At 72.1% G+C, this 57671-nt stretch carries 47 protein-coding genes, 1 tRNA gene and 1 pseudogene (1 of these 49 running past the window's edge); 20 read left to right on the forward strand and 29 right to left on the reverse strand.

Annotation, left to right across the window (positions count from 1 at the left end):
- The first annotated feature begins 166 nt into the window (after positions 1-166).
- The 6 genes from ACFZAX_RS18200 to ACFZAX_RS18225 all read left to right on the forward strand — a co-directional run bounded on the left by ACFZAX_RS18200 (position 167) and on the right by ACFZAX_RS18225 (position 7002).
- A complete protein-coding gene (locus ACFZAX_RS18200; protein WP_390962619.1) occupies positions 167-637 on the forward strand; it encodes a hotdog fold thioesterase in 471 nt (156 codons plus the stop codon).
- A gap of 609 nt (positions 638-1246) precedes the next feature.
- On the forward strand, positions 1247-2473 hold the full coding sequence (locus ACFZAX_RS18205) for an ABC transporter substrate-binding protein (RefSeq protein WP_390962996.1): 1227 nt from the start codon (positions 1247-1249) through the stop codon (positions 2471-2473).
- 111 nt (positions 2474-2584) lie between these two features.
- Positions 2585-3514 carry a branched-chain amino acid ABC transporter permease gene (locus ACFZAX_RS18210; protein ID WP_390962620.1) on the forward strand — a complete coding sequence of 310 codons (930 nt, stop codon included), beginning with the start codon at positions 2585-2587 and terminating at the stop codon, positions 3512-3514.
- Positions 3515-3519: 5 nt separating this feature from the next.
- Positions 3520-5325, forward strand: coding sequence for a branched-chain amino acid ABC transporter permease (locus ACFZAX_RS18215; protein WP_390962622.1), 1806 nt, complete (start codon positions 3520-3522; stop codon positions 5323-5325).
- Between the two features lie 4 nt (positions 5326-5329).
- Positions 5330-6289 carry an ATP-binding cassette domain-containing protein gene (locus ACFZAX_RS18220; protein WP_390962624.1) on the forward strand — a complete coding sequence of 320 codons (960 nt, stop codon included), beginning with the start codon at positions 5330-5332 and terminating at the stop codon, positions 6287-6289.
- Positions 6286-7002 carry an ATP-binding cassette domain-containing protein gene (locus tag ACFZAX_RS18225; RefSeq protein WP_390962625.1) on the forward strand — a complete coding sequence of 239 codons (717 nt, stop codon included), beginning with the start codon at positions 6286-6288 and terminating at the stop codon, positions 7000-7002. The genes ACFZAX_RS18220 and ACFZAX_RS18225 overlap by 4 nt, the downstream gene beginning before the upstream one ends.
- Before the next feature lie 97 nt (positions 7003-7099).
- Here the strand turns inward: ACFZAX_RS18225 and ACFZAX_RS18230 are convergent, their stop codons facing one another.
- On the reverse strand, positions 7100-7756 hold the full coding sequence (locus ACFZAX_RS18230; protein ID WP_358759943.1) for a response regulator: 657 nt from the start codon (positions 7754-7756) through the stop codon (positions 7100-7102).
- Between the two features lie 100 nt (positions 7757-7856).
- Here ACFZAX_RS18230 and ACFZAX_RS18235 point away from each other — a divergent pair.
- Both ACFZAX_RS18235 and ACFZAX_RS18240 read left to right on the forward strand, forming a co-directional pair.
- Positions 7857-7931, forward strand: a tRNA-Leu gene (locus ACFZAX_RS18235).
- A gap of 111 nt (positions 7932-8042) precedes the next feature.
- Positions 8043-8812: pseudogene (locus ACFZAX_RS18240) on the forward strand (transcriptional regulator).
- Here the strand turns inward: ACFZAX_RS18240 and pyk are convergent.
- Entirely contained in the window at positions 8727-10163 is a 1437-nt protein-coding gene (pyk, locus tag ACFZAX_RS18245) for a pyruvate kinase (RefSeq protein WP_390962626.1), read from the reverse strand. The pseudogene ACFZAX_RS18240 and the gene pyk overlap by 86 nt on opposite strands.
- 391 nt (positions 10164-10554) lie before the next feature.
- Between pyk and ACFZAX_RS18250 the strand changes: the two genes are divergently transcribed.
- Together ACFZAX_RS18250 and ACFZAX_RS18255 are read left to right on the forward strand one after the other, a co-directional pair.
- Positions 10555-12378 (forward strand): 5'-nucleotidase C-terminal domain-containing protein, encoded by a 1824-nt coding sequence (locus ACFZAX_RS18250; protein ID WP_390962628.1) that lies wholly within the window; start codon positions 10555-10557, stop codon positions 12376-12378.
- Between the two features lie 342 nt (positions 12379-12720).
- A complete protein-coding gene (locus ACFZAX_RS18255) occupies positions 12721-14157 on the forward strand; it encodes a hydrolase (protein ID WP_390962629.1) in 1437 nt (478 codons plus the stop codon).
- Positions 14158-14393: 236 nt separating this feature from the next.
- On the opposite strand, the gene ACFZAX_RS18260 is transcribed toward ACFZAX_RS18255, so the two are convergent.
- From ACFZAX_RS18260 to ACFZAX_RS18275, 4 genes are all read right to left on the reverse strand, one after another.
- Positions 14394-15803 carry a SidA/IucD/PvdA family monooxygenase gene (locus ACFZAX_RS18260; RefSeq protein ID WP_390962630.1) on the reverse strand — a complete coding sequence of 470 codons (1410 nt, stop codon included), beginning with the start codon at positions 15801-15803 and terminating at the stop codon, positions 14394-14396.
- On the reverse strand, positions 15800-17242 hold the full coding sequence (locus ACFZAX_RS18265; protein ID WP_390962631.1) for an aminotransferase class V-fold PLP-dependent enzyme: 1443 nt from the start codon (positions 17240-17242) through the stop codon (positions 15800-15802). The genes ACFZAX_RS18260 and ACFZAX_RS18265 overlap by 4 nt, the downstream gene beginning before the upstream one ends.
- Positions 17243-17524: 282 nt before the next feature.
- The gene (gene pepN / locus ACFZAX_RS18270) at positions 17525-20020 is read right to left on the reverse strand and encodes an aminopeptidase N (protein WP_390962633.1); all 2496 of its coding nucleotides are present in this window, start codon (positions 20018-20020) and stop codon (positions 17525-17527) included.
- A gap of 114 nt (positions 20021-20134) precedes the next feature.
- On the reverse strand, positions 20135-20482 hold the full coding sequence (locus ACFZAX_RS18275; RefSeq protein WP_390962634.1) for a chorismate mutase: 348 nt from the start codon (positions 20480-20482) through the stop codon (positions 20135-20137).
- Between the two features lie 171 nt (positions 20483-20653).
- Between ACFZAX_RS18275 and ACFZAX_RS18280 the strand changes: the two genes are divergently transcribed.
- Complete coding sequence (locus ACFZAX_RS18280; protein WP_390962635.1) at positions 20654-21541, forward strand: hypothetical protein; 888 nt, start codon at positions 20654-20656, stop codon at positions 21539-21541.
- A gap of 70 nt (positions 21542-21611) precedes the next feature.
- Here ACFZAX_RS18280 and ACFZAX_RS18285 read toward each other — a convergent pair whose 3' ends face one another.
- The 7 genes from ACFZAX_RS18285 to ACFZAX_RS18315 all read right to left on the reverse strand — a co-directional run bounded on the left by ACFZAX_RS18285 (position 21612) and on the right by ACFZAX_RS18315 (position 28602).
- On the reverse strand, positions 21612-22784 hold the full coding sequence (locus ACFZAX_RS18285) for an oxygenase MpaB family protein (protein ID WP_390962998.1): 1173 nt from the start codon (positions 22782-22784) through the stop codon (positions 21612-21614).
- Positions 22785-22842: 58 nt separating this feature from the next.
- Positions 22843-23868: a polyprenyl synthetase family protein gene (locus ACFZAX_RS18290; protein WP_390963000.1), complete on the reverse strand. Its 1026-nt coding sequence runs from the start codon at positions 23866-23868 to the stop codon at positions 22843-22845.
- Positions 23869-24019: 151 nt separating this feature from the next.
- On the reverse strand, positions 24020-24292 hold the full coding sequence (locus ACFZAX_RS18295; protein WP_390962636.1) for a polyprenyl synthetase: 273 nt from the start codon (positions 24290-24292) through the stop codon (positions 24020-24022).
- Between the two features lie 274 nt (positions 24293-24566).
- Entirely contained in the window at positions 24567-26318 is a 1752-nt protein-coding gene (locus tag ACFZAX_RS18300; RefSeq protein WP_390962637.1) for a DEAD/DEAH box helicase, read from the reverse strand.
- Between the two features lie 184 nt (positions 26319-26502).
- Positions 26503-26706 (reverse strand): cold-shock protein, encoded by a 204-nt coding sequence (locus ACFZAX_RS18305; RefSeq protein WP_003969786.1) that lies wholly within the window; start codon positions 26704-26706, stop codon positions 26503-26505.
- Between the two features lie 484 nt (positions 26707-27190).
- A complete protein-coding gene (locus ACFZAX_RS18310) occupies positions 27191-27712 on the reverse strand; it encodes a pyridoxamine 5'-phosphate oxidase family protein (RefSeq protein WP_390962638.1) in 522 nt (173 codons plus the stop codon).
- 146 nt (positions 27713-27858) lie between these two features.
- Positions 27859-28602 carry a VWA domain-containing protein gene (locus ACFZAX_RS18315; protein ID WP_390962639.1) on the reverse strand — a complete coding sequence of 248 codons (744 nt, stop codon included), beginning with the start codon at positions 28600-28602 and terminating at the stop codon, positions 27859-27861.
- 229 nt (positions 28603-28831) lie between these two features.
- Between ACFZAX_RS18315 and ACFZAX_RS18320 the strand changes: the two genes are divergently transcribed.
- On the forward strand, positions 28832-29755 hold the full coding sequence (locus tag ACFZAX_RS18320; protein WP_390962640.1) for a rhomboid family intramembrane serine protease: 924 nt from the start codon (positions 28832-28834) through the stop codon (positions 29753-29755).
- Between the two features lie 208 nt (positions 29756-29963).
- Here the strand turns inward: ACFZAX_RS18320 and ACFZAX_RS18325 are convergent, their stop codons facing one another.
- The 3 genes from ACFZAX_RS18325 to ACFZAX_RS18335 form a co-directional block, all read right to left on the reverse strand.
- Positions 29964-31424, reverse strand: coding sequence for a glutamate synthase small subunit (locus ACFZAX_RS18325; RefSeq protein WP_390962641.1), 1461 nt, complete (start codon positions 31422-31424; stop codon positions 29964-29966).
- Positions 31417-35976: a glutamate synthase large subunit gene (gene gltB / locus ACFZAX_RS18330; RefSeq protein ID WP_390962642.1), complete on the reverse strand. Its 4560-nt coding sequence runs from the start codon at positions 35974-35976 to the stop codon at positions 31417-31419. Before gltB ends, ACFZAX_RS18325 begins: the two co-directional genes overlap by 8 nt.
- 536 nt (positions 35977-36512) lie before the next feature.
- On the reverse strand, positions 36513-37247 hold the full coding sequence (locus ACFZAX_RS18335) for a VIT1/CCC1 transporter family protein (protein ID WP_390962643.1): 735 nt from the start codon (positions 37245-37247) through the stop codon (positions 36513-36515).
- Positions 37248-37677: 430 nt separating this feature from the next.
- On the opposite strand from ACFZAX_RS18335, the gene ACFZAX_RS18340 reads away from it, so the two are divergent.
- The 7 genes from ACFZAX_RS18340 to ACFZAX_RS18370 all read left to right on the forward strand — a co-directional run bounded on the left by ACFZAX_RS18340 (position 37678) and on the right by ACFZAX_RS18370 (position 45641).
- Positions 37678-38865 carry an ADP-ribosylglycohydrolase family protein gene (locus tag ACFZAX_RS18340; RefSeq protein ID WP_390962645.1) on the forward strand — a complete coding sequence of 396 codons (1188 nt, stop codon included), beginning with the start codon at positions 37678-37680 and terminating at the stop codon, positions 38863-38865.
- The gene (locus tag ACFZAX_RS18345; RefSeq protein WP_390962647.1) at positions 38862-40106 is read left to right on the forward strand and encodes an ADP-ribosylglycohydrolase family protein; all 1245 of its coding nucleotides are present in this window, start codon (positions 38862-38864) and stop codon (positions 40104-40106) included. Before ACFZAX_RS18340 ends, ACFZAX_RS18345 begins: the two co-directional genes overlap by 4 nt.
- Positions 40051-41235 (forward strand): ADP-ribosylglycohydrolase family protein, encoded by a 1185-nt coding sequence (locus ACFZAX_RS18350; protein WP_390962649.1) that lies wholly within the window; start codon positions 40051-40053, stop codon positions 41233-41235. Before ACFZAX_RS18345 ends, ACFZAX_RS18350 begins: the two co-directional genes overlap by 56 nt.
- A complete protein-coding gene (locus tag ACFZAX_RS18355) occupies positions 41232-42626 on the forward strand; it encodes an ADP-ribosylglycohydrolase family protein (protein ID WP_390962650.1) in 1395 nt (464 codons plus the stop codon). The genes ACFZAX_RS18350 and ACFZAX_RS18355 overlap by 4 nt, the downstream gene beginning before the upstream one ends.
- A complete protein-coding gene (gene rbsK / locus ACFZAX_RS18360) occupies positions 42623-43507 on the forward strand; it encodes a ribokinase (RefSeq protein ID WP_390962651.1) in 885 nt (294 codons plus the stop codon). The genes ACFZAX_RS18355 and rbsK overlap by 4 nt, the downstream gene beginning before the upstream one ends.
- A complete protein-coding gene (locus ACFZAX_RS18365; RefSeq protein ID WP_390962652.1) occupies positions 43504-44715 on the forward strand; it encodes a CoA transferase in 1212 nt (403 codons plus the stop codon). The genes rbsK and ACFZAX_RS18365 overlap by 4 nt, the downstream gene beginning before the upstream one ends.
- 83 nt (positions 44716-44798) lie before the next feature.
- Positions 44799-45641 (forward strand): aldolase/citrate lyase family protein, encoded by an 843-nt coding sequence (locus ACFZAX_RS18370; protein WP_390963002.1) that lies wholly within the window; start codon positions 44799-44801, stop codon positions 45639-45641.
- Between the two features lie 68 nt (positions 45642-45709).
- Here ACFZAX_RS18370 and lgt read toward each other — a convergent pair whose 3' ends face one another.
- The 11 genes from lgt to hisI form a co-directional block, all read right to left on the reverse strand.
- Complete coding sequence (gene lgt / locus ACFZAX_RS18375) at positions 45710-46729, reverse strand: prolipoprotein diacylglyceryl transferase (protein ID WP_390962653.1); 1020 nt, start codon at positions 46727-46729, stop codon at positions 45710-45712.
- A gap of 100 nt (positions 46730-46829) precedes the next feature.
- The gene (locus ACFZAX_RS18380; RefSeq protein WP_390962654.1) at positions 46830-47645 is read right to left on the reverse strand and encodes a thioredoxin domain-containing protein; all 816 of its coding nucleotides are present in this window, start codon (positions 47643-47645) and stop codon (positions 46830-46832) included.
- Positions 47646-47720: 75 nt separating this feature from the next.
- Entirely contained in the window at positions 47721-48560 is an 840-nt protein-coding gene (gene trpA / locus ACFZAX_RS18385; RefSeq protein WP_390962655.1) for a tryptophan synthase subunit alpha, read from the reverse strand.
- Entirely contained in the window at positions 48557-49843 is a 1287-nt protein-coding gene (gene trpB, locus ACFZAX_RS18390) for a tryptophan synthase subunit beta (protein WP_390962656.1), read from the reverse strand. The genes trpA and trpB overlap by 4 nt, the downstream gene beginning before the upstream one ends.
- 172 nt (positions 49844-50015) lie before the next feature.
- Positions 50016-50300, reverse strand: coding sequence for a tryptophan biosynthesis modulator TrpM (gene trpM, locus ACFZAX_RS18395; protein ID WP_390962657.1), 285 nt, complete (start codon positions 50298-50300; stop codon positions 50016-50018).
- 9 nt (positions 50301-50309) lie between these two features.
- A complete protein-coding gene (gene trpC, locus ACFZAX_RS18400) occupies positions 50310-51119 on the reverse strand; it encodes an indole-3-glycerol phosphate synthase TrpC (RefSeq protein WP_390962658.1) in 810 nt (269 codons plus the stop codon).
- A 117-nt stretch (positions 51120-51236) separates the two neighbouring features.
- The gene (locus tag ACFZAX_RS18405; RefSeq protein ID WP_390962659.1) at positions 51237-51809 is read right to left on the reverse strand and encodes a DUF2752 domain-containing protein; all 573 of its coding nucleotides are present in this window, start codon (positions 51807-51809) and stop codon (positions 51237-51239) included.
- A gap of 133 nt (positions 51810-51942) precedes the next feature.
- On the reverse strand, positions 51943-52194 hold the full coding sequence (locus ACFZAX_RS18410; protein WP_390962660.1) for an HGxxPAAW family protein: 252 nt from the start codon (positions 52192-52194) through the stop codon (positions 51943-51945).
- A 153-nt stretch (positions 52195-52347) separates the two neighbouring features.
- Entirely contained in the window at positions 52348-52998 is a 651-nt protein-coding gene (locus tag ACFZAX_RS18415) for a TIGR02234 family membrane protein (protein ID WP_390962661.1), read from the reverse strand.
- 66 nt (positions 52999-53064) lie between these two features.
- On the reverse strand, positions 53065-54573 hold the full coding sequence (locus ACFZAX_RS18420; protein WP_390962662.1) for an anthranilate synthase component I: 1509 nt from the start codon (positions 54571-54573) through the stop codon (positions 53065-53067).
- Positions 54574-54584: 11 nt separating this feature from the next.
- Positions 54585-54980, reverse strand: coding sequence for a phosphoribosyl-AMP cyclohydrolase (gene hisI, locus ACFZAX_RS18425; RefSeq protein WP_386890709.1), 396 nt, complete (start codon positions 54978-54980; stop codon positions 54585-54587).
- An 85-nt stretch (positions 54981-55065) separates the two neighbouring features.
- On the opposite strand from hisI, the gene ACFZAX_RS18430 reads away from it, so the two are divergent.
- Positions 55066-55698, forward strand: a complete 633-nt coding sequence (locus ACFZAX_RS18430; protein WP_390962663.1) for a TIGR03085 family metal-binding protein — start codon at positions 55066-55068, stop codon at positions 55696-55698.
- 41 nt (positions 55699-55739) lie between these two features.
- On the opposite strand, the gene ACFZAX_RS18435 is transcribed toward ACFZAX_RS18430, so the two are convergent.
- Both ACFZAX_RS18435 and ACFZAX_RS18440 read right to left on the reverse strand, forming a co-directional pair.
- Positions 55740-57416, reverse strand: a complete 1677-nt coding sequence (locus ACFZAX_RS18435; RefSeq protein WP_390962665.1) for a cation acetate symporter — start codon at positions 57414-57416, stop codon at positions 55740-55742.
- Between the two features lie 156 nt (positions 57417-57572).
- Positions 57573-57671: the final stretch of a helix-turn-helix domain-containing protein gene (locus ACFZAX_RS18440; protein WP_390962666.1), read on the reverse strand. The gene runs 1248 nt beyond the window's last position; the window shows 99 of its 1347 coding nt (coding positions 1249-1347); its start codon lies off the right edge, out of view — the gene reads right to left on this strand; the stop codon is at positions 57573-57575.

Below are 57671 nucleotides of genomic sequence, written 5' to 3' on the forward strand. Positions count from 1 at the left end.
ACAACACCCACAACTCATCCGGTACCAACCGCTCAACCAGATCCGTCATGCACAGACCAACGAGCCCTCACGCCATAAGAAACGACGTCTAAGCGTCCGCTCAGTGGTCTCTGGTAAGAACGGAGCGCACAGCGAAGACACCAACCGGACGAACGGAGCCGCACCCATGGGCGACCAGAACGCATCCGCACCCGTGTTCCCGCAGGAGGTCATCGACGAGTACGCCTCGCTCGGCATCGACCTGCCCGCCCTCTTCTCCGCCGGGCACCTCGGCGAACGGATGGGCGTGCGGATCACCGAGGCGTCGGCGGACCGCGTCGTCGGCACCATGCCGGTCGAGGGCAACACCCAGCCCTACGGCCTCCTGCACGGCGGGGCGTCCGCGGTACTCGCCGAGACCCTCGGCTCCGTCGGCTCGATGCTCCACGGCGGCGCCGGGAAACTCGCGGTCGGCGTCGACCTCAACTGCACCCACCACCGAGGGGCCCGCAGCGGGCTGGTGACCGGCGTCGCCACTCCCGTGCACCGCGGACGTTCCACCGCCACCTACGAGATCGTCATCACCGACGACCACGACAAGCGCGTCTGCACCGCCCGCCTCACCTGCCTGCTGCGCGAGGCACCGGCCGCGGGCTGACCTTCCCCGCCCCGGCGACCCCCCTCCCCCCACTGCCCGGCCGGACCTTCGAACCACCCGGCCGGGCATCTTCATGCCTACTACACGTAACGGAAGTTGACCATGGCTTTCAGCCAACTCACCTGACATGACACGGGTTTCCATGCACCACTTCACGCCACCCCACGAGGGCAACGGGAGGGTAAAACCCCTGCCGTAACACTGCGTAACAAGCGCGCAATGAACGCGACCACGGCCGCACCCCCTCCCCCGCACCCCTCCGACCCCTCCTCCACCCACCCGGCACGGAACCACCCGTCAGTACCAAGATCACCCCAAGCCCCTTAGCAGAGCTGGGCGTTCTCACCATGCGAGAGGGATCCACCGGGGGCCGGACCGGTCCAGGTCCAGCACCACCTCAAGCTTTCCTCAAGTCATAACAAGACAGTCACATCCTTGCCCACACCCGTCCACGATCCCACTGCCTGCGCCTAGAGTCACCGCCAGTCACCGCGCCGCCGGGCGCGGCAGCAGCACGCCCTGTACCCATCACGTACGGCTTGGCGAACCACAGGCACCTCAACGGAGGAGGCCGCGCCAGGGAAAGGACTTTTCGTGCGACACCGTTCCATGCTCATACTCACCGCAGTGCTCACCACCGGAGCACTCACCCTCACCGCCTGCGGGTCGCGCGACGACAAGGGCAGCAGCGACGGCGCGAGCGGCAGCGGTGGGAACCAGACCGTCGTCATCGGCCTCGACGCACCCCTGACCGGCGACCTCTCCGCCCTCGGCCTCGGCATCAAGAACTCCGCCGACCTCGCCGTCAAGACGGCGAACAAGGAGAAGACGGTCCCGGGCATCACGTTCGAGCTCCAGCCCCTCGACGACCAGGCCCAGCCCTCCGTCGGCGGCCAGAACGCCCAGAAGTTCATCGGCAACAAGGACCTCGTCGGCGTCGTCGGCCCCCTCAACTCCAGCGTCGCGCAGTCGATGCAGAAGCCCTTCGAGGACGCCAGCCTCACCCAGGTCTCGCCCGCCAACACCGGCACCGAGCTGACCCAGGGCGACAACTGGAAGGACGGCGACGCGGCCAAGAAGCGCCCGTTCAAGACGTACTTCCGCACCGCCACCACCGACGCCATCCAGGGCGCCTTCGCCGCGAACTACCTGTTCAAGAACGCGGGCATCAAGGACGTCTACCTGATCGACGACCAGAAGACGTACGGCGCCGGCCTCGCCGCCTCCTTCAAGACGACCTTCACCGGCCTCGGTGGAAAGATCGTCGGCAGCGACCACGTCAACCCCGACGACCGCGACTTCAACTCCGTCGTCACCAAGGTGAAGAGCTCCGGCGCCAAGGCCGTCTACTACGGCGGTGAGTACCCCGCCGGCGCGCCCCTGAGCCAGCAGCTCAAGGACAGCGTCCAGATCCCGCTCATGGGCGGCGACGGCATGTACAGCGCCGACTTCATCAGCCTCAACAAGAAGGCCCAGGGCGACATCGCCACCTCGGTCGGCAAGCCCGTCGAAGAGCTCGACTCCGCCAAGAAGTTCATCGCGGACTACGCGGCGGCCGGCTACAAGGACGCCTACGAGGCGTACGGCGGCGGCACCTACGACGCCACCTGGGCCATCATCGAGGCCGTCAAGCTCGTGGCCGCCGAGAACGACGGCAAGCTCCCCGACGACAGCCGCGAGAAGGTCCTCGCCGCCATGGCCAAGGTCCAGTTCGACGGCGTCACCGGCCCCGTCTCCTTCGACCAGTACGGCGACACCACCAACACCATGATGACGGCCTACCAGGTCGACGGCGGCAAGTGGGTCTCCAAGCTCAGCGAAGCCGTCACCAAGTAGTCCGGCGAACGCCCCACTTCGGTCGCCCCCCCGGGCAACCAGACCGCGCGGGAGCGCCACCAGCGCTCCCGCGCGTTGCCATATCCGAACCACTCCAACGGAGGCCCTGCGGTGCACGAACTGCCGCAACAGCTGGCCAACGGACTCATCCTCGGCGCGATGTACGGACTCATCGCGATCGGCTACACGATGGTCTACGGAATCATCCAGCTCATCAACTTCGCACACGGCGAAATCTTCATGATCGGAGGCTTCGGGGCGCTCACCGTGTACCTCTGGATGCCCTCCGGTTGGAACCTCCTCGCCGTCGTCCCCCTCATGATCGTCGGCGGCGTGATCTGCTCCGTCGCCGTCAGCGTCGCCGCCGAACGCTTCGCCTACCGGCCTCTGCGCAACGCACCCCGCCTCGCCCCCCTCATCACCGCGATCGGGCTCTCCCTCGCCCTCCAGCAGGCCGTCTGGATGTGGTACCCGGACGCCAAGGCCGACCGCTCCTTCCCCCAGTTCAAGGGAAGCGCCTTCGACCTCCTCGGCGCCCACGTCCAGCGCGGCGACCTCTTCGTCCTCGTCGCCGCACCCGTCTGCATGCTCGCCCTCGGCCTCTTCGTCTCCAAGACCCGCGCCGGCCGCGGCATGCAGGCCACCTCGCAGGACCCCGACACCGCGAAGCTCATGGGCATCAACACCGACCGCATCATCGTCATGGCCTTCGCCATCGGTGCCGCGTTCGCCGCCGTCGCCGCCGTCGCCTACGGGCTCAAGAACGGCCAGATCGGCTTCAAAATGGGCTTCCTGATGGGTCTCAAAGCCTTCACCGCCGCCGTCCTCGGCGGCATCGGCAACATCTACGGCGCCATGCTCGGCGGCGTCGTCCTCGGCCTCGCCGAGGCACTCGCCACCGGCTACATGAGCGACGTCCCCGGCATGGAACTCTTCGGCGGCGGCGCCTGGAAGGACGTATGGGCCTTCGTGCTCCTCATCGTCGTCCTGCTGCTGCGGCCACAGGGGCTGCTCGGCGAACGCGTCGCGGATCGGGCGTGACAGCGATGACCACACACACCACCCGCGCGCCCCTCAACCTGCCCCCCGCGACCGCCCGCGCCCTCACCACCGCCGGCACGGCCGTCGCCCTCGCGGGCACCTTCCTCGCCTGGACCTGGACCGACGAGTTCCCCGGCGACCTCACCGTCACCGGCTACCCCGGCGGCCTCCAGGTCCTCACCCTCGTCGGCTCCCTCGTCACCCTCCTCCTGATCCTCTCCGGATACGGCATCCGAGGGCTCCGCTGGCTCACCCCCGGCGGCACCAACACCTCCGTGCGATACGCGGCACTCGCCGTCCTCGCCACCACCGGCTACGCCGTCGGCGCCATCACCGTCGACCTCGGCGGCGTCGTCAACCTCGAACCCGGCGCCTGGGTCAGCCTCACCGGCGCACTCGTCGCGACGCTCGCCGCCTTCGGCCTCCCCGCCGACCAAGCGCTCGCCGACGAGCACCCCAGCGGCCTCGCCGTCCTCGGCAACAGCCTGACCGCCCCCGCCCCGGCCCGCGCCCGCGAACTCCCCGCCTGGGCCGAAATCCTCATCATCGCCACCAGCTTCGGTGTCGCCCTCTACCTCTTCTCGTTCATCATCGACACCGAGTACACCGAACTCTTCATCGGCTCACTGCTCAGCTTCGGCTTCGGTTTCACCGCCCTGCACCGCGCCGGCCTCATCGGCCGCCTCACCGCGCTGACGGTCAAACACCGCAACGTCACCCTCACCGCCGCCCTCGTCGCCGCCTTCTGCTTCCCCTTCACGCAGTCCACCGGGGAATACACGCTCATCGGCACGAACATCCTCATCTTCGCGGCCGTCGCCCTGGGCCTCAACGTCGTCGTCGGCCTCGCCGGCCTCCTCGACCTCGGATACGTCGCCTTCCTCGGCGTGGGCGCCTACACCTCCGCCCTCGTCTCCGGCGCGTCCGCCTCCGCGATCGGCATCCACTTCCCCTTCTGGGCAGCGGCCCTCACCGGAGCAGGGGTCTCCCTGATCTTCGGCGTCTTCATCGGCGCACCCACCCTGCGGCTGCGCGGCGACTACCTCGCCATCGTCACCCTCGGCTTCGGGGAGATCTTCCGCGTCACCGTCAACAACCTCAACGGCAACAGCGGACCCGACCTCACCAACGGATCCCAGGGCATCCCCTCCATCCCCGACCTCGACATCTTCGGATTCGCCTTCGGGGAGAGCCACGACATCGGCCCCTTCAGCCTCAGCAGGTCCGCCAACTACTTCCTGCTGATGCTCCTCGTCACCGCCGTCGTCGTCCTCGTCTTCCGCCGCTCCGGCGACTCCCGCATCGGCCGCGCCTGGGTCGCCATCCGCGAGGACGAGACCGCCGCCACCGCCATGGGCATCAACGCCTTCCGGCTCAAGCTCCTCGCCTTCGCCCTCGGCGCCACCCTCGCCGGCCTCGCCGGGACCGTCCAGGCCCACGTCAACTACACCGTGACGCCCGAGCAGTACCAGTTCGCCGGCGCCGTACCCCCGAACTCCGCCTTCCTGCTCGCCGCCGTCATCCTCGGCGGCATGGGCACCCTCAGCGGACCCTTCGTCGGCGCCGCACTGCTCTACCTCATCCCGGCCAAGCTCCAGTTCATGCAGGACTACCAGCTCCTCCTCTTCGGCATCGCACTCATCCTGCTGATGCGCTTCCGCCCCGAAGGCCTCATCGCCGACCGCCGGAAGCAGCTCGAATTCCACGAGTCCGACGCCGACGACGCGAACGGCCTGACCAACCAGCCCGACGTACCCGAACCACGGCAGCCCGAGGACACCGGCGCCGGCATCGCCAAGGCGGGGGCGTGACACCATGACCACCACCACGAACACCACCGAAGGACCCGCGACCCCCACCACCGGGGCCACCGTCCTCGACGCCACCGGCGTGACCATGCGCTTCGGCGGCCTCACCGCCGTACGCGACGTCTCCCTCACCGTCGACAGCGGCGAGATCGTCGGCCTCATCGGCCCCAACGGCGCCGGAAAGACCACCTTCTTCAACTGCCTCACCGGTCTCTACGTCCCCACCGAGGGCAGGGTCAGCTACAAGGGCACCGTCCTGCCGCCCAAGCCCCACCTGGTCACCCAGGCAGGCATCGCCCGCACCTTCCAGAACATCCGGCTCTTCGCCAACATGACCGTCCTGGAAAACGTCCTCGTCGGCCGCCACACCCGCACCGACGACGGACTCTGGTCCGCCCTGCTGCGCCTCCCCAGCCACACCCGCGCGGAGAAGGCCAGCCGCGAACGCTCCATGGAACTGCTGGAGTTCATCGGCCTCGCGCACAAGGCCGACCACCTCGCACGCAACCTCCCCTACGGAGAGCAGCGCAAGCTGGAAATCGCGCGCGCTCTCGCCAGCGACCCCGGACTCCTCCTCCTCGACGAGCCCACCGCCGGCATGAACCCGCAGGAGACCCGCGTCACCGAAGAGCTCATCTTCGCCATTCGTGACCAGGGCATCGCCGTACTCGTCATCGAGCACGACATGCGCTTCATCTTCAACCTCTGCGACCGCGTCGCCTGCCTCGTCCAGGGCGAGAAGCTCGTCGAAGGCACCCCCGGCGTCGTCCAGGGCGACGAACGCGTCATCGCCGCCTACCTCGGCACCCCCTTCGAAGGAGCCCCCGGCGCCGACGAGGTCGCCGAGGTCGAAGCCGCCGAAGCCGGAGCCGGCCACGGCACGGCCGCGGGCAGCACGCCCGCCGACAGCACGACCGCGGCGGGCGCAGCCGCGGAGAGCACCACCGCCGAGGAGGAAACCTCATGACCGCGCTCCTGGAAGTCGAGGACCTCCGCGTCGCCTACGGCAAGATCGAGGCCGTCAAAGGCATCTCCTTCAGCGTCGAAGCCGGCCAGGTCGTCACCCTCATCGGCACCAACGGCGCCGGAAAGACCACGACCCTGCGCACCCTCTCCGGGCTCCTCAAACCGGCCGGCGGGCGCATCCTCTTCGACGGCAAACCCCTCAAGGACGTCCCCGCCCACAAGATCGTCGCCCTCGGCCTCGCCCACTCCCCCGAGGGACGCCACATCTTCCCCCGGCTGACGATCGCGGAGAACCTCCTCCTCGGCGCCTATCTGCGCAGCGACAGGGCAGGCATCGAACAGGACGTCCAGCGCGCCTACGACCTCTTCCCCATCCTCGGGGAACGCCGCAAGCAGTCCGCCGGAACCCTCTCGGGCGGCGAGCAGCAGATGCTCGCCATGGGACGCGCCCTGATGTCCCGGCCCAAGCTCCTCATGCTCGACGAGCCCTCCATGGGACTCTCCCCGATCATGATGCAGAAGATCATGGAGACCATCGTCGAACTCCGGGCCTCCGGTACGACGATCCTCCTGGTCGAGCAGAACGCCCAGGCGGCCCTCTCCCTCGCGGACCAGGGCCACGTCATGGAGATCGGCAGGATCGTCCTCTCCGGCACCGGAGCCGACCTCCTGCACGACGAATCGGTCCGCAAGGCCTACCTGGGCGAGGACTGACCCGCGCCGGTACACGCACGTACGCGCACGTACGCCGCAGGGCCCGCACCCGAGCGATCGGAGTGCGGGCCCTGCGGCGTCACGGAAGGGCGAGCCGTTACTCGGCGGCCTTCTTCTTCTCCTCCGCGTCCGCGATCAGCGCCTCGGCCAGCTGCTGCATGGACAGCCGCCGGTCCATCGAGGTCTTCTGGATCCAGCGGAACGCGGCCGGCTCGGAGAGGCCGTAGTCGGTCTGCAGGATGCTCTTCGCCCGGTCGACCAGCTTCCGCGTCTCCAGCCGCTGCGCCAGGTCCGCGACCTCGTTCTCCAGCGCCCGCAGCTCGGCGAAGCGGGACACCGCCATCTCGATCGCGGGGACGACGTCGCTCTTGCTGAACGGCTTCACGAGGTAAGCCATCGCCCCGGCGTCGCGGGCCCGCTCCACCAGGTCGCGCTGGGAGAACGCGGTGAGCATGAGGACCGGGGCGATGGACTCCTCGGCGATCTTCTCGGCCGCGGAGATCCCGTCGAGCACCGGCATCTTGACGTCGAGGATGACCAGGTCGGGCTTGTGCTCGCGGGCCAGCTCGACGGCCTGCTGGCCGTCTCCGGCCTCGCCGACGACCGCGTACCCCTCTTCCTCCAGCATTTCCTTGAGGTCCAGGCGGATGAGCGCTTCGTCCTCGGCGATGACGACGCGGGTCGTCAGCGGCGGAACGTGCGACTTGTCGTCGTCGACGGCGTCTGCGGGCTCGGGCGACTCGGGCGTGGTCACGGGGGCTCCTCGTTAAGGACAGGGGTACTGCTCCCAAGAGCCTACCTAGCTACGGTATGGTGGATCATCAGCGGGTCGACATTAACCTTCGATTCTGCGAGCCCCGGTAGTCCAATTGGTTAGAGACAATGGATTCAAAACCCATCCAGTGTCGGTTCGAGTCCGACTCGGGGTACTTTTCCTTCGTTTCGAAGGTGCACGCAGATTCGCGGAACTTCACTTGATCTGAGTACGGGCCGCTGAAAATCCCGCGCCCGTCCCGCACCTTCCCGCAAAGCTCGGCCCCATGGACGACGTGGGTACCCGCAAACACGCCCTCACACTGCTCGCCGAGGGCCACAGCCTCGGCTCCGCGAGTCGGCTCACCGGCATTTCCCGCGCCGCCATCCGCTCCTGGCAGACCCGCCTCGATCCGCTCGACGCCTCCCGTGCGGAGCGGTGCCCACGGTGCGCCGCCATCCCCACCGCGGTCGAGCCCGCCGCCACGTACGCGTGACTGCTCGGCCTCCATCCGGGCGACGGCCGCATCAGCGCGGCAGCACATGGGCGCGTGCATACTCTGCGCATCGCATGCGCCGGCTCCTGGCCCGGCCTCGTCGATGCCTGCGCCGAAGCGGTGCGGCTGATCCGCCCCTCGAACAAGGTCATGCGGGTCCGGGCCGCCGGTTGCCCGTACGTCACCTCGTACAGCAAGCATTGGCCCTGCCTCTTCCCCCAGCACGGCCCCGGCAAGAAGCACGAGCGCCGCATCGCCCTCGCCCCCTGGCAGCGGGAGATCGTCGCCGCGCACCCCTGGAAGCTGGTACGCGGGCTGGTCCACTCGGACGGTTGCCGTGGAAGCACTGCACGCGGTCGGGGCGGCGGTACAACGTCTCCGTCGCCCGACGTGCGTCCGTGGCCCTGATGGACGCGCACGTCGGGCCGAAGTACCGAGGCGGCCGGCTTCCGACCGTTGCGGCCGGAGTACGGACTACTTCGGGCTGTCGTCCTCGCCCACGTGGTGCACGCGGACCAGGTTGGTGGAGCCCGAGACGCCGGGCGGGGAGCCGGCGGTGATGACGATGACGTCACCCTTGGAGCAGCGGCCGATGCGCAGGAGTTCCTCGTCGACCTGGGCGACCATGGCGTCGGTGGATTCGACGTGCGGGCCGAGGAAGGTCTCGACGCCCCAGGTGAGGTTGAGCTGGGCGTGGGTGGCGGCGTCGGGGGTGAAGGCGAGGAGGGGGATGGGCGAGCGGTAGCGGGAGAGACGTTTGGCGGTGTCGCCGCTCTGGGTGAAGGCGACGAGGAATTTCGCGCCGAGGAAGTCGCCCATTTCGGCGGCGGCGCGTGCGACGGCGCCGCCCTGGGTGCGGGGCTTGTTCCGGTCGGTGAGGGGCGGCAGTCCCTTGTCGAGGATGTCTTCCTCGGCGGCTTCGACGATGCGGGACATGGTGCGCACGGTCTCGATGGGGTATGTGCCGACGCTGGTCTCGCCGGAGAGCATCACCGCGTCGGTGCCGTCGATGATCGCGTTGGCGACGTCGGACGCTTCCGCGCGGGTGGGGCGGGAGTTGTCGATCATCGAGTCGAGCATCTGGGTGGCGACGATGACGGGTTTGGCGTTGCGTTTGGCGAGTTTGACGGCGCGCTTCTGGACGATGGGGACCTGTTCCAGGGGCATTTCGACGCCGAGGTCGCCGCGGGCGACCATGATGCCGTCGAAGGCGGCGACGATGTCGTCGATGTTCTCGACGGCCTGGGGTTTCTCGACCTTGGCGATGACGGGGAGGCGGCGGCCTTCCTCGGTCATGATGCGGTGGACGTCGTCGATGTCCTTTCCGCTGCGTACGAAGGAGAGGGCGATGACGTCGGCGCCGATGCGCAGGGCCCAGCGGAGGTCGTCGATGTCCTTCTCGGAGAGGGCGGGGACGGAGACGGCGACGCCGGGGAGGTTGAGGCCCTTGTGGTCGGAGACGACGCCGCCTTCGAGGACGGTGGTGTGGACGCGGGGGCCGTCGACGGCGGTCACCTGGAGTGCGACGCGGCCGTCGTCGACGAGGATGCGCTCGCCGGGGGTGACGTCGGCGGCGAGGCCGTCGTAGGTGGTGCCGCAGATGTTCTTGTCGCCGTCGGCGAGGGGCTCCACGGTGATGGTGAAGGTGTCTCCGCGTTCGAGGAGTACGGGGCCTTCGCCGAAGTGTCCGAGGCGGATCTTCGGGCCTTGGAGGTCGGCGAGGACGCCGACGCTGCGGCCGGTCTCCTCGGAGGCTTTGCGGACGTGGTGGTACCGCTGTTCGTGCTCGGCGTAGCTGCCGTGACTGAGGTTGAAGCGGGCCACGTCCATTCCCGCTTCGACCAGGGCTTTGATCTGGTCGTACGAGTCGGTCGCGGGTCCCAGGGTGCAGACGATTTTCGCTCGGCGCATGGTTCGAGCCTAGACCTTACCTACGGGTAGGCAATTGGCGCGGCATGACTGTCCAACGTCCTTTCGGTTAAGGGATGTTGACAAGTGTTGTATTGCGCGCCGGGCTGCTCCGATGAGCGTTTTCCGATGCGTGGAGAGCGGCTCCGGGGGCGGTCTTCAGCTCTTCGGAGGGACTTCGGGGTGCCCCGGAGGACCCATGAGCGAGCTGATGATCCGTCAGGGACAGGAGTTCGTGCGCAGACGGTCACCAGATCGAAATGTGAACAGGGTGTTCTGTATGCGTAGGGTGCGTCAGAATCTACGCGCGTCATCTGCGCGCGTCATGAACGCGGACCGACCCGGCCGGGTGCCGGTCGCACGCGTCTTCCGAGTGAACGAGGAGTCAAGAAAGATGCCGTTGAACCGCAGGACGTTTCTGGGCCGTTCGGCAGCCGCGGGTGCGGGTGCCGCTCTGGCGGGCGGACTTGTCGCGGGAGAGGCCCAGGCCGCGCCTTCGGGCCACGGTCGGGATCGCGGGCACGGCGAGGGCCACGAGAAGCGGTACTCGTTCACCGTCATGGGGACGACGGACATGCACGGCAATGTCTTCAACTGGGACTACTTCACGGACAAGGAGTACGACGACGCCGCGCACAACGACGTCGGCCTGGCGAAGATCTCGACGCTGGTGGACCGGATCCGCGAGGAGCGGGGGCGTGGCAACACGCTGCTGATCGACGCCGGTGACACGATCCAGGGCACCCAGCTTTCGTACTACTACGCGAAGATCGACCCGATCACCGCGAAGCGCGGTCCGGTGCACCCGATGGCACAGGCGATGAACGCGATCGGTTATGACGCGGCGGCGCTCGGAAATCACGAGTTCAATTACGGCATTCCCGTGCTGCGGAAGTTCGAGGAGCAGTGCGACTTCCCGCTACTCGGCGCGAACGCGCTGGACGCGAAGACGCTGAAGCCGGCGTTCGCCCCGTACGTGATCAAGCGGGTGCGGACGCCGCACGGCAAGGACGTACGGGTGGCGGTGCTGGGTCTGACCAACCCGGGCATCGCGATCTGGGACAAGGCGAACGTGAGCGGGAAGATGGTGTTCCCGGGTCTTGAGGAGCAGGCCGCCCACTGGGTGCCGAAGCTCCGCTCGATGGGTGCGGACGTCGTGATCGTCTCGGCGCACTCGGGTACGTCGGGCACGTCGTCGTACGGCGACCAGATTCCGTACGTGGAGAACGCGGCCGGTCTGGTGGCGGAGCAGGTGCCGGGGATCGACGCGATTTTGGTGGGTCACGCGCACTCGGAGATTCCCGAGTACTTCGTGACGAACAAGGAGACGGGCAGGCAGGTCGTGCTCTCGGAGCCGGCGAAGTGGGGTCAGCGTCTGACGCTGTTCGACTTCGACCTGGTGTGGGAGAAGGGCCGCTGGACGGTGGAGAAGGCCGGCGCGCAGGTGCTGAACTCCAACACGGTCGCCGAGGACAAGAAGATCACGCGGCTCCTGAAGGACGAGCACGCGAAGGTGGTGGCCTACGTGAACCAGGTCATCGGCACGTCGGTGTCGGCGATGTCCACGGTGGAGGCGCCGTGGAAGGACGAGCCGATCATCGACCTGATCAACCAGGTCCAGGCGGAGACGGTGAAGGCGGCGCTGGCGAGCGGGGAGTTCGCGTCGCTGCCGGTGCTGTCGCAGGCGTCGTGCTTCTCGCGTACGGCCTCCATCCCGGCGGGCGACGTCACGATCAAGGACGCGGCGGGTCTGTACCCGTTCGAGAACACGCTGGAGGCGCGGGTCATCACGGGCGCCCAGGTGAAGGACTACCTGGAGTTCTCGGCCCGGTACTACGTGCAGACGGCGGCGGGTGCCGCGGTGGACACGTCGAAGCTGACGAACGCGGGCGGCACGCCGGACTACAACTACGACGCGCTGTCGGGCGTGACGTACGACATCGACATCGCCAAGCCGGTGGGCTCGCGGATCGTCGGGCTGTCGTTCGAGGGCGCGGCGATCGACCCGGCCGCGAAGTTCGTGCTGGCGGTGAACAACTACCGGGCGAGCGGTGGCGGCAACTTCCCGCACGTTCCGGCCGCGCAGCAGGTGTGGGCGAACTCGGACGAGATCCGGAACACGATCATCGCCTGGGTGACGGCGAAGGGCGAGGTCGACCCGGCGGAGTTCGCCACGGTCGGCTGGCGTCTGACGCGGGACGGCGTTCCGGTCTTCTAGCAGGGCCTGTTCCCTACACGCCCTGGTACTCACGTCGTACTCCGCGATCCGGTTCGACGGCCTTCGGGGTCGTTGGCCTCGGCCGGATCGCGGAGGGTGGTGGACGGACGAGCGCACGGTCCGGTCGGACGTGGTCGCGCGGGTCCCGCGTCCGCTCTTCACGTCCCTTTCCCTGCCCGGCGGTTCGGCGCGGCCGAGGCCATTGCCGTGGGCCGGGCCCCATGGCGTGGGGTGTGACCGGCCGCCGTCGGGTGCGGGGGGAAGCCGGTTCCGCCCCTTCGGGCACCCATCGTGCCCCGTGGCTTCCTGCCCCGGTACCGGTGTCGCGCTTAACGTCCGTGGGTGAACCTCTGGACCTCCCTCGAACCCGCCTCCGCGACCGTGGACCCGGGTGACAGTACGACCGTGCGGCTGCGTCTGCGCAACACCGGTGACGTGGTGGACGAGTATCGTTTTGACGTGGTGGGCTCGCTTGCTCCCTGGGCTCTCGTGGAGCCGCGGTCACTGCGGTTGTTCCCGGGGACGACGGGGACGGTCGAGCTGACGTTCTCCCCGCCGCGCACGCCGGACGCCGCGGCCGGTCCTCATCCGTACGCGGTGAAGGTCACGCCGACGGAGCATCCGCAGGCCACCACGGTTCCGGAGGGGAACCTCACCGTCACCCCGTTCACGGAGGTACGGGCGGAGCTGGTGCCGCCGACGGTGAAGGGCCGTTTCCGCGGGCGGCCGCGGCTGGCCGTGGACAACCTGGGCAACACCAAGCTGACGGCGTCGGTGCGCGGCAGCGACAACGGTGATCAGCTGTCGTACGACATCCGTCCGGGCAATGTGCAGATCGAGCCGGGGCGCGCGGCGTTCCTGAAGGCGACGCTGAAGCCGCGGCAGATCAAGTGGTTCGGATCCAAGGAGGACCGGCCGTACACCTTGGCGGTGCGGCGGTCGGGTGCCACCCCGCTGGACGTGGCGGGCACTTACGTGCAGAGGAGTGTCCTGCCGCGCTGGTTGGCGGCTTTCATGAGTCTTCTCCTCGCTCTGGTGATCGCGTTCGTGATGGTGTGGCTCGCCCATCCGCCCCGCGTCGCCAGTACGGCCACCGAAAAGCTCCAGGAGGCCCCCGTCACCACGTTGCCGCAGCCGCCCCTTCCCTCGCCGGCCCCCGAGGCGCCGAAGGCCGCCTCCGTCCCGGCGACGACTCCCCCGGCCGCCGCCACGACGCGGGAGGCGGACGACGACGGGGGTGGGGCCGGAAGCAGTGGTTCCGAGGAGAAGAAGACTGAACCCCAGGAGCGGACCGCCGCGACCGCGGTCCGGCAGAAGGCCGCGGAGGAACCGGGTCAACCACACATCTGCTACCGCGTCTACACGAGGGAGCACGGCTGGTCCGACGCCGTGTGCGACGGCGACACGGCGGGCACCGGGGGTGCGGGGGAACAGATCACGTCCGTCAACACCGCGGTGTCCAAGAGCAATGGCACGGCCGGCGGCGCCAACGTCCACAACCCCACGGGGACTGATCAGTACTACCCCCACGCCTGGACGAACGCCGTCGACGGCGACGACAACTACGTCGGCAGCACCAAGGAGGACGCCCCGTACATACGGGGGTTCAACATCCAGGTCGACGGCGGCAAGGGCGTCGTCTGCCAGACCGCGTACGTGCACGACGACGGCTGGCGCGCCCAGGCGTGCGACGAAGGCCTCAACGACTACTACGACTTCGCCTACGCCGGCGCCCAGGAGAACGACGTGTGGATCGAAGCGGTGAGGCTCACGGTGTGACCCGTCGTCCGCCACCCCGCGCGGGACTCGGTGGCGGGTGCCTGCCGGAGCTCACCGAGGGGCGTGCGCGATCGGCGCTCCGTCCGGGGCGGGCCCGGCCCCGCTCGGGCGGCTTCGGGCGGGCGTGAGAAGGAGGCAGCCGGTTCCCGGTGTTGTTCGTACGCAGGTGTACGGGGCGGTCGCTCCGGCTCTCGGGCCGGGGTGGCCGCCCTTTCGCGTGGTGTCCGGTGGGTGGGTCAGGTGTTCTGGCGCGGTGAGGCGGTGCGTGGGTTCTGCGGGGGGACGGCGGGGTGGGGGGTGAGGCCGAAGGTGGTGAAGGCGGTGCGGTCGGGGAGCGGGTAGGGGTTGGTGCCGGTGAGGTGGTTGAGGATGGTGGCGCTGCGGTGGGCGGCGAGTCCGAGGTCGGGGGCGCCGACGCCGTGGGTGTGGCGTTCGGCGTTCTGGACGTAGATGTTGCCGGTGATGGCGGGGTCGAGTTCGAGGCGGTGGTGGAGGTCGACCCGGGGGCGGCCGGCGGTGTCGCGGCGGATGTGGGGGGCGAGGGCGCCGAGGAGGGTGTCGAGGGGGCGTTCGCGGTAGCCGGTGGCGAGGACGACGGCGTCGGTGGTGTGGCGGGTGCGGGTGCCCTGCTCGATGTGTTCGAGGTGGAGTTCGACGCGTTTGTCGGCGAGGCGTCCGGCGGTGCGTACGGCGACACCGGGGGTGAGGGTGGCGTCGGGCCAGCCGCCGTGGAGGGTGCGGCGGTAGAGCTCGTCGTGGATGGCGGCGATGGTGTCGGTGTCGATGCCCTTGTGGAGCTGCCACTGCCGGGTGACGAGGTCGTCGCGGGTCCGCTCGGGGAGTTCGTGGAAGTAGCGGGTGTAGTCGGGGGTGAAGTGTTCGAGGCCGAGTTTGGAGTATTCCATCGGCGCGAAAGCGGGTGTGCGGGCGAGCCAGTGGAGTCCTTCGCGGCCGTGGGGGCGGGCGCGCAGCAGGTCGAGGAAGATCTCGGCGCCGGACTGTCCTGAGCCGATGACGGTGACGTGTCCGGCACTGAGGAGTTCTTCGCGGTGGTCGAGGTAGGCGCCGGAGTGGATGACGGGGGCGTCGTCGGATGCGGCGAGGGGTTCGAGGGGGGCGGGGACGTGGGGTGCGGTGCCGACGCCGAGTGCGAGGTGGCGGGTGTGGGCGCGGCCGGGGGCTTCGGTCTGTCCGTGGGGGCCGAGTTGGGTGAAGTCGACTTCGAACAGGGCGTGTTCGGGGTCCCAGCGGATGGCGTCGACGTGGTGGCCGAAGTGGAGTCCGGGGAGTTGGTGGGTGACCCAGCGGCAGTAGGCGTCGTATTCGGCGCGTTGGATGTGGAAGCGCTCGGCGAAGTAGAAGGGGTAGAGGCGGTCGCGGGCGCGGAGGTAGTTGAGGAAGGTCCAGGGGCTGGTGGGGTCGGCGAGGGTGACGAGGTCGGCGAGGAAGGGGACTTGGAGGGTGGCGCCGTCGATGAGGAGGCCGGGGTGCCAGTGGAATGCGGGGCGCTGGTCGTAGAAGGCGGTTGTCAGTGGGGCGTGGCGGAGGTTGTGGGCGAGGGCGGCGAGGGAGAGGTTGAAGGGGCCGATGCCGATGCCGATGAGGTCGTGGGGCCGGCCGGTGGCGGGTGTGGTGCGGTCGGTCATCGGTGGGTGCAGCCTTCCGTGAGGTGGGCGCTGAGGCGGGTGACGTGGTCGAGGAGGGCGGTGAGGTCGGCGGGGGTGGTGCGGGGGTTGAGGAGGGTTGCTTTGAGCCAGAGCCGGTCGTCGGCGTGGGTGCGGCCGAGGACGGCGTGGCCTTGGTCGAGGAGGGCGCGGCGGAGGGTGGCGACGGTGCGGTCGTCGGTGCCGGTGGGGCGGAAGAGGACGGTGCTGATGGTGGGGGGTGCGTGGAGTTCGAGGCCGGGGGTGCGGGCGATGAGCTCGGCGAGGTGGTGGGCGGCGGCGAGGGTGCGGTCGATGAGGTCGGCGAGTCCGTCGCGGCCGAGGGCTTGGAGGGTGACGGCGATTTTGAGGGCGTCGGGCCGTCGGGTGGTGCGCAGGGAACGGCCGAGGGTGTCGGGGATGCCGGCTTCGGTGTCGTCGTCCGCGTTGAGGTAGGGGGCGAGGTGGTGGAGGGGTGAGAGGTGGTGGTGGTCGGGGACGGCGAGTATGCCGGCGGGGGCGGGCTGCCAGCCGAGTTTGTGGAGGTCGAAGGTGACGCTGTGGGCGCGGTGGAGGCCGTGGACCTTGGCGCGGTGGGTGGGGCTGAGGAGGAGGGTTCCGCCGTAGGCGGCGTCGATGTGGAGTTCGGCGCCGTGGGTGTCGCAGAGGTCGGCGATGTCGGTGAGGGGGTCGATGGCGCCGGTGTCGGTGGTGCCGGCGGTGGCGGTGACGAGGTGGGGGCCGGGGGTGGTGGTGAGGGCGTGGTGGAGGGCGGTGAGGTCCATGGTGCCGGTGGGGGCGGGGACGACGTGGGGTACGGGGAGGCCGAGGAGCCAGGCGGCGCGGGTGATGCTGTGGTGGGCGTTGGTGGCATGGATGGTCTGTACGGGGCCGTGGCGTTCGCGGGCGAGGAGGAGGGCGAGTTGGTTGGCTTCGGTGCCGCCGGTGGTGATGACGGCGTCGGGGTGGGGGTGGTGGGGGTAGATCTCGCGGGCGAGGGTGTCGGTGAGCTCGGCTTCGAGGGTGGTGGCGGCGGGTGCCTGGTCCCAGGAGTCCATGGAGGGGTTGAGGGCGGAGGCGGCGAGGTCGGCGGCTGCGGCGAGGGCGAGGGGCGGGGTGTGGAGGTGGGCGGCGCAGTGGGGGTGTGCGGGGTCGGCCGCGCCTTCGGCGAGAGCGGTGACGAGGGTGCGCAGTGCGTGGTGGGCGCCGGTGCCTTCGTCGGGGAGGAGTGTGCCGATGGCGTGGCGGGTGCGGGCGGTGGTGGCGGTGGGGCCGCCGGCGGGAAGGGGGCCGGCGCGGCGGGTGGCGCCTTCGTGGAGGGCGGCGAGGACGGTGTCGAGGAGGGGGCGGAGGTGGTCGGGGCCCGTGGTGCCGCCGGCGAGGGGTGGGGTGGAGGACATGGGTGTGGGCTGCCCCTTCGTTGGTGTGGTGGCGGTGGACATGCGGGCGTCTCTTTGTTCGGGTTGCGGTTGGGCCGCCCGGTCCAACGATGCCGACCCTAAAGGGGTATGGGCGTGTGTCGCGGCGCACGCGTACGTATGACCCTTCCCTGTAAGGGAGTTCGATCCGACGCGGTGCGCACCGAGGGGCGGCGGGGGTGAGTGCGGCGAGCGTCCTCTCCGCCGGTTGCCCACGCCCGCACGACGGTTCAGCGAGACATCCGGACATGACCGCGCCCGGCCCCCCTCGGATGGAGGGGGGCCGGGCGCGGGTGGTGCGGGAGGTCAGTGGGCGTCGCGTACGGCCAGGGCGCGGCGCAGGTCGTCGAGTTCGTCGACGAGCTTGCGTCGGAGGGCGGGGGTGAGGGTCGTGTCGTCGAGGGCGCGGTGGCCGAGGGCGAGGGCCTCGGCGTCCACGTCGTACGCGGGGAAGGCGGCGCGGCCCGCGGCGGTGGCGATGGCGGGGCCCCGGCGGGCGGCGAGGGCGGCGGCCTCGGGGTAGTAGCGGGCGACGTAGTCGCGGGTGAGGCCGCTCTGTCCGGGCTGCCAGAAGCCTTGGGCGGTGGCGGTGAAGAGGTAGTTGGACAGGGTGTCGTCGTGGAACAGGGACTGCCAGGCGGCGGCCTTGGCCTCGGGGTCGGGCAGGGCGGCGCGGCAGCGGGCGGCGCCTTCCTGGCCGGCGGCGCTGGGGTCCTGGGCGAGTTCGGCGGCGATGGCGGTCTCGTCGGTGGCGCCGAGGACGGCGAGGCGGGTGAGGACGCGCCAGCGCAGTTCGGGGTCGAGTTCGGGGCCGCCGGGTGCGGTGCCGTCGGCGAGCCACGCCTGGAGGGCGTCGGGCTGGGTGGCGGCGTCGATGAGGTGGCGTACGGCGACGAGGCGCAGTCCGGGGTTGCTGCCGTCCTCGGTGCGGCGGACGAGGTCGCGGCAGAGGTCGGTGAGGGTGGCGAGGGCGGCGGGGCGCTCGTCGGGGGTGAGGTAGCGGTCGGTGAGGAGGGCGGCGAAGCCGAGGACGCCCTGGACGAGGGCGAGGTCGGTCTCGTGCGGGAGGTGGGCGCGGGCGAGGGCGAGGTGGGCGGTGGGGTGGAGGTCGCCGTCGCGGACCATGTCGCGGGCGGTGTTCCAGATGACGGCGCGGGTGAGGGGGTCGGGGATGCCGGAGAGGCCGTGCTCGACGGCTGTCCAGGATGCGGGGTCGAGCCGGACCTTGGCGTAGGTGAGGTCCTGGTCGTTGGGGACGACGAGGACGGGGCGCCGGCCGGGGAGGGTGAGGGGTTCGCCGGTGCCGGGGACGTCGACTTCGAGGCGGTCGCGCAGGACGAGGCGGTCGGGGCCGGTGCCGAGTTCGTGGTCGTAGAAGCCGACGGCGACGCGGTGGGGGCGGCTGCCGAGGTGGTCGACGGCGAGGGTCCACTCGTTGCCGCGGTCGTCGACGCGGGCGGTGAGGGTGTCGGGGCCGGTGGTGCGCAGCCAGGTGTCGGCCCAGCCGTGGACGTCGCGGTCGGTGGCGGAGGCGAGGTTGTCGATGAAGTCGGCGAGGCCGGCGTTGGCGAACTTGTGGCGGGCGAAGTGGGCGTTGATGCCGGCGAGGAAGTCCTTCTCGCCGATCCAGGTGACGAGTTGGCGGAGCGCGGAGGCGCCCTTGGCGTAGGAGATGCCGTCGAAGTTGACGAGCGCGGAAGCGGTGTCGGGTACGGCGGCGGGGTCGGGGGCGACGGGGTGGGTGGAGGGGCGCTGGTCGGCGTCGTATCCCCAGCCCTTGCGGGCGACACCGAAGTCGACCCAGGTGTCGGTGAAGCGGGTGGCTTCGGCGATGGTCTGGTAGCCCATGTACTCGGCGAAGGACTCGTTGAGCCAGATGTCGTCCCACCAGCTGAGGGTGACGAGGTCGCCGAACCACATGTGGGCCATCTCGTGGGAGATGACCATGGCGCGGGTCTGGCGTTCGGTGTCGGTGACGGCGGAGCGGTAGACGAACTCGTCGCGGAAGGTGACGAGTCCGGGGTTCTCCATGGCGCCGGCGTTGAACTCGGGGACGAAAGCCTGGTCGTAGGAGTCGAACGGGTAGGGCTCGTCGAACTTCTCGTGGTAGCGGTCGAAGCAGGCGCGGGTGGTGTCGAGGATCTCGTCGGCGTCGGCGTCGAGATAGGGGGCGAGGGAGCGGCGGCAGTGGATGCCGAAGGGGATGCCGGCGTGCTCGGTGGTCACGGAGTGCCAGGGGCCCGCGGCGACGGCGACGAGGTAGGTGGAGATGAGGGGGGTGGGGGCGATGGTCCAGCGGCCGTGGCCGGTGGGGGTGGAGATGCCGTTGCCGAGGACGTTCCAGCCGTCGGGAGCGGTGACGGTGATCGCGAAGACGGACTTGAGGTCGGGCTGGTCGAAGGCGGGGAAGACGCGCTGCACGTCGTCGAGGAAGAGCTGGGTGTAGACGTAGCTCTCGCCGTCGGTGGGGTCGGTGAAGCGGTGCATGCCCTCGCCGGTGTGCGAATAGCGCATGGTGGCGTCGACGCGGAGCTCGTGGGGGCCGGCCGTCAGTCCGGTGAGGGGGTAGCGGTCGTCGGCGAGGAGGGCCGGGTCGAGGGGGTGTCCGTCGAGGCTGAGCGCGTGCAGCTCTGCGGGCTTGACTTCGATGAACGTGTCGCCGGCGGTGCGTGCGGTGAACCGGATGGCGGTGTTGGACCCGAAGGTCTCGTCGCCGGTGGTGAGGTCGAGGTCGACCGTGTATCGCTGGACATCGATGGTGCGGGCTCGGGTCTGCGCTTCGTCGCGCGTCAGTACGGACATTTCTCCATGCTGCCGTACGGCTCCGAGGGCGTGCGACGGGGTGCTCCCGGGGCGGGTCCACGGGCGGACCGCCCGTAGACCCGACCCGGGGGGCGCCGGGTCCACGCGGGTGGGTCACGCCTCCGGCGGGGCGCCGCCCTCGGTCGCCCGGTCGCCGCCGGTCGTCTCCTCCGCGATCCGCTCGTGGTGGCGGATCACCTCGGCGACGATGAAGTTGAGGAGCTTCTCCGCGAAGGCGGGGTCGAGCTTGGCGTTGCCTGCGAGCTGGCGGAGCCGCTCGATCTGCCGCGCCTCGCGCGCCGGGTCGGCGGGCGGAAGCTGGTGAGCGGCCTTCAGGTGTCCCACTTGCTGGGTGCACTTGAACCGTTCGGCGAGCATGTGGACGACGGCGGCGTCGATGTTGTCGATGCTCTCGCGCAGCCGGTTCAGTTCGGCGCGTACGGACGGATCGATGTCGTTCATGGTCGACGAGCTTAGACGTAGCGCACCGGCGGGTGGGCGTCGGTGGGTGGTACGGGTCCGGGGCCCGCGCACCGCACTCGGCGAGGACCGGCCGTGGCGTGCCCGGACACCGCCCGGCGCCGTACGGTGGAAGGCGAGCGGCGACGGGGGCCGCCTTCCGGGGGGTGGGACGTGGCGGAGAACGGTCGGCCCGGGGAGCCGGTGGTGCGTGGCTTTCCGCATCTGGGCACGGTCAGGGATTCGATCACCGCGCTGTACCGGCGGATGGGCGGCGAGGGGGTGCGTGCGTTCGCGGGGAGCCTGCCGGCGGCCGAGGTCGCGTTCGGGGACGCGGAGGAGTTGTACGGCGGTGCGCAGCGAGTGGCCCGGGCCGCGGTGGCGCACCTGCGGCTGCCCGATGCCCGCATGATCGTCGGTTTCCGTCGGATGGAGCATGCGGCGACCGTCGAACTCACCTCGGGCCCCGAGTACTTCGTGGAGCTGAACGACCGTTTCCGGTCCAACCGGCGTGACGTGGGTGCCGCGTTGGTGCATGAGGTCACCCATGTGTTGTTGCATCGGCTGGGGTTGGAGTTCTCCGGCACCCGGGAGAACGAGATACTGACCGACACGGTGGCGGTGTACCTCGGTGCGGGGTGGCTGTTGCTGGACGCGTTCCGCGAGGATGCGCCGACCCGCCAGAAGCTCGGTTATCTGACGCCGGAGGAGTTCGGGTACGTGCTCGCGAAGAGGTCGCTGGCGTTCGGTGAGGACCCCTCGCCGTGGTTCACCAGCCCGCGGGCTCACCAGGCGTACACCGAGGGCCGGTCCAGGGCGCTGCGGGATCTGCGGGTGCCGCCGCTGCGGGCGGCGGGCGGGATGAGCAGGATGCGCTACGCCCGGGACCGGCACCGGGCGGTGGCCGCACCCGGTGCTCCGTACGCCTTCGAGGGCGGCGGTCCGGAGCGGCGGGTGCTGTTCGACTGCCCGACCTGCCATCAGCGGCTCCGGGTGCCGGTGCGCGGCCCGGTCCGGGCGCGGTGCGTGGTGTGCGGGACGCGGTGGGCGTGCGACACGTGAGCCGGGGCGCGCGTGCCCGGCCGGACCGGGACCGCCGGACCGAACCGGCCCGCCGGACGGTCCCCGCCGGTCAGACGGTCCCTGCCGGTCGGACGGTCCCGGCCGGGGGGACGACCGGGGCGGGCGGGGTCCAGCGCCGGGTGCGGGGGACGGCGGTGGAGAGGCCGTAGTCCTTCTTGAGGTGTTCGGGGATCGCGTAGTGCATGACCCGGCCCCGGGTGAGCGAGGAGAGTTCGAACAGGGTGGTGAGGTGGCCGAGGCGGTCCAGGGCCCACGCGCCCAGGGGCGAGCGGTCCTCGATGGTCTCCAGTACGTTCATCAGGGCGGGGGCGGCCTTGACGACGGTGTCCCAGGGGGTGCGGGCGACGCCGAGCCAGTCGGCGCAGGTGTCGCCGATCAGGTGGCGGATCAGTGCGGAGACGACCGGGTCCAGCAGGGTTCCGGGGACCACTTCCTCGTACAGGTCGATCAACTGCCGGGTGAGGGCGACCCCTTCGTCGCTCGGGCCCATGTGGCGGGTCATGTAGAGGTCGGAGAAGGCGCGGGCCTGGTCGAGGTCCTCGGGGGCGTGTTCCTGGTCGACGCCGAGCATCGCGCCGACGACGCGCCAGGCGTAGTGGTAGGCCTCCGCGCCGTCGACGCTCATGTGGATGCCGAGCCGGTGCAGGGCGTCCAGTACCTGCATCGAGAACATCATCTGCCCGCCGATCATGTCCTCCTGGCAGATCGGCGTACCGAGGGCCGCGGTGTCCCAGCGGCCCTCGCGCCGCAGGTGGTAGCGGATGGAGGCGTGCAGGAGGCGGACCTTCTGGGCGGCGGGGAGGAAGCGTCCGCCTGCTTCGAAGGCGTCGGGCTGCATGAGGTGGACGGTGAACTGCCCGGTCTCCGCCATGCGTTTGGAGGGGTAGTTCAGCGCGTGCGTCGCCGACAGGAGCTTCGCGATGTGCGGGACGACGTAGCAGGCGGGCATGGCGGCGAAGGAGAGGGCGGTGGAGATGTGCACGTTGTTGTCGATGAAGAAGAGCCGCGCCTTCTCCATCTCCTCCCAGTCGACCCAGGAGGGCGGGCTGCTGGTCTCGTGGAGGTAGGCGCGCGCGACGTCCGGCAGCCCGTCCGGGAGGGGCTGCCCGGCCACGGAGACGTACCGCATCAGGGTGTTGAACTTCCCCGTCTCGCCGCGCTCGAAGAGGGTGGCGACCGTGGCGTCGGCGAGTTCGTCGCCGCACTGGCGCAGCGCGTTCATGGACTGCTCGGTCGGGTACACGGGTGGCTCCTCGGGGTGGTGCGGATCGGCGGGGGCGTCAGGCGGGGCGGGCGGTGACCGCCGTGGCCAGGTGGGTGAGGGCGGCGTGCGCGGGGGCGGGAAGGCCGGCGGCGTCGAGGGCCCGGGTGGCGAGGGTGACCCGGTCGCCGATCATGCGCTCGACACGGGCGCGGGCGCCGGTGGACTCCACGACGGCGCGTACGAGGTCGAGTTGGGCGGCGGTGAGGCTGCCGCGTCCGAGGAGCCGGGAGAGTTCGCGGCGCTCGGCGGGTTCGGCCGCGGCGAGGGTGTGGGCGATCAGCGCGGTGGGGCGGGCGCCCGTGATGTCGTCGGTGTTGGCCTTTCCGGTGTACTCCGGTTCGCCGAACAGGCCGAGGAGGTCGTCGCGGAGCTGGAACGCCTCACCGAGCGGCAGCCCGTAGTCGGTGAAGGCGTCGCGCAGGAGGGCGTCACCGCCACCGAGCGCGGCACCGATGTGCAGGGGGTGTTCCACGGTGTACTTGGCGGTCTTGTACCGGACCACCTTCAGCGACTGCCGCACGTCGGGCGGTCCTGCGGTGCGCAGGATCTCCAGGGCTTCCCCGGCGACGAGTTCGCGGGCCAGCACGCCCCAGAGGGGGCGGGCCCGGGCCAGGTAGGCGCCGGGCAGGCCGCAGCCGGTGAAGAGCTGTCCGGCCCAGGACATCAGCAGGTCTCCGGCGAGCATCGCGAGGGAGGCGGCGCGCGGGTTGACCCGGGTCCCCCGGGTGACGGCGGAGCGCAGGGCGACGTGGGCGGTCGGCAGGCCGTGCCGCAGCCGGCTGTCGTCGATGATGTCGTCGTGGACGACGGCCGCCGCGTGGACGAGTTCCATGGCCGCCGCCGCCCGGACCATGGCCCCGCTGTCCGGCTGCCGCGCCGCCCGCCAGCCCCAGTAGCAGAAGGCCGACCGCAGCCGTTTGCCGTGGGCGGTGGCGTCGGACAGGACGGCCGCGAGCGGGGCGAGGTCCTCGTCCACGGCGAGCAGCGCCTCGGTCTCCGCGTCGGTGAACCGCCGCAGCTCCCGGTCGACCCGGGCCCGCAGCGCGGCGAGCTCCGGCGGCTCGGCGGCGGCGGGGGCGGGCGCGGGGCGGGCCGCCGATGGTGCGACGGCGGGCTGTCCGGGCCCGGACAGGGGTACGGCGTGGGCCGGCGGCCCCGGCGCGGAGGGCGGGGCCGGCCCGGGGCGTACGGGCTCAGGCACCGGGCCCGCCCGCGCCCCGGGTACGGGCGTGGCGCGCGAGGATCTCCAGGTGCGCGGGGCCGGTGCCCACCCGGTCGAGCGCCAGGCGCCCGCGCGCCCGGAGGTCCTGCTCCCCCTGCTGGGCGAGGTCTCCGAGGTCGGAGCGGCCGAACAGACCGCGGGCGGCGGCCCAGGCCGCGCCGCAGGTGGTCAGGGCCAGATCGGCCAGGCCGGCGGCGAGCAGGACCGGCCCGCTCCCGCCGTCCTCCCGGGTCTCCGATGCCATGGTGGTGCCCGCCCCTCCCGTACGGCGCGCCGCCGCTCCGGCGCCGCTTCGGTGGGCAGGCTGCCCCGGTGGAGGGCGGCGGAAGCACCGGTCACCCCATGTGATGATCGTTCGTTCGCCCGTACTACTCCGCGCCCGGCGCCCGCCCCCCGGGCACTCCCCCGTGCGGGCCCGCGCTCCTGCGCTCCTGCGCTCCTGCGCTCCTGCGCACAGCACGACGCCCGGTCCGGAGAACCGGACCGGGCGTCGCCCTTCGCTACTGGATTGCCGAGCCTTACGCGGCGCGGCGGCTGCGGGGGGCGCTCCCGCCGTTGCCGCCGTTGCCCCGGCCCGCCCCGGCGGGACGGCCGGAGCCGGCGCCGGTGCGGCCCGAGCCCGTGCTGGTACGGCCGGAACCGGTGCGGCCGGCGCTCGCGCCCGTGCGGCCGGCGCCCGTACCGCGGGCCTCGCCGCGCTGCGACCCGGCGGAGGCTCCGCCGCGACCGCCGCCGTTGCCCGTGCCGCGTGCGCCGCCGGTGGTACCGGTGGTGCTCGCGGCACCCGCGCCACCCGCGCCGCCCCGGCGTCCGCGGCCGCGGCTGCCCGAGCGGGTGGTGGTGCCGGTGCCCGGCTGGCCGCCGGAGCGGGTGCGCTGCTTCGGCGGGGTCGGCTGGGGAACCTCGATGACGACCGCGACGCCGGAGGGCTCGCGGGCGCCGGTGATCCGGCTGAGTTCCGGGTCGCTGGAGGTGATGCGGGTGGTGTGCGGGGCGATGCCCGCGTCCTGCATGAGGCGGGTCATGTCCCGCTTCTCCTCGGGCAGCACCAGCGTGACGACGCTGCCGGACTCGCCGGCGCGCGCGGTACGGCCGCCCCGGTGGAGGTAGTCCTTGTGGTCGGTGGGCGGGTCCACGTTCACGACGAGGTCGAGGTCGTCGACGTGGATGCCGCGGGCCGCCACGTTGGTCGCGACGAGCGCCGTCACCTGGCCGTCCTTGAACTGGTCCAGGGTGCGGTTGCGCTGCGGCTGGGACCGGCCGCCGTGCAGGGCGGCAGCGCGGACACCGGCGGCGAGCAGACGCTTGGCGAAGCGGTCGGCGGCACGCTTGGTGTCGACGAACATGATCACGCGGCCCTCGCGGGCGGCGATCTTCGTGGCGACGGCCTTCTTGTCGGTGTCGTCCAGCACGTGCAGCACGTGGTGCTCCATCGTGGTGACGGCGCCGGCCGACGGGTCGACGGAGTGCACCACCGGGTCGGTCAGGAACATCTTGACCAGCCGGTCGATGTTCTTGTCCAGGGTGGCGGAGAAGAGCATCCGCTGGCCGTCCGCCTCGACCTGCTTGAGCAGGGCGGTGACCTGCGGCATGAAGCCCATGTCGGCCATCTGGTCGGCCTCGTCGAGGACCGTGATCGAGACCTCGTCCAGGCGGCAGTCACCGCGCTCGATGAGGTCCTTCAGGCGGCCCGGAGTGGCGACGAGCACCTCCGCGCCGCGCCGGAGCGTGGCGGCCTGCTTGGTGAGGGACATCCCGCCGACCACGGTCGCCAGGCGCAGGTTCACGGAGGTGGCGTACGGCGTGAGCGCGTCGGTCACCTGCTGGGCGAGCTCGCGGGTCGGGACCAGCACGAGGGCCAGCGGGGCGCGGGGCTCGCTGCGGCGTCCGGCGGTACGGGCCAGCAGCGCGAGGCCGAAGGCCAGCGTCTTGCCGGAGCCGGTGCGGCCGCGGCCGAGGATGTCCCGGCCGGCGAGCGAGTTCGGCAGGGTGGCGCCCTGGATCGGGAAGGGGTCGGTGACACCCTGCGCGGCCAGCGTCTTCAGCAGCGCGGCGGGCATGTCCAGCTCGGCGAACGCCTCGACGGCGGGCAGAGCGGGGGTGAGGGTCTCCGGCAGGGCGAACTCGCCACCCTGCGGAGCGGCGGGGCGGCGGCGCGCGGGGGCCTTGGAGGCTCCACGGCGGGCGGGGGCGGCCTGGGACTGGCCACGGCCCCGTCCACTCGGCTGACGGTTGCCGGCCGGGCGGTCCTGGCGTTCGAAGCGGGTCATACGGAATTTCCCTCCTGGGGGATTCCTGGGTCGCTGCGACATGCTCTTCGGACCGCTTTCATGTGCGCCCCAGGATGCGGCACATGGCGGGTGCTCCGGCGACAGGACGTCCCGGAGACAGCACAAACCGGGGCCCGCACCGTGAAGGTGCGAGCCCCGGCTGCGAGGTACGCGTCCGGCCGAATTAGGCGGGGACGATGTTCTCCGCCTGCGGGCCCTTCTGGCCCTGCGTGACGTCGAAGGAGACCTTCTGGCCCTCCTGGAGCTCACGGAAGCCCGAGGTGGCGATGTTCGAGTAGTGGGCGAAGACGTCGGCGCCGCCGCCGTCCTGCTCGATGAAGCCGAAGCCCTTTTCCGAGTTGAACCACTTCACGGTTCCAGTAGCCATGTCATTCTCCTAAAAGAGGTGCAGTGCCGAGAATCCGCACTTTACGAATTCCAAGTCGCCGCATTGAGCCCCATCCGGAGAAAGCCGGAAAACAATAATGCGCCTGAGGAAGCATTCCCGTCAGGCGCACATAAAGTTCATGGGTACCAAAACTGCAACTGGAACACCGTAGCACGTCCTCCCGGCGAGCGGTGGATCTTGAGGCTGCGGATCTTGGAAACTTGCCCGGGAGGGGCCCGCGCGCCTGGCACCAGGCGGTTGTGGCGGGTCGCGGACCCACCCGGGCGGCCACGCCGCGCCGTGGCCGAGACGGCCGGCGGCCCCGGCCGGCGTGAGCGTCCCCTCCTCGGCGAGGAGGGCCAGCGACGCGAGGCGCAGAGGGTGGCCGGGGAGCGGCACCCTCCCCGGCGGAGCGCAGGACGGTGCCGCGCCTCAGCCCACCGGCCCCTCGTTCCCCCGGCGGAGCGCAGGACGGTGCCGCGCCTCAGCCCACCGGCCCCTCGTTCCCCCGGCGGACCGTGCGCAGTCCGCGGCCCGGGGTCCAGGAGCGGACGACGAGTTCCTCGCCGTCCATGCCGGTGTGGACCACCTCGGTGATGTCCACGCGGAAGAGGTGGAACGGCTCGGGGGGTGCGGCCTCCTCGATGAAGCGGGCCAGCAGAGCGGGGTCGGTGACCTCGATCGCGCGGCCGGCGACGCGTACGTCGCCGTCGGCCATCTCGGCGTCCGGTCCGGGGTTCGCCTGGATCGCGAAGCGGGGGTCACGGAAGAGGTCGAGGGCCTTGCGGGAGCGGGGCATCATGCCGAGCAGCATCTCGCCGAAGCGGAAGTCCGCCTCCAGCCCGGAGACCCGCGGCGACCCGTCCGTGCGGAGGGTGGCCAGGACCTGGTGGCGGTAGAGGCGGAAGCGCTTCTCGGCGGTGGTGGCGAACCCGGGTTCGGCCGCGTGGAAGTCCGCCCAGGTGGTGGGGGGCGGGGTGGCGGGGGTGGGGGTGTTCGGTGTCATGCGTCCCATCGAACCGCCTCATCCCGACACCTTCTGTCAGGATTTCCGGCGCATCACCGCAACGGGTGCCCGGCACCGGGCCGCGCGCCCGACGAGCCCGGTACCGCGTGCCCCGCCACGCACTCCCGCGGGCCCCCTCCCCGGGGTCATCCCACGATGCCGCGTTCCCGGGCCGCCGCGAGCCAGAGCGGGAACTCCGCGACGAGCCGGTCGTAGAGCTCCTCGTCGGGGACGGTACGGGGGTCGGGTCCGGCGTGGAAGTACCCGGCGTTGTCGACCACGCGCTTGGCGGGGACGGCGAGTTCATCGAGCTTGCGCAGGAAGTCGAACTGCGTGCTGCGGGTGTTGCCGAACCCGACGAACTGCCAGAACAACGGGAGTTCGGCGGCCTTGCAGAGGTAGCGTTCGGCCGCGAGTTTGTTGACCGGGCCGCCGTCGGTCTGGAAGACGACGAGAGCGGGGGCGGTGGAGCCGCTGTCGAGGTAGTGGTCGATGACCGCGTCCATGGCCAGGTGGTAGCTGGTCTTCCCCATGTGCCCGAGGCTCGCCGCGATCGCGTCGACGCGGCCGTGGTGGTTGTCGAGCGCGATGTCGGTGACGGCGTCGATGTCGGTGGAGAAGAAGACGACGGGGACGCGTCCGTCGTCGTCGAGATGGGCCGACAGCCCGAGGACCTGGTCCGCGAGCGCCTGGACGCTGCCGTCCTTGTAGTAGTCCTTCATCGAGCCCGAGTAGTCGAGGACCAGGTAGACGGCCGCCCTGGCGCCGTCCATGCCGCGCTTGCGCAGGGAGACGCCCGCCCTCTTGTAGAGGCTGACGAGGCCGGGCGCACGCGCCTCCACCTTGTCGAGGGAGAGTGCGGGGCCAGCGGCCGGGGTCGATCCGATCATGCCTGTCTCCGTTCCGATCCGGTCCGATCCCGAGCGATCCGATCCGGTTGCGCATGGCGCCGAGCCACTGCCGCTCCACGCCTGCCGGGCAAGGGGATTGGTGGTCCCGGCACCACCCCCGAGCTGCCGTCCGACACCCGGGCATATGGTCCGAATTCTAGGTTCGCTATCTTGATCGCCGCCGTCACCTCGGCACCGCGCACCACCTCGCCCAGTGAAGGAGCCGGTCATGGAGGCCGACAGCCCCGCCGACACCCCCACCTGTTACCGCCATCCGTCCTTCGAGACACATGTCCGCTGCACCCGCTGCGACCGCCGGATATGTCCGGACTGCATGCGTGAGGCCGCGGTCGGCCACCAGTGTCCGGAGTGCGTACGGGAGGGCAATCGAACGGTCCGTCAGGCGCGGAGCCTCTTCGGCGGCCGGGTCCCGTCCCGCACGAAGCCCCTGGTCACGTACGCGCTCATCGCCCTGAACGTCCTCGCCTACGTCGCCGAGGTCGTGAAGCCGGAGATCCTGGACCGGTTCGGGATGCTGGGAGCCGCGCTCACCGGCCCCGACGGAGCTATGTACGTGTACGACGGCTGGACGCCGCCCGGTTACGAGTTGACCGGCGTGGCCGACGGCGAGTGGTACCGGCTGCTGACCGGCTCGTTCCTGCATCTGCCGCCGGATTCGTCGATCGGCGTGATGCACCTGGTCTTCAACATGCTGGCGCTCTGGAACCTCGGCCGGGACGTGGAGGGCCAGCTCGGCAAGGTCCGGTACGCGGCGCTGTACCTGCTTTCCGCTGTGGGCAGTTCGGTGCTGGTGTACGTACTGGCGCCCGACAGCAACACCGTGGGGGCCTCCGGCGTGGTCTTCGGCCTGGCCGCCGCGCTCTACGTCATCGGCCGCCGGCTGGGCCGTGACGTGGGCGGGCTGAACCGCTTCATGGCCGGGTTCCTGGTCTGGATGGTGATCTCCGCCTTCTTCGCCTCCTGGCAGGGCCACCTCGGCGGACTCCTCACCGGCAGCCTGGTGATGTCCGGGCTGGCGTACGCCCCCGGGAAGCTCCGCAACGGCCTCGCGCAGACCGTCGCCGCCGTCGTTCTGCTGGGGCTGCTGGTGCTCGTGGTGGTGCTGAGGACGAACGCGCTGACGGGCGGCTGAGCGCCCCGGAACACGGGCGCGCCCGGCACGGACGGCTCCGTGCCGGGCACGCCCTTGTTCCGGCAGCCGGCCCCCGGACGCGCCACGGCGCCCACCCAAGTCCGGTCGGGGACGAGGCGGGCGCCGCGTTCAGTTCCGTACGCCGTTGTACGGGACGTCTGCTCCGGGGCCCGGCCGTGGGATCACGGCCGGCTCCGGCGATCGGGGGTCAGACCATCAGGGAGCGGTCCGTCGGGCGGATCGGGGCCGGCAGGGCGCTGGTCCCGGTCAGGAAGCGGTCCACGCCGCGTGCCGCGGAGCGGCCCTCGGCGATGGCCCACACGATGAGCGACTGGCCGCGGCCGGCGTCACCGGCGACGAAGACGCCTTCGACGTTGGTGGCGTAGTCGGCGTCGCGGGCGATGTTGCCGCGCTCGTCCAGGCCGAGGCCGAACTGCTCGACGAGGCCGTTGGCCTGGTCGGTGCCGGTGAAGCCCATGGCGAGGGTGACGAGCTGGGCCGGGATGACGCGCTCGGTGCCGGCCTTCTGCTCCAGCTTGCCGTCCTTGAACTCCACCTCGATGAGGTGCAGCGCCTGGACGTTGCCGTCCTCGTCGCCCTCGAAGTGGGTGGTGGAGACGGAGTAGAGCCGCTCGCCGCCCTCCTCGTGCGCGGAGGTGACCTTGTAGAGCATGGGGAAGGTCGGCCAGGGCTGGTTGGCGTTCCGGTCCTCGCCGGGCTGCGGCATGATCTCCAGCTGGGTGACGGAGAGCGCGCCCTGGCGGTGGGCGGTGCCCACGCAGTCGGCTCCGGTGTCGCCGCCGCCGATGACCACCACGTGCTTGCCCTCGGCGCTGATCGGGGAGACCGTCAGGTCGCCCTCCTGCACCTTGTTGGCGAGCGGGAGGTACTCCATGGCGAAGTGGACGCCGCCCAGCTCGCGCCCCGGGACGGGGAGGTCGCGGGAGACCGTGGCACCGGCCGCGACGACGACCGCGTCGTAGCGGCGGCGGAGGGCGTCGGCCGGCATGTCGGCGCCGATCTCCACCTCGGTGCGGAACTTGGTGCCCTCCGCGCGCATCTGCTCGATGCGGCGGTTGATGTGCGACTTCTCCATCTTGAACTCGGGGATGCCGTAGCGCAGCAGGCCGCCGATGCGGTCGGCGCGCTCGTACACGACGACCGTGTGGCCGGCCCGGGTCAGCTGCTGGGCGGCGGCCAGTCCGGCGGGCCCGGAGCCGATGACGGCGACGGTCTTGCCGGAGAGGCGCTCGGGCGGCTGCGGGGTGACGTCGCCGCTGTCCCACGCCTTGTCGATGATGGAGACTTCGACGTTCTTGATGGTGACGGCCGGCTGGTTGATGCCGAGCACGCACGCGGACTCGCAGGGAGCCGGGCACAGCCGCCCGGTGAACTCCGGGAAGTTGTTCGTGGCGTGCAGGCGCTCGGACGCGGCCGTCCAGTCCTCGCGGTAGGCGTAGTCGTTCCACTCGGGGATGAGGTTTCCGAGCGGGCAGCCGTTGTGGCAGAACGGGATGCCGCAGTCCATGCAGCGGCCGGCCTGCTTGCTGATGATGGGGAGCAGGGAGCCCGGAACGTAGACCTCGTTCCAGTCCTTGACGCGCTCGCCCACGGGGCGGGTCTGCGCGACCTCGCGCCCGGTGGTCAGGAAGCCCTTGGGGTCAGCCATTGGTCGCCGCCTCCATCATCTTCTCGGTGGTCTCCTGCTCGGAGAGACCGGCGAGCTCAGCGGCGTCCTTGGCGGCGAGCACTGCCTTGTAGGTGGACGGGATGATCTTGCTGAAGCGGGTCACGGCGGTGGCCCACTCGGCGAGGAGCTTCTCGGCGACGGTCGAGCCGGTCTCCTCCTGGTGGCGGCGCACGACGTCGTGCAGCCACCGGGCGTCCGCCTCGGAGAGTTCCTCGATCGCGCCGAGGTTCCCCGGGTTGACGTTGTCGCGGTTCAGGTCGACGACGTACGCGACTCCGCCGGACATGCCGGCCGCGAAGTTGCGGCCGGTCTCGCCGAGGACGACGGCGTGGCCGCCGGTCATGTACTCGCAGCCGTGGTCGCCCACGCCCTCGGAGACGACGGTGGCACCGGAGTTGCGGACGCAGAAGCGTTCGCCGGTACGGCCCCGCAGGAAGAGTTCGCCGCCGGTGGCGCCGTAGCCGATGGTGTTGCCCGCGATGGTGGAGTACTCGGCGAGGTGGTCGGCACCGCGGTCCGGGCGGATGACGATCCGGCCGCCGGAGAGGCCCTTGCCGACGTAGTCGTTGGCGTCGCCCTCCAGGCGGAGGGTGACTCCGGCGGGGAGGAAGGCGCCGAAGGACTGGCCGGCCGAGCCCGTGAAGGTGATGTCGACGGTGTTCTCGGGCAGGCCCGCACCGCCGAACTTCTTCGTGATCTCGTGGCCGAGCATCGTACCGACGGTGCGGTTGACGTTGCGGATGGCGACCTGGGCGCGGACCGGCTGGGCGGCTTCCGCGCTGTCGGCGCCGAGCGCGTCGGCGGCGAGCTTGATCAGCTCGTTGTCGAGCGCCTTGGCGAGGCCGTGGTCCTGCTCCTGGATCCGGTGGCGGACCGCGCCCTCGGGGAGCTCGGGCACGTGGAACAGCGGCGCCAGGTCGAGGCCCTGGGCCTTCCAGTGGGTGATCGCCCGGTCGGTGTCGAGGAGTTCGGCGTGGCCGACCGCCTCTTCGATCGTGCGGAAGCCCAGCTCGGCGAGGATCTCGCGGACCTCCTCGGCGATGAACTGGAAGAAGTTCACGACGTACTCGGCCTTGCCGGAGAAGCGCTCGCGCAGCACGGGGTTCTGCGTGGCGATGCCGACCGGGCAGGTGTCGAGGTGGCAGACGCGCATCATGACGCAGCCGGAGACGACGAGCGGGGCGGTCGCGAAACCGAACTCCTCGGCACCCAGCAGTGCGGCGATGACGACGTCGCGGCCGGTCTTGAGCTGGCCGTCGGTCTGCACGACGATGCGGTCGCGCAGGCCGTTGAGCAGCAGGGTCTGCTGGGTCTCGGCGAGGCCGAGCTCCCAGGGGCCGCCCGCGTGCTTGAGCGAGGTGAGCGGGGAGGCGCCCGTTCCGCCGTCGTGGCCGGAGATCAGGACGACGTCCGCGTGGGCCTTGGACACACCGGCCGCGACCGTGCCGACGCCGACCTCGGAGACCAGCTTCACGTGGATGCGGGCCGCCGGGTTGGCGTTCTTGAGGTCGTGGATCAGCTGAGCCAGGTCCTCGATGGAGTAGATGTCGTGGTGCGGCGGCGGCGAGATGAGGCCGACGCCCGGGGTGGAGTGCCGGGTCTTGGCGACCCAGGGGTAGACCTTGTGGCCGGGCAGCTGGCCGCCCTCGCCGGGCTTGGCGCCCTGCGCCATCTTGATCTGGATGTCGTCGGCGTTGACGAGGTACTCGCTGGTGACACCGAAGCGGCCGGAGGCGACCTGCTTGATGGACGAGCGGCGCGCCGGGTCGTACAGGCGGTCGGCGTCCTCGCCGCCCTCGCCGGTGTTCGACTTGGCGCCGAGCTGGTTCATCGCGATGGCGAGCGTCTCGTGCGCTTCGAGGGAGATCGAGCCGTACGACATGGCGCCGGTGGAGAAGCGCTTGACGATGTCGGCGACGGACTCGACCTCGTCGACGGAGATCGGGGCGCGGTCGGACTTGAAGCCGAACAGGCCGCGGAGCGTCATCAGCCGCTCGGACTGCTCGTTCACCCGGTCCGTGTACTTCTTGAAGATGTCGTACCGGCGGTTACGGGTGGCGTGCTGGAGGCGGAAGACCGTCTCCGGGTCGAACAGGTGCGGCTCGCCCTCGCGGCGCCACTGGTACTCGCCGCCGATCTCCAGCGCGCGGTGCGAGGCCGCGATGCCGGAGGCGGGGTACGCCTTGGTGTGCCGGGCGGCGACCTCCTTGGCGACGACGTCGAGGCCGGCGCCGCCGATCTTGGTGGCGGTGCCGTTGAAGTACGTCGCGACGAAGCCCTCGTCGAGGCCGACGGCCTCGAAGACCTGGGCGCCGCGGTAGGAGGCGACGGTGGAGATGCCCATCTTCGACATGACCTTGAGGACGCCCTTGCCGAGGGCGTAGATCAGGTTCCGGATGGCCTGCTCGGGCTCGATGCCCTCGATGAACGTACCGGCGCGGACGAGGTCCTCGACGGACTCCATGGCGAGGTACGGGTTGACCGCGGCGGCGCCGTAACCGATCAGCAGGGCGACGTGGTGGACCTCGCGGACGTCACCGGCCTCGACCAGCAGGCCCACCTGGGTGCGCTGCTTGGTGCGGATGAGGTGGTGGTGGACGGCGGAGGTGAGCAGCAGCGACGGGATCGGCGCGTGCTCGGCGTCGGAGTGCCGGTCGGAGAGGACGATGAGGCGGGCGCCGTCCTCGATGGCGGTGTCGACCTCGGTACAGATGGCCTCGATACGGGCCGCGAGGGCGTCACCGCCGCCGCTGACGCGGTAGAGGCCGGCCAGGGTGGCGGCCTTCATGCCCGGCATGTCGCCGTCGGCGTTGATGTGTATCAGCTTGGCGAGCTCGTCGTTGTCGATCACCGGGAAGGGCAGCGTGACGCTGCGGCACGTCGCGGCGGTCGGCTCCAGGATGTTGCCCTGGGGGCCCAGCGAGGAGCGCAGCGAGGTGACGAGCTCCTCGCGGATGGCGTCCAGCGGGGGGTTGGTGACCTGGGCGAAGAGCTGGGTGAAGTAGTCGAAGAGCAGCCGGGGCCGGGCGGAGAGCGCGGCGATGGGCGAGTCGGTGCCCATGGAGCCGAGCGGTTCGCCGGCGGTGCGGGCCATCGGGGCGAGGAGGACGCGGAGCTCTTCCTCGGTGTAGCCGAAGGTCTGCTGGCGGCGGGTGACCGAGGCGTGGGTGTGCACGATGTGCTCGCGCTCGGGGAGGTCGCCGAGTTCGATCTCGCCGGTCTCCAGCCACTCCTCGTAGGGCTGTTCGCCCGCGAGGCCGGCCTTGATCTCGTCGTCCTCGATGATGCGGTGCTCGGCGGTGTCGACGAGGAACATCTTGCCGGGCTGGAGGCGGCCCTTGCGGACGACCTTGGCGGGGTCGATGTCGAGGACGCCGACCTCGGAGGAGAGGACGACGAGGCCCTCGTCGGTGACCCAGTAGCGGCCGGGGCGCAGTCCGTTGCGGTCGAGGACCGCGCCGACCTGGGTGCCGTCGGTGAAGGTGACGCAGGCGGGTCCGTCCCAGGGCTCCATCATCGTGGAGTGGTACTGGTAGAACGCGCGGCGGGCCGGGTCCATGGAGTCGTGGTTCTCCCACGCCTCGGGGACCATCATCAGCACCGAGTGCGGCAGCGAGCGTCCGCCGAGGTGGAGGAGCTCCAGGACCTCGTCGAAGGAGGCCGAGTCGGAGGCGTCCGGGGTGCAGACGGGGAAGATGCGGTCGAGCGCGGCCTCGCCGAAGAGTCCGGAGGCGAGCTGCGACTCGCGGGCCTTCATCCAGTTGCGGTTGCCCTTGACCGTGTTGATCTCACCGTTGTGCGCGACGAAGCGGTACGGGTGTGCCAGCGGCCAGCTGGGGAAGGTGTTGGTGGAGAAGCGGGAGTGGACGAGCGCGACGGCGGTGGCGAACCGGCGGTCGGACAGGTCGGGGAAGAACGGCTCCAGCTGCCCGGTGGTGAGCATGCCCTTGTAGACGAGGGTACGGGCGGAGAGCGACGGGAAGTAGACACCGGCCTCCCGCTCGGCACGCTTGCGCAGGACGAAGGCCTTGCGGTCGAGGGCGATGCCGGTGCTGGTCCCGTCGGCGACGAAGATCTGACGGAACTCGGGCATGGTGGCGCGGGCGCCGTTGCCGAGGAGGGCCGGGGCGACCGGGACCTCCCGCCAGCCGAGGACGGTGAGGCCCTCTTCGCCGGCGATCTTCTCGATCTCCGCGACGGCGTCCGTGGAGCCGTCGGCGGGGAGGAAGGCGATGCCGACGGCGTACGAGCCGGCTTCCGGGAGGTCGAAACCGGCCTCTTCGCGGAGGAAGGCGTCGGGGACCTGGAGAAGGATTCCGGCACCGTCGCCCGAATCGGGCTCGGAGCCGGTGGCGCCGCGGTGTTCGAGGTTGCGCAGTACGGTCAGCGCCTGCTCGACCAGCGCGTGACTGGCCACACCGGTCAGGGTGGCGACGAACCCGACACCGCAGGCGTCGTGTTCGTTACGGGGGTCGTACATCCCCTGCTGGGCGGGGCGACCGTCCATGGGCGACCAGGCGTGGATGCGCATCGGCTCTCCCGTCGTCGTCGTGGCATATGCATGGCCGAGGGACGACGTTGGCCCTCTGCGAAATTTCGTGCAGGTTACATGATGGGGCGCTTCTCGATAAGCGGAAGGCCCGTTCCAACATGCGGACATTGCATCGCTGAGGATGGGGTCGCAGTCGGAGAGATCAACGCCCGGGGAGCCGCAGAGAGCAGGCGCCGTTGCCTGCGGTGTCTGAGGCTCATGCCCGGCAGCCATGCGTTCGAAACCAGGAAGTAACGATTACTTATGTGGAGTCGCGCATAGGCTCTCATTTTACGTTGCGTGGACCGCATCCGCCCAGGGGCGGAAACCGGGACGTACGTCACACGCATTTCCGGGGTGTTGTGGGTTGCTTTCCGGAGCGTCGTATGAGCGCGCCGTACGGGTGAACGGCCCGCCGCGGTCCGCCGCGGTCCGCACGCCGGTCCATACGCCGATTGGGCGCCGGTCGGGCGCCGGCACGCCGGCCGGCCTCCCGTCGACCCGCGCCCTCTCGGGGAGTCCGGCGGGCCGGCGGGTCAGCCGCCGACCGCCACCCCGAAGAGCCCGCCGAGGCCGTACGTGAGCGCGGCGGCGCCGCCACCCAGAGCCAGCTGCCGCAGCCCGCTGAACCACCAGCTGCGTGCCGTCACCCGGGCCACCACGGCGCCGCAGCCGAAGAGGCCGAGCAGCGCGAGCAGGACGGCGGGCCAGAGCGCGGTGGCGCCGAGCAGGTACGGCAGCAGCGGCAGCAGGGCGCCCAGCGCGAAGGCCGTGAACGAGGAACCGGCGGCGACGAGCGGCGACGGCAGGTCGCCGGGATCGATGCCGAGCTCCTCGCGGGCGTGTATCTCCAGGGCCTGCTCGGGGTCCTCGGAGAGCTGGCGGGCCACCTCGGCGGCCAGGTGCGGCTCGACGCCCCGGGAGACGTAGAGCTCCGCCAGCTCCCGCATCTCGTCGTACGGGTGCTTGCGCAACTCACGCCGCTCCACGTCGAGTTCGGCTTCCACCAGCTCCCGCTGCGAGGCGACCGAGGTGTATTCGCCGGCCGCCATGGAGAAGGCGCCCGCGGCGAGGCCGGCCAGCCCGGTGATGACGATGGTGCGGTGCGAGACGTCGCCTCCCGCGACCCCGGTCATCAGCGCGAGGTTCGAGACCAGGCCGTCCATGGCGCCGAACACGGCCGGGCGCAGCCAGCCGCCGTTGACGTCCCGGTGGGTGTGGTTGTCGCGGTGCGCCTCGTGCAGTGCGGCGTCGGTCTCGATGATGGACACAGTGCTCCCCAATCCGCCGACGGTTCCGCAGCCCCTCCGCCACCGCCCGACACCATCGAAAGTACGCACGAAAATCCGTGCCCGCCAGCAAGGCAGGCCGTACTTACCACTGCTCTGACCAGGCAGGACAGGCATGGCTCACCTTCCTTGGGGGGCCTGTGCGGGGGCTGGTGGGCGCCCTTTCGGGCGGGTCCGTCCCCGTTCACCCGTCCGGCTGTCCCACCGCCGACGCCCGTCATCCTTTCGGGTAGAGCTTCGGAAGGCGGATCCCCGTCCTTGCCTGGTTTTCCCGTTCCTCCGTCCAGCACCGCGCTTCGTTTCGTCTAGCTTCATCCGCATGGCCCTTTTATTCCGGTTGTCAGCCTTCCCGGCCGTCGGGCGTGGCACAGATCGGACAGAGGGAAATCGTGTACGGACGAAGGGTCGACCGATGGAACCGATCACGGGCAAGGACCGGGCCCGGGGCGCATTGCTCGGGCTGGCCGTCGGGGACGCGCTGGGTGCCCCGGCGGAGAACCTGAGACCGTCGGAGATCCGCGCCCGCTGGGGCCGGATCGAAGGTTTCGTCAGCGACGACCCGGCCGGTACGGACGACACCGAGTACGCGATCTTCTCCGGGCTGCTGCTGGCCCGCCACGGTTCGGCCCTCGCCGTCGCCGACGTGGACCGGGCCTGGCACCACTGGATCGCCGATCTGGACGAAGGGCCCTTCCGGGGGGCCGGGTTCAGCGAGCGCGGCACGCTGGAGAACCTGCGCCGGGGACTGGCCGCGCCGATCTCCGCGCAGCACCGGCACGCGTGGAGCGACGGGCTCGCGATGCGCGCGGCCCCGTTCGGGGTGTTCGCGGCCGGACGGCCCGCCGAGGCGGCCCGGCTGGTGGCGATCGACGGGCAGGTCAGCCACGACGGCGAGGGCATCTACGGCGGCCAGGCGGTCGCGGCCGGGGTGGCGGCGGCGATGGTCGGGGCGGGCCCGGCCTCGGTGATCGCGGCGGCCCTCTCGGTGGTGCCGATGGACTCGTGGACCGCGCGCTCCCTGCGCCGGGCGGTGACCGCCGCCCAGCGGGGTTACCCGGACCGGCTGACGGCCGAGCGCGCGGTGCGGTCGGCGGTGGTGATCGGCGGCTACCCCTGGACGGACCTGGCGCCGGAGGCGGTGGGGCTGGCGTTCGGCGCCTTCACGGCGGCGCGGGGCGATTTCCGTACGGCGGTGCTGATGGCGGTCAACATGGGGCGGGACGCGGACACCACGGCGGCGGTGGCGGGTGCGCTGGCCGGGGCCTGGCGGGGGACGGCGGCGATCCCCCCGGAGTGGGCCGCCGCGATCGGCCCGGTGCGCGGCAGCTGTCTGCCCTCGATGCGGGGCTACCACGTGCTGGACGTGGCGGATCTGCTGACGGCGGGCGACCCCGCGGGCGCGCCGGAGGAGACGCGGCCGGCGGCCCCTCCCCCACCGGCTCCGGACCGCGGAACGCCCGGCCCGGTGGCTCCGGACCGGGAGGCGTTGGACCTGGGGCCTCCGGACCGCGAGGCGCAGGACCCCGGGGCGCAGGGCCGGGAGCGGGCGGACGGGCCCGCACCGGTCTCCCTGCTGCACGCGGAAGGGGCGCTCCGATGACCGCCGCAGGTACGGAAGCCGCGCACCCGGGTACGGAGCAGCGGGAGACGACCCGGCGGGCGCGGATCGAGGGCCTGCTGCTGGGGCTCGCCGCCGGGGACGCGGCCGGCTGGCCCGCCGCCCGGCACCGGGCGGCCCGGATGCCCGAGTGGACCCGGCGGCTCACCAGGGAGCTGGACACCTTCGCCGAGCAGAACGCGACCACCACGCTGCCGGTTCCGATCGCGCTGAACCAGCCGCCCGAGCCGCTGCGGCTGGGCCCGTCGGACGACGCCGAGTGGGCCGCGTTCGCCGCCGGTACGGTGCTCGCGGCGGCGGCCGACGAGACGCACGGGCTCGACCCCTCCCGCCGGATGCGCGACGCGGTGGACCGCGCCTGGAACGCGCTGGCCGCCAAGGTGGCTGCGGCCAGCGCGCGGGCGCCGGAGGTGGAGGCGGCGGTGCTGCCGCTGCGCGCCCGGATCTCGGTGCGCGCCGGGCTCGGCAACCTCGCCGCCGGGCTGCGGCCCCCGGCCACCGGCCACGACAACCCGCACTACTTCGACGACGCCGCCTGCGTGCGGGCCGCGGTGCTCGCGGTGGTGCACCCGGGCGATCCGGCCGCCGCGGCGGCGCTCGCCGAGTTCGACGCCCGCTACACGCAGGACGGCGACGGGGTGCACGGCGCGCGGGCCATCGCCGCCGCCATCGCCGAGGCGCTCGCCGGGGCGGACGTGCGAGCGGTGGTGGACGCGGCGCTCGCACAGCTGCCCGACGGCACCGAGATCGCCCGCAACGCGGTGCACGCGGTGCGCCTGGCACGGGAGTTCGCGGACGAGCCCGCCGGGGCGTTCTCGCTCGTCCCGGTGCTGGAGCATCAAATCGTCGACCACGTCTACAGCTACGGGATCGCGGCCGCCGAGACGGTGCCGGTGGCGCTGGCGCTGACCACCGCGGCGCGGGGGCAGATCGCCCAAGCGGTCCCGGCCGCCGCGTGCCTGTCCCGGGTCGCGGATTCGGCGCCCGCGCTCGCCGGGGCGCTGACCGGGGCGCTCGGTGGCATCCGGACCGTACCGTCCGGGTGGCGGGAGGCGTGCCGGACGCTTGCCGGATGTGCGCTGCCCCGGCTCGCGGGCATGGATCTGATCGAACTCGCCGGGCTGCTCGCAGCCACGGAACAGGCCGCCCCGGGTGGACAATTCAGCCATGATGCACGCAGTGAGTACCCAACACCCCGTATCGGACACGCTTTCCCTCGATGAACGAGTGAGCGGTGCCCTCGTCGGCGCCGCCGTCGGCGACGCTCTGGGGGGCCCGGTCGAAGGCTGGACCTCCGAGCAGATCGCGGAGCGGCACGGCGGGCGGGTGCACGGGATCGTCGGCCCCTGGTACGGCGACGACTGGCGCACCGCCCGCCCGATCGCCCCGTACCACAAGGGCGATGGGCACGTCACCGACGACACCTTGATGACCCACGCGCTGGTGCGGGTCTACGACGCGGTCCGCGACCACCTGGACGCGTACTCCGTCGCCACCCACCTGGTCCCGGACCTGATCTCCACCCCGCGCTGGATTCCGGAGCTGGAGGCGGAGGCGCTGCCGCTCCAGCGGATCTTCCTCGCGGAGAAGTGGCTGGTGGCGCGCGTCCACTACGGGCACGTCGATCCGCGCGAGGCGGGCAGCGGAAACATCGTCAACTGCGGTGCGGCGATGTACATGGCGCCGGTCGGCCTGGTCAACGCGGCCCATCCGCAGGCGGCTTACGCGGAGGCGCTGGAGGTCGCCGCGCCGCACCAGTCCTCCTACGGCCGGGAGGCGGCCGGGGTGTTCGCGGCGGCGGTCGCCGCGGCGTGCACGCCGGGCGCCACGCCCGTCTCCGTGGTGGAGGCGTGCCTGGCGCTCGCGAAGGACGGTACCCGCGCGGCGATCGAGGCGGTGTGCGAGGAGGCGGCCCGGCACGCCGACCCCGAGTCGGCGCTGGTGCCGCTGCGGGAGGCGGTCGCCCCCTTCGACACGGTCGGCCCGGACTACCGCTCCCCCTCGCTGGGCGCCCGTCGGCCGTCCCGCCTGCACTCGATCGAGGAACTGCCCGTCGCCCTGGGCATGCTGCTGGCCGGCGGCGGCGACTACCGCCGTACGGTGCTGGGTTCGGTGAACTACGGACGGGACTGCGATTCGATCGCGACCATGAGCGGGGCGATCGTCGGCGCGCTGTACGGGGAGGCGGCGGTGCCCGAGGAGTGGGCGAAGAGGGTCGCCGAGGCGAGCCGGCTCGACCTGCACGCCCCGGCGCGCAGCCTGACGACGGTGGCGCGCGAGGTGTTCGCCGCCGACACCGCCCGCCGCCGCGCCCACGAGGCGGCCTTCGCGGATCTGGCGGGTGAGCGGTGAACGTACGGCTGACCTGGGTCCAGCCCGAGGACCTGATCGGGCACGAACTGCGCCAGGCCGGTCAGGACGGCCGCGACGCGTCGGAGATCGCGGCACGGTGGTACGCGGCAGGGGGCCCGCCCGCGCCGGAGCGGGCCGGGGCCTCCCAGCCGCCCGCACCGCCGCGGCTGCGCGCGCTCGCCGAGCGACTGCTCGACGAACTCGCGCAGCTGGAGTGTCCGTCGGCGGCGCAGGAGCCCACCGGCCTGGCGGAGATCCGGGCGCTCTGCCCCCGGTGGCCGGCCCCACCGGCAGCCCGGCCCGCCCCCGACCGGTCCCGGCTGCACGCCGGGTGGCTGGGCCGGGCGGCGGGCTGCCTGCTCGGCAAGCCGGTGGAGAAGCTGCCGCTGGAGGGCGTCCGCGCGCTCGCCCGGGCCACCGGCAACTGGCCGCTGTCCGACTGGTTCACCGCCCGGGGCGTGCCGGCCGGGCTGCTCGCCGCGTACCCCTGGAACCGTCGCTCGGGGCCGACTTCGCTGGCGGAGAACATCGACGGGATGCCGGAGGACGACGACCTCAACTTTCCCCTGCTGACCGTGCTGTTGCTCCGGCGTCACGGGCGCGGCTTCACCACGGACGACCTCGCCCGGCTCTGGCTGGACGAGCTTCCGGCCGGCCGGGTGTTCACCGCCGAGCGGATCGCGTACCGCAATCTGCTGGACGGGGTGGAGCCGCCCGGTACGGCCCGCTACCGCAACCCGTTCCGGGAGTGGATCGGGGCGCAGATCCGTGCCGACGTGCACGGCTGGGCCTGCCCGGGCGATCCGGGGGCGGCGGCGGAGCAGGCGCACCGCGACGCGGTCCTCACCCACACGGCGAACGGCGTGTACGGGGCGATGTTCGCGGCGGCGGCGCTGGCGGAGGCGGCCGGTGGGGCGAGCGACGTGCACGGCTGCCTGGCCGCCGGGCTGCGGGTGGTGCCGCCCGGGTCCCGGTACGCGCGCGCGGTGCGGCTCGGCATCGAAGCGGCCGGGGAGGCGAAGGCCCCGGGGAACCCAGGGGCCGCGGGCGGCTTCGACGCCGTCGTCGACCGGCTGCACGAGGTCTACGCCGCCACGCACCACTGGGTGCACGTGCTGCCCAACGCGGCGCTGCTGGCCGCCGCGCTCACCCACGCCGACGGCGACTTCACCCGGTCGATCGGCAACGCGGTGATGGGCGGTTGGGACACCGACTCGAACGGGGCGACCGCCGGGTCGCTCGCCGGGCTGCTGGCGGGCGGTCCGGGCGCCCTGCCGGACCGCTGGACCGCCCCGCTGAAGAACCGGCTCGCCACCTCGGTACCGGGATTCGACGGCATCGGCTTCGACACTCTCGCCGAACAGACCTATCAGGAGGCTCTGCGCCCATGACCCGCATCGCGGTGCTCGGCAGCATCAACATGGATCTCGTCGCCTATGTCGCACGGGCGCCCGCGCTCGGCGAGACCGTCGCCGGCAGGGAGTTCCGTACGGTACCCGGTGGCAAGGGCGCCAACCAGGCGGTCGCCGCCGCACGGGCGGGCGGGCAGGTCACGATGATCGGCGCGGTCGGCGCCGACGCGTACGGCTCGCAGTTGCGGGGTGGTCTGGAGAGCGCGGGGATCGACACCCGTCTCGTGCGGACGGCCCGGGGCGCGAGCGGCACGGCGCACATCGTGGTCGACGACTCCGGTGCCAACGCGATCGTGGTGGTGCCCGGCGCGAACGGCACGGTCACCGCGCTCGGCCCCGCGGAGCGGGAGGCGGTGGCCTCGGCCGATCTGCTGCTGCTCCAGCTGGAGCTGCCACTCACCGCGGTGACCGAGGGGGCGCGGGCCGCGCACGCCCGGGGGGTGCGCACCATCCTCACCCCGGCCCCCGTCCGGCCGCTGCCGGACGAGCTCCTGGACCACGTCGACCTGCTGGTCCCCAACGAGCACGAGGCGGCGCAGCTCTCCGGTCACGAGGACCCGGAAGCAGCCGCCGAGGTCCTGCTGCGGAAGGTGCCGGAGGTCGTCATCACCCTCGGCTCGAAGGGCTGCCTGTACGCGGCCCGGGGCGGTGAGCCGGTGCGCTTCCCCGCTCTCGAAGTGACCACGGTCGACACGACCGGCGCGGGCGACACCTTCGTCGGGACGCTGGCCGTGGCCCTCGGTGAGGGGCGTCCGGTGGCCGAGGCGGTCGCCTGGGCGTCCTCGGCCGCCGCCCTCTGCGTCCAGAAGCCCGGCGCGTCCACGTCCATGCCCTACCGAAGCGAGATCGATGCCTCATGACCGAATCCGGGACCACCCCCACGCACACTCCTCTGTCGGGCCTGCGGGTCCTGGACCTCGCCACCCTCTTCGCCGGTCCGCTCGCGGCGACCATGCTCGGCGACTTCGGCGCCGGGGTGATCAAGGTCGAACATCCGCGCAAACCCGATCCTTCGCGCGGCCACGGTCCCGCGAAGGACGGGGTCGGCCTCTGGTGGAAGCTGCTGGGCCGCAACAAGCGCAACCTCACCCTGGACCTGTCGAGCCCCGGCGGGCGCGAGGTGCTCCTGCGGCTGGCCGCCGAGACCGATGTGATCATCGAGAACTTCCGGCCCGGGACCCTGGAGCGCTGGGGTCTCGGCTGGGAGGAGCTGGAAGCGGTCAACCCCCGGCTGGTGCTGACCCGGGTGACGGCCTTCGGTCAGTTCGGCCCGTACTCGCACCGGCCGGGGTTCGGGACGCTCGCCGAGGCGATGAGCGGTTTCGCGTCGATCACCGGTGAGCCGGAGGGGCCGCCGACGCTGCCCCCGTTCGGCCTCGCCGACTCGATCGCGGCGCTCGCCACCGCGTACGCCGTGATGGCCGCGCTCGCCGGGCGCGACCGCACCGGGCGGGGGCAGGTGATCGACATGGCGATCATCGAGCCGATCCTGACGGTGCTGGGCCCGCAGCCGCTCTGGTTCGACCAGCTCGGCCATGTCCAGCAGCGCACCGGCAACCGTTCGCGGAACAACGCCCCGCGCAACACCTACCGCACCTCGGACGGCCAGTGGGTCGCCGTCTCCACGTCGGCGCAGTCGATCGCCGAGCGGGTCATGCGGCTGGTCGGGCGTCCCGAGCTGATCGAGGAGCCGTGGTTCGCCTCGGGTGCGACCCGGGCGGAGCACGCGGACGAGCTGGACGGGGCGGTCGGGTCGTGGATCGCCCGGCACACCCGGGACGACGCGCTCGCCGAGTTCGAGAAGGCGGAGGCGGCCATCGCCCCCGTCTACGACGTGCGGGACGTGATGGAGGACCCGCAGTACCGGGCTCTGGACAGCGTGACCGAGGTGGACGACCCGGAGCTGGGGCCCCTGCGGATGCAGAACGTCCTCTTCCGGCTCTCCGAGACCCCGGGCGGCATCCGGTGGGCGGGCCGCCCGCACGGGGCCGACACCGAGGAGATCCTCACCGGGCTCGGCCTCTCCGGCGAGCGGATCGCGGCGCTGCGTTCCGAGGGGGCGCTGTGACCGCGGCCGGGGCGCGCCCACGCCCCGCCGCGTGCCTCGCACCGGGCGACACCTCCTCGTACGGCGCGTACGACACGACTCCGGTGCCCCTGACCTGGCTGTACGTTCCCGGGGACCGGCCGGAGGTGGTGCTCAAGGCGCTGGGCGCGGGGGCGGACGTGGTGATCGTGGACCTGGAGGACGCGGTCGCCCCGGGCCGCAAGGAGTACGCGCGTTCCGCGACCGCCGAGCTGCTCACCGATCCGGTGACCTGCGCCGAGGACGCCGTACCGGTCCATGTGCGGGTGCACGGGGAGGACGACGTGCGGACGCTCGCGGGGCTGCCGGGGCTCTCGGGCATACGGCTCCCCAAGGTCACGCACGCGGCGTCGGTGCACCATGTGGCGGCGCTGGCGCCGGGCGTTCCGCTCTATCCGCTGCTCGAATCGGCGCTCGCGATCGAGCACGCCTACTCGATCGCCTCGGCCCACCACGACGTGCGGGGCATCGCGCTCGGGGAGTCGGACCTCCGGGCCGATCTGGGCGTACGGGACGACGTCGGGCTCGACTGGTCGCGCAGCCGGATCGTGGTGGCGGCGCGGGCGGCCGGGCTGGAGCCGCCGACGCAGTCGGTCTTCCCCGACGTGCGCGACCTGGACGGGCTCTGGGCCTCGTGCGGCCGGGGGCGGGCGCTGGGGATGCTGGGGCGGGCGGCGATCCACCCGCGCCAGCTGCCGGTGATCGAGCGGGCCTTCCGGCCGACCGACGAGGAGCTGGAGGCCGCCGAGGAGATCGCGGCGGCGGCCCGTACGGACGCGGGCGCGTTGGCGCTGCCGGACGGCCGGTTCGTGGACGCGGCGGTCGCCGCCGCCGCGCACCGCACCCTGGCCCTCGGGCGGCGGACGGCCGGGGCGGTGGGGGCCGGGGCGCGGGCGCCGGTCGGCTGACGGGCCCGGACACGAGGAAGGCCGCCGCACCCGGTGGGGGTGCGGCGGCCTCGTGGTGTCCTGGGGGCTCAGCTCGTACCGGCGGTACGGGCGGCGCCGTCGGTCTCCGGCTCGTCCGAGGCGTCGGTCACGACGGGCTCGTCCGCCCTGTCGGCCTCCGTCGCGTCGGCCTTCACCAGGTCGGCCTTGGTCGCGTCGGTCGTACCGTCCTTCGCGTCCGCCTCCGCGTCGGTGACGGCGTCGGCTCCGGTGCCCGCGTCGCCGTCCTCGTCCGCCGCCCCGGGTTCCACGATCTCCTCGCGGCCGGGACGCACCTTGGCCGAGATCACCAGGTAGGTGACGGCCAGGGCGAAGACGATGATCGCGGTCCACACGTTCAGCCGCAGGCCGAGCACGTGGTGGGCCTCGTCGACCCGCATGTACTCGATCCAGGCCCGGCCTGTGCAGTACGCGGCGACGTACAGGGCGAAGGCCCGGCCGTGTCCGAGACGGAAACGGCGGTCCGCCCAGATGACCAGGAGGGCGACACCGACGCACCAGAGCGACTCGTAGAGGAACGTCGGGTGGTAGATGCCGGCGACCCGGTTCGGGGCCTCGCTGATCTTCAGGCCCCACGGCAGGTCGGTCTTGCGGCCGTAGAGCTCCTGGTTGAACCAGTTGCCCCAGCGCCCGATGGCCTGGGCGAAGGCGATGCCGGGGGCGAGGGCGTCGGCCCAGGCGGGCAGCGGGATGCCCCGGCGGCGGCAGCCGATCCAGGCGCCGACCGCGCCGAGGGAGATGGCGCCCCAGATACCGAGGCCGCCCTCCCACACCTTGAAGGCGTCCACCCAGTTCTGGCCGTCACCGAAGTACAGCTCGTAGTCGGTGATGACGTGGTAGAGACGGCCGCCCACGAGGCCGAAGGGCACCGCCCAGACGGCGATGTCGGCCACGGTGCCGGCTCTGCCGCCCCGGGCGATCCAGCGCTTGTTGCCGAACCAGACGGCGACGAAGACACCGATGATGATGCAGAACGCGTAGCCGCGGAGCGGGATCGGGCCGAGATCGATCACGCCGGTCGACGGGCTGGGAATGAAGGCAAGGTTCATGACGGGACCGACGCTACCCTGCCGGGCCGCGCGGGCGGCACGTCACCCGGCAACGTCTGGGTAACAGGGAGGGAATCCACCGTCCTCCGCTCCACCGTGATCAGGAGGCCGGAGGCGTCGGAGTGAGGGTGCCGACCGGCTTGCCCTTGTTGGCCTCTTCCACCCACTTCTTGAGGTTGGCGACCGAGATCTGCTCGTCGCCCTTCTTCGGGAAGATGGACTCGCCGTTCAGCAGGGCGGTCGGGGTGCCCTGGAACCCGCCCTCGCTGAACGCGGTGTTCGACTTCGCGACCCAGGCGTTGTGCTTGCCGTCCTCCACACAGCTGCGGAAGGTCGGGGTGTCGAGGCCGGAGACCTTCTTGGACAGGTCGATCAGCGTGCTGTCCTTGCCGAAGGCGTCGTCGGTCTCGGCGGGCTGGTTGCTGTAGAGGACGTCGTGGTACGCCTTGAACTTGCCCGCGTCCTGGGCGCAGGCGGCGGCGTTCGCGGCGCGCACCGAGCCCGTGCCGCCCATGTTGCCGTCGATGATCGTGGCCAGGTGGTACTCCACCCGGAGCTGTCCGCTGTCCGTGAGCTCCCCGATCGTGGCGCGGAACGCGCTCTCGAACTGGGCGCAGACGGGGCAGCGGAAGTCCTCCCAGATGGTGAGCGTGGACGGGGCGTCGCTCGCTCCCACCGGGATGGCGAGGTCGTCCTTCCCGGTGGCTCCGGAGGGGGCGACGACGGGGGCCGCGGTGCTGTCGTCGTCCCCGGCGTTGGCCGCGATCAGGCCGATCACCGCGGCCAGCGCCAGCACGCCCACCACCGCGCCCGCGACGATCAGGGTGCGGCGGCGGCGCTCGCGCGCCTTCTCCTGCTCACGCTGCTGGACGAGCCGGTCACGCGCGGCCCTTCTTCCTTCATGGTTCTCGCTCACACCCGCAGCAACGAACCGGGGAGGCACTCGCGTGCCTCCCCGGTCCCACTCCACCCGTACGGGTGACGCCATGCGTCAGCGCTTTCGAACGCCCTCGGCGAGTTCGCCCGCGAGCGCCTTCACCGCGGCCGTGCCGGCCGCCGCGTCGGGAGCGTCCAGGATGGCCTTGACGAAGGCCGATCCGACGATGACGCCGTCCGCGAACCCGGCGACCTCGGCGGCCTGCGCCGCGTTGGAGACGCCGAGGCCGACACAGACCGGGAGCGAGGTGGTGGCGCGGGTGCGGGCCACCAGGTTCTGGGCCTGGTCGCCGACGGACGCGCGGGTGCCGGTGACGCCCATGAGGGAGGCGGCGTAGACGAAGCCGGAGCCGGCCGCCGTGATGGTGGCGAGGCGCTCGTCGCGGCTGCTGGGGGCGACGACGAAGACGGTGGCGAGTCCGTGCTTCCCGGCGTTCTCGCGCCATACCGCCGACTCCTGGACCGGCAGGTCGGGCAGGATGCAGCCGGCGCCGCCCGCCGCGGCCAGCTCGGCGGTGAACCGCTCGATGCCGTAGCGGTCGATGGGGTTCCAGTAGGTCATCACGAGGATCGGGGCGCCGGTCGCCTCGTACGCCTCGCGGACCGTGCGCATCACGTCGGCGATCCGCACGCCGCCGCGCAGCGCGATGTCGTCGGCGGTCTGGATGACGGGGCCGTCGAGCACCGGGTCGCTGTGCGGCAGGCCCACCTCGACGACGTCCGCGCCGCCGGCGACGGCGGCCTTGACGGCCTCGATGCCGCCGTCCACGGTCGGGAAGCCTGCCGGGAGGTAGGCGATGAGGGCCGCGCGGTCCTCGGCCTTCGCACGGGCGAGGGTGGTGTTCAGCAGTTCGATGGTTCCGGTGTGGCCGGTGGTGCCGGTGGTGCCGCTCACTTGACGTCCCCCTCGATCTCCGCGCCGGTGCCGGCCGCGTCCGCCTCGACGGCCGCGTCCGTGTCGTACAGCCCGAAGTAGCGGGCCGCCGTGTCCATGTCCTTGTCGCCGCGCCCGGAGAGGTTGATGACGATCAGCCCCTCCTCGCCCAGCTGCTTGCCGATCTCCAGGGCACCGGCGAGCGCGTGGGCGCTCTCGATGGCCGGGATGATGCCCTCGGTGCGCGAGAGCAGCCGCAGGGCCGACATCGCGGCGGCGTCGGTCACCGCGACGTACTCGCCGCGGCCGATGTCCTTGAGGTACGAGTGCTCCGGGCCGATGCCCGGGTAGTCCAGCCCGGCCGAGATGGAGTACGGCTCGGTGATCTGGCCCTCGTCGTCCTGGAGGACGTAGCTGCGCGAACCGTGCAGGATGCCGGGTTCACCGGCGGTGAGGGTCGCCGCGTGCTCGCCGGTCTCGACGCCGTGCCCGGCGGGCTCGCAGCCGATGAGGCGGACGGAGTCGTCCTGGAGGAAGGCGTGGAAGAGGCCGATGGCGTTGGAGCCGCCGCCGACGCAGGCGACGGCGGCGTCCGGCAGCCGGCCGGCACGCTCCAGGATCTGGCGGCGGGCCTCCACCCCGATGACCCGGTGGAAGTCGCGGACCATGGCCGGGAAGGGGTGCGGGCCGGCGACCGTACCGAAGAGGTAGTGGGTGTGGTCGACGTTGGCGACCCAGTCGCGGAACGCCTCGTTGATGGCGTCCTTGAGAGTGCGGGAGCCGGACTTCACGGCGACGACCTCGGCACCGAGCATCCGCATGCGGGCGACGTTGAGCGCCTGGCGCTCGGTGTCGATCTCGCCCATGTAGATGGTGCACTCCAGGCCGAACAGCGCGCAGGCGGTCGCGGTGGCGACGCCGTGCTGGCCGGCTCCGGTCTCGGCGATGACCCGGGTCTTGCCCATCCGCTTGGTGAGGAGCGCCTGGCCCAGCACGTTGTTGATCTTGTGTGAGCCGGTGTGGTTGAGGTCCTCGCGCTTCAGGAAGACGCGGGCGCCGCCCGCGTGCTCGGCGAAGCGGGAGACCTCGGTCAGGGCGCTGGGGCGGCCGGTGTAGTTGACCATGAGCTCGTTGAGCTCGGCGGCGAAGGCGGGGTCGGCCTTGGCCTTGTCGTACTCGACGGCGACCTCGTCCACGGCGGCGACGAGCGCCTCCGGGATGAACTTGCCGCCGTAGGCGCCGAAGTAGCCTTCGGCGCTGGGGATCAGACCCTCGGGGTCCGGAACGAAGAAGTCAGAGGACATCCGACAGTGCTCCTGGAGATGGCAACGGGTGGGTTCACCGGATGCGCCGGGGCGGAGCGGAAGGCCGCCGCGACCGGGTCCGGTCGGGGCGGGTACGGCGCGGCGCGCCGACGCGGCACGGCCCCTTACGGGCGGGTGCGCGGGACGCGGGCGGCCGGGCTCGCCGTGGCGCTCAGCCGGTGCGCCATCGCATGCCGTTGACCTGTCCCGGCTCGTCGCCGATGACGTAGCGGACCCGGCGGCCGTGCACCCGGCGGGCGGGCGCGCGGCAGCCCCGGTGCCAGAACGGCGGGGCGCAGCGGCGGGGCTGCGGGTGGTCGAGCGGGAGGAGCGGGGGGCGGCCGCCGCCGTGCGCCGGGAGCGCGCGCGGCTCACGCACCGGCGCGCCCGCGGGGCGGGTGCCCTGCGGGGACGGCGGTGCGGAGCGCGGGGGCCCCGGGGGCGCGGAGACGGTCACGGCGGGAGGTCAGCCCCGTCCGTGCCGGAGCGCGGGGTGGGTGCCGGCGGCGACCAGGTCGGCGACCGCGGCGCGGGGGTCGCGGCCGGTGACGAGCGACTCGCCGACGAGGACGGCGTCCGCGCCGGAGTTGGCGTACGCGATCAGGTCGTGCGGGCCCCGGACGCCGGATTCGGCGACCTTGACGATGTGGTCGGGGATCTCGGGGGCGACCCGCTCGAAGGTGGAGCGGTCGACCTTGAGGTCCTTGAGGTTGCGGGCGTTGACGCCGATGATGCGGGCGCCGGCGGCGACCGCGCGCTCGGCCTCCTCCTCGTCGTGGGCCTCGACGAGCGGGGTGAGGCCGATGGACTCGGCCCGCTCGATCAGGGAGACGAGGGCCTCCTGGTCGAGGGCGGCGACGATCAGCAGGGCGAGGTCGGCGCCGTAGGCGCGGGCCTCCCACAGCTGGTAGGAGGTGACGATGAAGTCCTTGCGCAGGACGGGGATGTCGACCTTGGCGCGGACGGCTTCCAGGTCCGCGAGGGAGCCGCCGAAGCGGCGCTGCTCGGTGAGGACGGAGATGACGGAAGCGCCGCCGGCCTCGTAGTCCGCGGCGAGCGCGGCCGGGTCGGCGATGGCTGCGAGGGCTCCCTTGGAGGGACTGGAGCGCTTGACCTCGCAGATGACGCCGACGCCCTCGCCGCGCAGTGCGGCGACTCCGTCCTTGGCCCGTGGGGCGCGTGCCGCGCGGTCCTTGAGCTCGTCGAGGCTGACGCGCGCCTGCCGCTCCGCAAGGTCCGCACGGACGCCGTCAATGATCTCGTCGAGCACACTCACGCGAGCGGCCCCCTTCCGGAACGAACGAATGGTGGAGCAGGATCAACCCTCTCGATGGTATCCGCAGGAGGGCGGCGGGCTCGCATCCGGCCGGTCGGCGTCCCAGCAGGTGGTCGCTCAGGGGGCCAGTGCGGAGCCGAACGGGAGGTTCCGTACGACGCTGAAGACCACCAGCACCGCGCCGATCCCCCACCACCAGCGGGGCGGGACGCTCGTCCGCAGGGGCTGCCCGCGGGCGGTGCGCACGAGCCAGAGCGACCAGAACGCGGCGAAGAGGACGTAGCCGGTGACGGCGAGGGCGTTGTCGCCGAGGGCGGTCGCGAAGTCGCCGGTGGCGAAGGCGTGGGCGCTGCGCAGTCCGCCGCAGCCGGGGCAGAGCAGGCCGGTCAGCCGGAAGAGCGGGCAGACCGGGTAGTGGCCGGGCTCGCCGGGGTCGACGGTGGCGACGTACCCGAAGGCGCCGGCGACGGCGGCCAGGGTGGCGGCCGGTGCCGCGAACCGCCGCAGGCCGTGCGCCGGGCGGCGCCGGGCGTACGGGGGTGCGGGAGGGGGCGCGTACGGGCCCGGCCCGGCGGGAACGTGCCCGGCGGGAACGTGCCCGGCGGGAACGTGCCCGGCGGAAAGGTGCCCGGCGGGGGCCCCGGCGTCCGGGGGCGGCGGGGTCACGGCGGGGAGGGGAGAGGCGTCCACCCGCACGATTGTGCCCCCGGTACGCGAGGAGGCGCAGCCCGGGACGGGCTGCGCCTCGCGTGTCGCGTGGCCGCTCCTGGCGGGGCGGGGCCGCTGCCCGTACGGGCGGGGCCCCCGCTCCGCGGGGGCGGTGTCAGTGGCTGAGCTGGGCCTCGCCGGCGCGGGCGCGGGCGGCGGCGTACTCCGGGGACTCCTTCGGCATGCCGAGTCCGGCCATCTTCATCGCCAGGCCCACGACGGCGCCCAGGAGGGTCACGCCGATGCCGACCCAGAATCCGGCCGGGTTGGCCGCGACCATGAAGACGCCTGCGACGCAGAAGCCGATGAACGAGATGATGACACCGGTCCAGGCGGCCGGGGTGTGTCCGTGGCTGCTGCCCGCCATGAGTTGCTCCTCGTTGGTGTTGCGCGGTGTGTACCGGGGCTTGCGGTGGTGAGGCCCGCCCCCATTGTCCCGTACGCGGAGGCGGGACGTGAGCTGGGGGTGTCGGTGTCCCCGTCGTGTCCGGGGGTTCCGGGCGGCGGACCGGGCGGAGCGCTAGCCGGTCGGGTCCTCGCCCCGGTCCAGCGCCTTCCACAGCTCCTCGGGCCGGTCGGGGTCCCGGGGGGTCGCGGGGGCCCGGCGGGGGCGGGGGGTGCCGTCGCGCTCGTACCGGCCGGACATGGTGGGCCAGCGGCTCCCGAAGCGCAGCGCGAGCACCCCGGCGACAAGGATGAACAGGCCGCCCAGGGCGGTGACGAAGGGCCACGCGGTGTGGCTGAGGGCGTCGATGGTGGAGCCGGCGTCGCCGGTGGTGGCGGCGGCCTTCTCGTCCAGGGCAGCGGTGTCCGACGCGCCGATCCAGGCGCTGAGTCCGGCGCCGAGGCCGCTGACGGCCAGCAGCCCGGCGACGACGTAGCGCCCGGCGCCCCGGACGGCGAAGACCGCGACGAGTGCGGCGAGCCCGACGATCGCCAGTGCGGCGGGGGCCCCGGTGACGTCCTGGCCGTCCGCGGTCAGCGGGAGGCTGCCGCCCGCGACGGCTGCCTCGCCCCGGGCCCAGGTCTGTCCGGAGGCGAGCAGGACGACGGCGGCCCCGACCGCGCCGAGGAGCAGCCCGAGGGCCAGGCTCCGGCGGCTGCCGGGGGCGTCGGACGCGGTGGTACGGGCACGGGGCTGGGGTACGGGGACGGCGCTCACGCCTTCCACTATCCCCTACCGCCCCGGAGGCCGTCGGGTGCCCCCTGATCGGGCTGCCCCCGATCCGCCGGGGGGTCACCCGAGGGGCGCTCCGTGGTCGCGGAGCCGGTTGGCGGTGTGGACGGCGCGGAGCACGGCGGCCGCCTTGTTGCGGCACTCGTTGTCCTCGGCCACCGGGTCGGAGTCGGCGACCACACCGGCCCCGGCCTGGACGTAGGCGGTGCCGTCGCGGAGCAGGGCGGTGCGGATGGCGATGGCGGTGTCGGAGTCGCCGGCGAAGTCGAGGTAACCGACGCAGCCTCCGTACAGCCCCCTGCGGTTGGGTTCGAGCTCCTCGATGATCTGCATGGCGCGCGGCTTGGGCGCTCCCGAGAGGGTGCCGGCGGGGAAGCAGGCGGTGAGGACGTCGAAGGCGGTGCGCTCCTCGGCGACGCGGCCGGTGACGGTCGAGACGATGTGCATCACGTGGGAGTACTTCTCGACGGACATGAAGTCGACCACTTCCACACTGCCGGGTTCGCAGACGCGTCCGAGGTCGTTGCGGCCGAGGTCGACGAGCATGAGGTGCTCGGCGCGCTCCTTGGGGTCGGCGAGGAGTTCCTCGGCGAGGGCCTGGTCCTCCTGCGGGGTGGCGCCCCGGTGCCGGGTGCCGGCGATGGGGTGGACCATGGCGCGGCCGTCCTCGACCTTGACCAGGGCCTCGGGGCTGGACCCGACGACGTCGAAGCCGTCGAACCGGAAGAGGTACATGTACGGCGACGGGTTGGTGGCCCGCAGCACCCGGTAGACGTCGAGCGCGCTCGCGGTGCAGGGCGTTTCGAAGCGCTGCGAGGGCACGACCTGGAAGGCCTCGCCGGCCCGGATGCGCTCCTTGATGTCCTCGACGGCCCTCTGGTAGGCCGGGCCGCCCCAGAGGGCGGTGTACGGCGGCAGCTCGGAGGGGGGCAGGACGGCGGGGGCGTTCTCGACGGGGCGGCGCAGGTCGCGTTCCATGGCGTCGAGCCGGGCGACGGCGTCGTCGTACGCCTCCTCGACGCCGCTCTCCAGGTCGTTGTGGTTGATGGCGTTGGCGATCAGCAGGACGGTGCCGTCCCAGTGGTCGAGGACGGCGAGGTCGGAGGTGAGCATCATGGTGAGCTCGGGGAGGCCGAGGTCGTCGCCGCCGTGGTCGCCGATGCGTTCCAGGCGGCGCACGATGTCGTAGCCGAGGTAGCCGACCATGCCGCCGGTGAAGGGCGGCAGGCCCTCGGTGCCCGGCAGGTCGCGGGGGGTGTGCAGCGCTTCGGTGGTGGCGCGGAGCGCCTGGAGCGGGTCGCCGTCCAGGGGGACGCCGACGGGCGGGGTGCCGATCCAGTGGGCCTGGCCGTCTCGGGCGGTGAGGGTGGCGTGGCTGCGGACGCCGATGAAGGAGTACCGCGACCACGTGCGGCCGTTCTCCGCGGATTCCAGCAGGAAGGTGCCGGGGCGTTCGTCGGCGAGTTTCCGGTAGAGGCCGACCGGGGTGTCGCCGTCCGCGAGGAGCCGCCGGACGACGGGGATGACGCGGCGGTCCACGGCCAGCTTGCGGAAGGTGTCGAGATCCATGTCGGCCGGCCTCACGGGGTGTCGGTGTCGAGCAGGACGTCGCGGTCGAAGCAGGTGCGCGCGCCGGTGTGGCAGGCGGCGCCCGTCTGGTCGACCTTGACGAGGACGGTGTCGGCGTCGCAGTCCAGGGCGACGGAGACGACGCGCTGGGTGTGGCCGGAGGTGTCGCCCTTGACCCAGTACTCCTGGCGGCTGCGGGACCAGTAGGTGCAGCGGCCGGTGGTCAGGGTGCGGTGCAGGGCCTCGTCGTCCATCCAGCCGAGCATGAGCACCTCACCGGTGTCGTACTGCTGGGCGATGGCGGGGACGAGCCCGTCCGCGCCGCGCTTGAGGCGCGCGGCCACGGCGGGGTCGAGGTTTCCTGCGGGCGGGGTACCGGGCGTACCGGACGGGGGCGTGCTGCTCATGCGCCCCATTGTGCCGCGCGCGCAGGTGCCGGACGGCGCCCGGTCCACTGGGCGGACCGTGTGCCGTGGTCGTAGGCTGGCTGGCATGTCGACCCATGCGAAGCGTGAACGTCTTCTGCTCGCCGACCTGTTGGAGGCGGCGGGCCCCGGGGCGCCGACCCTGTGCGAGGGCTGGCTGACCCGGGACCTGGCCGCGCACGTGGTGGTGCGCGAGCGCCGGGCCGACGCGGCGGCCGGGATCGTGGTGGGGCCGCTGAAGGGCCGGATGGAGCGGGTGCGGCAGGAGTACGCGGAGAAGCCGTACGAGGAGCTGATCCAGCTCATCCGTACGGGCCCGCCGCGTTTCTCCCCGTTCGGCCTGAAGCAGGTGGACGAGGCGGCCAACACGGTGGAGTTCTACGTGCACGCCGAGGACGTCCGCCGTGCGCAGCCCGACTGGTCGCGGCGGGAGCTGGACCCGGTCTTCGCGGACGCGCTGTGGTCGCGGATGGAGCGGACCGCCCGGATGCTGGGGCACCGCTCCCCGGTGGGGCTGGTGCTGCGCCGCCCGGACGGGCGGACAGCGGTGGCGCGGAAGGGCACCCCGGTGGTGACGGTGACCGGGGAGCCGGGCGAGCTGCTGCTCTTCGCGTTCGGGCGGCAGTCGGCGACGACGGTGGGGCTGGAGGGCGACGAGGACGCGGTGGAGCGGCTCCAGTTGTCGCAGCTGGGGATGTGAGGCCCCGGCCCCGTGCCTTCCCGGGGGCCGGCCCGGGTCCGTCAGGCCCGGGGCGCGTCGCGGAGGGGCGGTGGGCCGGCCGCGTGCCTGCGGGGTCCGGTGGTGGCGTCGGGGCGGCCGTTCCCGCGCGTGCGGTGGCCGTCCTCGCGTGCACGGCCGGGGCGTCGGGAGCCGGGGCGGTCCTCGCCCGTACGGCGGGAGCCGAGGCGGGCGAGCAGGAAGCCGGCCGGGATGGTGACGAGCCCCGGGGTCTGCAGCGGGAACCAGTGGAAGTCGCGATCCGGAAAGAGCGCGATCGGGGTACCGGAGACGGCCGGCGAGAACGCCATCAGCAGCACGATCAGCGGCAGGGTTCCGTAGACGGTCCAGCGCACCCCGCGTGCGGTGAAGCCGGGACGGAAGAGGGCGTTCAGCAGGACCGGCGGCAGCACGGACGCGGCGGCGGCGAAGGAGAGCGAGAGCAGGACCTGCGGGTTGCGCTCGTGGGCGTTCGCGGAGGCGAGGACGGCGAGCGCGCCGATCGCGACGACGGCCCAGCGGGCCCGGCGGATCTCCCGGGCGGACGCCCGGCCCTCCCCGTGGGCGCCCGCGTGCGCGGTGAAGTCCCGGGCGACGCTGGAGGCGGCGGCGAGGGTGATGCCGGCCACCGCAGCGAGGGTGGTCGCGAAGGCGGCGCAGGCGACGAGGGCGAACAGCAGGCTCTGGCGGGGGCCGGCCGCGCCGGGATCGAGCGCGCCGGTCACCATCAGCAGGGCGGTGTTGCCGCCCGGGTCCTCGGCGCGCAGCGCGTCCGCGCCGAGCAGGGCCGAGGCGCCGAGTCCCACGACGACGATCCCGGCGCAGAGCACGGCGACCGGGGCGACGGCCCAGACCCGCACCCGGCGGGCGGTGCGCGCGTCGCGCAGCGGGTGCAGCCGCATCGTGAGGTGCGGCATGCAGGCGGCCCCCAGGAGCAGGGTGACCTGGAACCCGATCAGGTCCAGCGCCCCCGTTCCGGTACGGCCGAACTGGCCGCCGGGCGAGGCGTATTCCGATCCGGCGCCGCTGCCGTCGCCGGCGGCGTCGAAGAGGGCGGCGGGGGACCAGCCGTACCGGGCGAGGACGAGTCCGGCGAGGAGCGTGACGGCCGCCACCACCACGCCGACCTTGAGGATCTGGACGTATCCGGTACCGCGCATCCCGCCGAAGGCGGAGTAGCCGGCCATCAGGACCCCGCTGGCGACGGTGCAGCCGGCCACCGCCCCCTCGGGGAGTCCGAACATGGCCGCCATGACCTTGCCCGCGGTGGTGAGCTGCACGAGCAGGAGCGGGGCGAGCACGGCCAGGGTGGCGATGCCCAGCGCCCTGCGGACCGAGGGGTCCCGCAGCCGGTTCGCGAGGAAGTCGCCGAGGGTGAACACCCCCGCGACGCGCAGTCGTTCGGAGAGCACGCGCAGGACGAGCGTCAACGAAGCGACGGTCGCGAGGGCGAAGGTGATCCCGTCGAACCCGGCGAGTGCCACGGAGCCGGTGGTGGAGAGCAGGGTGGCGGCGGAGATGTAGTCCCCGGCGACGGCGAGTCCCCCGCCGACGGGCCCGAGGGCGGCGCCGCCGCCGGCGTAGAAGTGTTCCGGGTCGTCCTGGTCGGCGGCGGCGAGACCGCAGAGCAGCAGGGAGAGCGCGACGAACCCGAGGAAGATCACCACTGCGAGGGAACGCGCGTCGGCAAAGGTGGACATGGCGGTACGCCACCAGAACGCCCGAGCCCCGTACAGCGTGCGCGTGTTCGGAGATGCGTCGGTACAGAGGGCGGCCCCACGCCCTGTGCGCCGTCACACCCCCTCCGCCCCGACTCGCCCCGGTGACGGCCCCGTCGGCCCCCGTCGGCTTCCCCGTCAGCCGTCCAGCAGCCGCCGGGCCGCGAGGGCCAGGCAGACCTCCACGGCGTCCGTCGGGCGGGTCAGGCAGCGCCCGGAGAGCTGCTCGAACCGTCG

This window comes from Streptomyces sp. NPDC008125 (assembly GCF_042957125.1).
Taxonomy (GTDB): Bacteria; Actinomycetota; Actinomycetes; order Streptomycetales; family Streptomycetaceae; genus Streptomyces.

What these genes read in the sequence shown, in the direction of transcription:
- ACFZAX_RS18435 (WP_390962665.1), bottom strand. Translation starts at nt 57,416, where the DNA reads ATGTCCACCTTTGCCGACGCGCGTTCCCTCGCAGTGGTGATCTTCCTC.
- ACFZAX_RS18410 (WP_390962660.1), bottom strand. Translation starts at nt 52,194, where the DNA reads ATGGCGGGCAGCAGCCACGGACACACCCCGGCCGCCTGGACCGGTGTC.
- ACFZAX_RS18220 (WP_390962624.1), top strand. Translation starts at nt 5,330, where the DNA reads ATGACCACCACCACGAACACCACCGAAGGACCCGCGACCCCCACCACC.
- ACFZAX_RS18340 (WP_390962645.1), top strand. Translation starts at nt 37,678, where the DNA reads ATGGAACCGATCACGGGCAAGGACCGGGCCCGGGGCGCATTGCTCGGG.
- pyk (WP_390962626.1), bottom strand. Translation starts at nt 10,163, where the DNA reads ATGCGCCGAGCGAAAATCGTCTGCACCCTGGGACCCGCGACCGACTCG.
- ACFZAX_RS18285 (WP_390962998.1), bottom strand. Translation starts at nt 22,784, where the DNA reads ATGAACGCGCTGCGCCAGTGCGGCGACGAACTCGCCGACGCCACGGTC.
- ACFZAX_RS18275 (WP_390962634.1), bottom strand. Translation starts at nt 20,482, where the DNA reads ATGAACGACATCGATCCGTCCGTACGCGCCGAACTGAACCGGCTGCGC.
- ACFZAX_RS18260 (WP_390962630.1), bottom strand. Translation starts at nt 15,803, where the DNA reads ATGACCGACCGCACCACACCCGCCACCGGCCGGCCCCACGACCTCATC.
- ACFZAX_RS18200 (WP_390962619.1), top strand. Translation starts at nt 167, where the DNA reads ATGGGCGACCAGAACGCATCCGCACCCGTGTTCCCGCAGGAGGTCATC.
- ACFZAX_RS18345 (WP_390962647.1), top strand. Translation starts at nt 38,862, where the DNA reads ATGACCGCCGCAGGTACGGAAGCCGCGCACCCGGGTACGGAGCAGCGG.
- ACFZAX_RS18225 (WP_390962625.1), top strand. Translation starts at nt 6,286, where the DNA reads ATGACCGCGCTCCTGGAAGTCGAGGACCTCCGCGTCGCCTACGGCAAG.
- lgt (WP_390962653.1), bottom strand. Translation starts at nt 46,729, where the DNA reads ATGAACCTTGCCTTCATTCCCAGCCCGTCGACCGGCGTGATCGATCTC.
- ACFZAX_RS18310 (WP_390962638.1), bottom strand. Translation starts at nt 27,712, where the DNA reads ATGACACCGAACACCCCCACCCCCGCCACCCCGCCCCCCACCACCTGG.
- trpB (WP_390962656.1), bottom strand. Translation starts at nt 49,843, where the DNA reads ATGTCCTCTGACTTCTTCGTTCCGGACCCCGAGGGTCTGATCCCCAGC.
- ACFZAX_RS18305 (WP_003969786.1), bottom strand. Translation starts at nt 26,706, where the DNA reads ATGGCTACTGGAACCGTGAAGTGGTTCAACTCGGAAAAGGGCTTCGGC.
- ACFZAX_RS18250 (WP_390962628.1), top strand. Translation starts at nt 10,555, where the DNA reads ATGCCGTTGAACCGCAGGACGTTTCTGGGCCGTTCGGCAGCCGCGGGT.
- pepN (WP_390962633.1), bottom strand. Translation starts at nt 20,020, where the DNA reads ATGTCCGTACTGACGCGCGACGAAGCGCAGACCCGAGCCCGCACCATC.
- ACFZAX_RS18320 (WP_390962640.1), top strand. Translation starts at nt 28,832, where the DNA reads ATGGAGGCCGACAGCCCCGCCGACACCCCCACCTGTTACCGCCATCCG.
- ACFZAX_RS18315 (WP_390962639.1), bottom strand. Translation starts at nt 28,602, where the DNA reads ATGATCGGATCGACCCCGGCCGCTGGCCCCGCACTCTCCCTCGACAAG.
- ACFZAX_RS18205 (WP_390962996.1), top strand. Translation starts at nt 1,247, where the DNA reads ATGCTCATACTCACCGCAGTGCTCACCACCGGAGCACTCACCCTCACC.
- hisI (WP_386890709.1), bottom strand. Translation starts at nt 54,980, where the DNA reads ATGAGCAGCACGCCCCCGTCCGGTACGCCCGGTACCCCGCCCGCAGGA.
- ACFZAX_RS18215 (WP_390962622.1), top strand. Translation starts at nt 3,520, where the DNA reads ATGACCACACACACCACCCGCGCGCCCCTCAACCTGCCCCCCGCGACC.
- ACFZAX_RS18365 (WP_390962652.1), top strand. Translation starts at nt 43,504, where the DNA reads ATGACCGAATCCGGGACCACCCCCACGCACACTCCTCTGTCGGGCCTG.
- ACFZAX_RS18265 (WP_390962631.1), bottom strand. Translation starts at nt 17,242, where the DNA reads ATGTCCACCGCCACCACACCAACGAAGGGGCAGCCCACACCCATGTCC.
- ACFZAX_RS18350 (WP_390962649.1), top strand. Translation starts at nt 40,051, where the DNA reads ATGATGCACGCAGTGAGTACCCAACACCCCGTATCGGACACGCTTTCC.
- ACFZAX_RS18430 (WP_390962663.1), top strand. Translation starts at nt 55,066, where the DNA reads ATGTCGACCCATGCGAAGCGTGAACGTCTTCTGCTCGCCGACCTGTTG.
- rbsK (WP_390962651.1), top strand. Translation starts at nt 42,623, where the DNA reads ATGACCCGCATCGCGGTGCTCGGCAGCATCAACATGGATCTCGTCGCC.
- ACFZAX_RS18420 (WP_390962662.1), bottom strand. Translation starts at nt 54,573, where the DNA reads ATGGATCTCGACACCTTCCGCAAGCTGGCCGTGGACCGCCGCGTCATC.
- ACFZAX_RS18325 (WP_390962641.1), bottom strand. Translation starts at nt 31,424, where the DNA reads ATGGCTGACCCCAAGGGCTTCCTGACCACCGGGCGCGAGGTCGCGCAG.
- ACFZAX_RS18300 (WP_390962637.1), bottom strand. Translation starts at nt 26,318, where the DNA reads ATGACCCGCTTCGAACGCCAGGACCGCCCGGCCGGCAACCGTCAGCCG.
- gltB (WP_390962642.1), bottom strand. Translation starts at nt 35,976, where the DNA reads ATGCGCATCCACGCCTGGTCGCCCATGGACGGTCGCCCCGCCCAGCAG.
- ACFZAX_RS18295 (WP_390962636.1), bottom strand. Translation starts at nt 24,292, where the DNA reads ATGGCATCGGAGACCCGGGAGGACGGCGGGAGCGGGCCGGTCCTGCTC.